This is a genomic window from Microbacterium esteraromaticum (assembly GCF_900163815.1).
In the GTDB taxonomy this organism is placed as follows: Bacteria; Actinomycetota; Actinomycetes; order Actinomycetales; family Microbacteriaceae; genus Microbacterium; species Microbacterium esteraromaticum_B.
Genome location: NZ_FUKO01000023.1, coordinates 57672 through 114892, shown reverse-complemented (window position 1 = coordinate 114892; position 57221 = coordinate 57672). Strand labels below are relative to the sequence as shown.

General features: G+C 66.4%; 51 protein-coding genes and 1 riboswitch (2 of these 52 cut by a window edge). Of the genes, 33 read left to right on the top strand and 18 right to left on the bottom strand.

Features of this window, described 5'->3' with window-relative positions:
* Together FM104_RS10700 and FM104_RS10695 are read left to right on the top strand one after the other, a co-directional pair.
* Window positions 1–62 carry the 3' end of a nucleoside/nucleotide kinase family protein gene (locus FM104_RS10700; RefSeq protein ID WP_087132230.1) on the top strand. Its footprint begins 619 nt before the window's first position, so 62 of the gene's 681 nt are visible here — the last part of the coding sequence; its start codon lies beyond the left edge, outside the window; the stop codon is at window positions 60–62.
* Entirely contained in the window at window positions 59–805 is a 747-nt protein-coding gene (locus FM104_RS10695; protein ID WP_087132229.1) for an SDR family oxidoreductase, read from the top strand. Before FM104_RS10700 ends, FM104_RS10695 begins: the two co-directional genes overlap by 4 nt.
* A gap of 32 nt (window positions 806–837) precedes the next feature.
* Here the strand turns inward: FM104_RS10695 and FM104_RS10690 are convergent, their stop codons facing one another.
* Entirely contained in the window at window positions 838–1863 is a 1026-nt protein-coding gene (locus tag FM104_RS10690) for a zinc-dependent alcohol dehydrogenase (protein ID WP_256971619.1), read from the bottom strand.
* Window positions 1864–1944: 81 nt separating this feature from the next.
* Complete coding sequence (locus tag FM104_RS10685; protein ID WP_087132228.1) at window positions 1945–2712, bottom strand: DeoR/GlpR family DNA-binding transcription regulator; 768 nt, start codon at window positions 2710–2712, stop codon at window positions 1945–1947.
* A 218-nt stretch (window positions 2713–2930) separates the two neighbouring features.
* Here FM104_RS10685 and FM104_RS10680 point away from each other — a divergent pair, with 218 nt between their 5' ends.
* The 8 genes from FM104_RS10680 to FM104_RS10645 all read left to right on the top strand — a co-directional run bounded on the left by FM104_RS10680 (window position 2931) and on the right by FM104_RS10645 (window position 12434).
* Complete coding sequence (locus FM104_RS10680; RefSeq protein ID WP_087132227.1) at window positions 2931–4292, top strand: ABC transporter substrate-binding protein; 1362 nt, start codon at window positions 2931–2933, stop codon at window positions 4290–4292.
* 198 nt (window positions 4293–4490) lie between these two features.
* Window positions 4491–5312 (top strand): carbohydrate ABC transporter permease, encoded by an 822-nt coding sequence (locus tag FM104_RS10675; protein ID WP_256971618.1) that lies wholly within the window; start codon window positions 4491–4493, stop codon window positions 5310–5312.
* A complete protein-coding gene (locus FM104_RS10670) occupies window positions 5312–6214 on the top strand; it encodes a carbohydrate ABC transporter permease (protein ID WP_087132225.1) in 903 nt (300 codons plus the stop codon). Before FM104_RS10675 ends, FM104_RS10670 begins: the two co-directional genes overlap by 1 nt.
* A 5-nt stretch (window positions 6215–6219) precedes the next feature.
* Complete coding sequence (locus FM104_RS10665; protein ID WP_143738342.1) at window positions 6220–7707, top strand: FGGY-family carbohydrate kinase; 1488 nt, start codon at window positions 6220–6222, stop codon at window positions 7705–7707.
* Window positions 7697–8500, top strand: coding sequence for a DeoR/GlpR family DNA-binding transcription regulator (locus FM104_RS10660; RefSeq protein ID WP_087132223.1), 804 nt, complete (start codon window positions 7697–7699; stop codon window positions 8498–8500). Before FM104_RS10665 ends, FM104_RS10660 begins: the two co-directional genes overlap by 11 nt.
* On the top strand, window positions 8497–9465 hold the full coding sequence (locus FM104_RS10655; RefSeq protein ID WP_087132222.1) for a 1-phosphofructokinase family hexose kinase: 969 nt from the start codon (window positions 8497–8499) through the stop codon (window positions 9463–9465). Before FM104_RS10660 ends, FM104_RS10655 begins: the two co-directional genes overlap by 4 nt.
* A gap of 66 nt (window positions 9466–9531) precedes the next feature.
* Window positions 9532–11004, top strand: a complete 1473-nt coding sequence (locus FM104_RS10650) for a mannitol dehydrogenase family protein (protein WP_087132221.1) — start codon at window positions 9532–9534, stop codon at window positions 11002–11004.
* Window positions 11001–12434, top strand: a complete 1434-nt coding sequence (locus FM104_RS10645) for a xylulokinase (protein ID WP_087132220.1) — start codon at window positions 11001–11003, stop codon at window positions 12432–12434. The genes FM104_RS10650 and FM104_RS10645 overlap by 4 nt, the downstream gene beginning before the upstream one ends.
* A gap of 20 nt (window positions 12435–12454) precedes the next feature.
* Here the strand turns inward: FM104_RS10645 and FM104_RS10640 are convergent, their stop codons facing one another.
* Window positions 12455–13111 carry a transaldolase family protein gene (locus FM104_RS10640; protein WP_087132219.1) on the bottom strand — a complete coding sequence of 219 codons (657 nt, stop codon included), beginning with the start codon at window positions 13109–13111 and terminating at the stop codon, window positions 12455–12457.
* A 94-nt stretch (window positions 13112–13205) separates the two neighbouring features.
* On the opposite strand from FM104_RS10640, the gene FM104_RS10635 reads away from it, so the two are divergent.
* The 8 genes from FM104_RS10635 (at window position 13206) to FM104_RS10600 (ending at window position 19916) form a co-directional block, all read left to right on the top strand.
* The gene (locus FM104_RS10635; protein WP_087132218.1) at window positions 13206–14147 is read left to right on the top strand and encodes a ribokinase; all 942 of its coding nucleotides are present in this window, start codon (window positions 13206–13208) and stop codon (window positions 14145–14147) included.
* Window positions 14148–14176: 29 nt separating this feature from the next.
* Window positions 14177–14575, top strand: a complete 399-nt coding sequence (gene rbsD, locus FM104_RS10630; protein WP_087132217.1) for a D-ribose pyranase — start codon at window positions 14177–14179, stop codon at window positions 14573–14575.
* Window positions 14576–14598: 23 nt separating this feature from the next.
* On the top strand, window positions 14599–15393 hold the full coding sequence (locus FM104_RS10625) for a GntR family transcriptional regulator (protein ID WP_087132216.1): 795 nt from the start codon (window positions 14599–14601) through the stop codon (window positions 15391–15393).
* The gene (locus FM104_RS10620) at window positions 15390–15737 is read left to right on the top strand and encodes a hypothetical protein (RefSeq protein ID WP_087132215.1); all 348 of its coding nucleotides are present in this window, start codon (window positions 15390–15392) and stop codon (window positions 15735–15737) included. The genes FM104_RS10625 and FM104_RS10620 overlap by 4 nt, the downstream gene beginning before the upstream one ends.
* 80 nt (window positions 15738–15817) lie before the next feature.
* A complete protein-coding gene (locus tag FM104_RS10615) occupies window positions 15818–16840 on the top strand; it encodes a hypothetical protein (protein WP_087132214.1) in 1023 nt (340 codons plus the stop codon).
* Between the two features lie 76 nt (window positions 16841–16916).
* Window positions 16917–17969: a PLP-dependent cysteine synthase family protein gene (locus tag FM104_RS10610; protein WP_087132213.1), complete on the top strand. Its 1053-nt coding sequence runs from the start codon at window positions 16917–16919 to the stop codon at window positions 17967–17969.
* A gap of 33 nt (window positions 17970–18002) precedes the next feature.
* Complete coding sequence (locus FM104_RS10605) at window positions 18003–18515, top strand: glycine cleavage system protein R (protein ID WP_087132212.1); 513 nt, start codon at window positions 18003–18005, stop codon at window positions 18513–18515.
* A 21-nt stretch (window positions 18516–18536) separates the two neighbouring features.
* Entirely contained in the window at window positions 18537–19916 is a 1380-nt protein-coding gene (locus FM104_RS10600) for an FAD-binding oxidoreductase (protein ID WP_087132211.1), read from the top strand.
* Window positions 19917–20020: 104 nt separating this feature from the next.
* On the opposite strand, the gene FM104_RS10595 is transcribed toward FM104_RS10600, so the two are convergent.
* Complete coding sequence (locus FM104_RS10595) at window positions 20021–20716, bottom strand: FadR/GntR family transcriptional regulator (protein ID WP_087132210.1); 696 nt, start codon at window positions 20714–20716, stop codon at window positions 20021–20023.
* Between the two features lie 162 nt (window positions 20717–20878).
* On the opposite strand from FM104_RS10595, the gene FM104_RS10590 reads away from it, so the two are divergent.
* The 4 genes from FM104_RS10590 to FM104_RS10575 are packed head-to-tail and all read left to right on the top strand — an operon-like array spanning window position 20879 to window position 25306.
* On the top strand, window positions 20879–22120 hold the full coding sequence (locus FM104_RS10590) for an aminotransferase class V-fold PLP-dependent enzyme (RefSeq protein ID WP_087132209.1): 1242 nt from the start codon (window positions 20879–20881) through the stop codon (window positions 22118–22120).
* A gap of 32 nt (window positions 22121–22152) precedes the next feature.
* Complete coding sequence (locus FM104_RS10585; protein ID WP_087132208.1) at window positions 22153–23463, top strand: ABC transporter substrate-binding protein; 1311 nt, start codon at window positions 22153–22155, stop codon at window positions 23461–23463.
* A 2-nt stretch (window positions 23464–23465) separates the two neighbouring features.
* Window positions 23466–24401, top strand: a complete 936-nt coding sequence (locus FM104_RS10580; protein WP_087132207.1) for a carbohydrate ABC transporter permease — start codon at window positions 23466–23468, stop codon at window positions 24399–24401.
* On the top strand, window positions 24398–25306 hold the full coding sequence (locus FM104_RS10575; RefSeq protein WP_218778575.1) for a carbohydrate ABC transporter permease: 909 nt from the start codon (window positions 24398–24400) through the stop codon (window positions 25304–25306). The genes FM104_RS10580 and FM104_RS10575 overlap by 4 nt, the downstream gene beginning before the upstream one ends.
* Before the next feature lie 98 nt (window positions 25307–25404).
* Here the strand turns inward: FM104_RS10575 and FM104_RS10570 are convergent, their stop codons facing one another.
* The 3 genes from FM104_RS10570 to rlmN all read right to left on the bottom strand — a co-directional run bounded on the left by FM104_RS10570 (window position 25405) and on the right by rlmN (window position 29298).
* Window positions 25405–26418, bottom strand: coding sequence for an aldo/keto reductase family protein (locus FM104_RS10570; protein WP_087132206.1), 1014 nt, complete (start codon window positions 26416–26418; stop codon window positions 25405–25407).
* A gap of 42 nt (window positions 26419–26460) precedes the next feature.
* The gene (locus tag FM104_RS10565) at window positions 26461–27990 is read right to left on the bottom strand and encodes a DUF4407 domain-containing protein (protein WP_087132205.1); all 1530 of its coding nucleotides are present in this window, start codon (window positions 27988–27990) and stop codon (window positions 26461–26463) included.
* Between the two features lie 63 nt (window positions 27991–28053).
* Complete coding sequence (rlmN, locus tag FM104_RS10560; protein ID WP_087132204.1) at window positions 28054–29298, bottom strand: 23S rRNA (adenine(2503)-C(2))-methyltransferase RlmN; 1245 nt, start codon at window positions 29296–29298, stop codon at window positions 28054–28056.
* A gap of 100 nt (window positions 29299–29398) precedes the next feature.
* Here rlmN and FM104_RS10555 point away from each other — a divergent pair, with 100 nt between their 5' ends.
* On the top strand, window positions 29399–30037 hold the full coding sequence (locus FM104_RS10555) for a bifunctional 4-hydroxy-2-oxoglutarate aldolase/2-dehydro-3-deoxy-phosphogluconate aldolase (protein WP_087132278.1): 639 nt from the start codon (window positions 29399–29401) through the stop codon (window positions 30035–30037).
* A 123-nt stretch (window positions 30038–30160) separates the two neighbouring features.
* Here FM104_RS10555 and FM104_RS10550 read toward each other — a convergent pair whose 3' ends face one another.
* Complete coding sequence (locus tag FM104_RS10550; RefSeq protein WP_087132203.1) at window positions 30161–30991, bottom strand: SDR family oxidoreductase; 831 nt, start codon at window positions 30989–30991, stop codon at window positions 30161–30163.
* A gap of 44 nt (window positions 30992–31035) precedes the next feature.
* Complete coding sequence (locus tag FM104_RS10545; RefSeq protein WP_087132202.1) at window positions 31036–31797, bottom strand: SDR family NAD(P)-dependent oxidoreductase; 762 nt, start codon at window positions 31795–31797, stop codon at window positions 31036–31038.
* 294 nt (window positions 31798–32091) lie between these two features.
* Between FM104_RS10545 and FM104_RS10540 the strand changes: the two genes are divergently transcribed.
* On the top strand, window positions 32092–32331 hold the full coding sequence (locus FM104_RS10540; RefSeq protein WP_087132201.1) for a hypothetical protein: 240 nt from the start codon (window positions 32092–32094) through the stop codon (window positions 32329–32331).
* Between the two features lie 67 nt (window positions 32332–32398).
* Window positions 32399–32761, top strand: a complete 363-nt coding sequence (locus tag FM104_RS10535; RefSeq protein WP_087132200.1) for a DUF488 domain-containing protein — start codon at window positions 32399–32401, stop codon at window positions 32759–32761.
* 23 nt (window positions 32762–32784) lie between these two features.
* On the opposite strand, the gene FM104_RS10530 is transcribed toward FM104_RS10535, so the two are convergent.
* From FM104_RS10530 to FM104_RS10520, 3 genes are all read right to left on the bottom strand, one after another.
* A complete protein-coding gene (locus FM104_RS10530) occupies window positions 32785–33564 on the bottom strand; it encodes an energy-coupling factor transporter transmembrane component T family protein (protein WP_087132199.1) in 780 nt (259 codons plus the stop codon).
* Window positions 33561–35030, bottom strand: coding sequence for an ABC transporter ATP-binding protein (locus FM104_RS10525; RefSeq protein WP_087132198.1), 1470 nt, complete (start codon window positions 35028–35030; stop codon window positions 33561–33563). The genes FM104_RS10530 and FM104_RS10525 overlap by 4 nt, the downstream gene beginning before the upstream one ends.
* Window positions 35031–35032: 2 nt before the next feature.
* Entirely contained in the window at window positions 35033–35674 is a 642-nt protein-coding gene (locus tag FM104_RS10520) for an ECF transporter S component (protein ID WP_087132197.1), read from the bottom strand.
* Window positions 35667–35776, bottom strand: a riboswitch (TPP riboswitch). It overlaps the preceding gene by 8 nt.
* Window positions 35777–35867: 91 nt before the next feature.
* On the opposite strand from FM104_RS10520, the gene FM104_RS10515 reads away from it, so the two are divergent.
* Entirely contained in the window at window positions 35868–37421 is a 1554-nt protein-coding gene (locus FM104_RS10515) for a hypothetical protein (RefSeq protein ID WP_087132196.1), read from the top strand.
* Between the two features lie 347 nt (window positions 37422–37768).
* On the opposite strand, the gene FM104_RS10510 is transcribed toward FM104_RS10515, so the two are convergent.
* Genes FM104_RS10510 through FM104_RS10505 form a run of 3 tightly spaced genes read right to left on the bottom strand, consistent with a single transcriptional unit; the run spans window position 37769 to window position 44029 of the window.
* Entirely contained in the window at window positions 37769–40669 is a 2901-nt protein-coding gene (locus FM104_RS10510; RefSeq protein ID WP_087132195.1) for a TIM-barrel domain-containing protein, read from the bottom strand.
* Window positions 40670–40693: 24 nt separating this feature from the next.
* Complete coding sequence (locus FM104_RS16630; RefSeq protein WP_218778574.1) at window positions 40694–41149, bottom strand: carbohydrate-binding protein; 456 nt, start codon at window positions 41147–41149, stop codon at window positions 40694–40696.
* Window positions 41150–41155: 6 nt separating this feature from the next.
* Window positions 41156–44029, bottom strand: a complete 2874-nt coding sequence (locus tag FM104_RS10505; RefSeq protein WP_218778573.1) for a TIM-barrel domain-containing protein — start codon at window positions 44027–44029, stop codon at window positions 41156–41158.
* A gap of 182 nt (window positions 44030–44211) precedes the next feature.
* Here FM104_RS10505 and FM104_RS10500 point away from each other — a divergent pair, with 182 nt between their 5' ends.
* The 6 genes from FM104_RS10500 to FM104_RS10475 all read left to right on the top strand — a co-directional run bounded on the left by FM104_RS10500 (window position 44212) and on the right by FM104_RS10475 (window position 51924).
* A complete protein-coding gene (locus tag FM104_RS10500; RefSeq protein WP_087132194.1) occupies window positions 44212–45441 on the top strand; it encodes an ROK family transcriptional regulator in 1230 nt (409 codons plus the stop codon).
* Entirely contained in the window at window positions 45438–46385 is a 948-nt protein-coding gene (locus FM104_RS10495) for a carbohydrate ABC transporter permease (protein ID WP_087132193.1), read from the top strand. The genes FM104_RS10500 and FM104_RS10495 overlap by 4 nt, the downstream gene beginning before the upstream one ends.
* Window positions 46378–47193, top strand: a complete 816-nt coding sequence (locus FM104_RS10490; protein WP_087132192.1) for a carbohydrate ABC transporter permease — start codon at window positions 46378–46380, stop codon at window positions 47191–47193. Before FM104_RS10495 ends, FM104_RS10490 begins: the two co-directional genes overlap by 8 nt.
* Window positions 47194–47238: 45 nt before the next feature.
* Entirely contained in the window at window positions 47239–48483 is a 1245-nt protein-coding gene (locus FM104_RS10485; protein WP_087132191.1) for an ABC transporter substrate-binding protein, read from the top strand.
* A 76-nt stretch (window positions 48484–48559) separates the two neighbouring features.
* Window positions 48560–49684 carry a glycoside hydrolase family 15 protein gene (locus FM104_RS10480; RefSeq protein ID WP_087132190.1) on the top strand — a complete coding sequence of 375 codons (1125 nt, stop codon included), beginning with the start codon at window positions 48560–48562 and terminating at the stop codon, window positions 49682–49684.
* Entirely contained in the window at window positions 49681–51924 is a 2244-nt protein-coding gene (locus tag FM104_RS10475; RefSeq protein ID WP_087132189.1) for a glycoside hydrolase family 31 protein, read from the top strand. The genes FM104_RS10480 and FM104_RS10475 overlap by 4 nt, the downstream gene beginning before the upstream one ends.
* Window positions 51925–52222: 298 nt before the next feature.
* Here FM104_RS10475 and FM104_RS10470 read toward each other — a convergent pair whose 3' ends face one another.
* The 3 genes from FM104_RS10470 to FM104_RS10460 all read right to left on the bottom strand — a co-directional run bounded on the left by FM104_RS10470 (window position 52223) and on the right by FM104_RS10460 (window position 56628).
* Window positions 52223–52600, bottom strand: coding sequence for a DNA-processing protein DprA (locus FM104_RS10470; RefSeq protein WP_256971617.1), 378 nt, complete (start codon window positions 52598–52600; stop codon window positions 52223–52225).
* A 72-nt stretch (window positions 52601–52672) separates the two neighbouring features.
* Window positions 52673–54904, bottom strand: a complete 2232-nt coding sequence (locus FM104_RS10465) for an ABC transporter ATP-binding protein (protein WP_087132188.1) — start codon at window positions 54902–54904, stop codon at window positions 52673–52675.
* The gene (locus tag FM104_RS10460) at window positions 54901–56628 is read right to left on the bottom strand and encodes an ABC transporter ATP-binding protein (protein ID WP_087132187.1); all 1728 of its coding nucleotides are present in this window, start codon (window positions 56626–56628) and stop codon (window positions 54901–54903) included. The genes FM104_RS10465 and FM104_RS10460 overlap by 4 nt, the downstream gene beginning before the upstream one ends.
* 204 nt (window positions 56629–56832) lie before the next feature.
* Here FM104_RS10460 and FM104_RS10455 point away from each other — a divergent pair, with 204 nt between their 5' ends.
* Window positions 56833–57221 carry the beginning of a glycosyltransferase family 4 protein gene (locus FM104_RS10455; RefSeq protein WP_087132186.1) on the top strand. The gene runs 811 nt beyond the window's last position, so only the first 389 of its 1200 coding nucleotides appear in the window; the start codon lies at window positions 56833–56835; its stop codon lies beyond the right edge, outside the window.

Sequence of the window (57221 nt, the reverse complement as noted above, 5' to 3'; positions counted from 1 at the left end):
TCAGTGTCGTCTCCGGTGTCTCTTTCGGAGACGACACCCGCACGGAGGCTGAAGTCCCATGAGTGCCGAACTGCGCGACCTCACCGACACCGTCGTCGTAGTGACCGGCGCAGGATCCGGTATCGGCGCCGAAACTGTTGGCCAGCTGCTTGAGGCGGGTGCACGGGTGGTTTCCGGCGACATCTCGGCAGCGGGCCTCGACAGCCTCCGCGCGAAGCACGGCGACGAATGCCTGCGCACGGTAGTCGCCGATGTGGCGGATTCGGATGCTTGCGAGAAACTGTTGCATACCGGTGTCGCCGCATGGGGTCGCGTCGACAGCGTGATCTCGAACGCCGGCATCGGCTTCTTCGGCGGAGTGCTGGATGCCGAAGAGACACAGGTGCGGGCGATGGCGCAGGTGAACTTCCTGGGCACCGTGTGGCTCAGCCGAGCCGCGCTGCGTCACTTCCGCGAGCGCTCCGGCGGTGGCGACGTTATCGTGCTCGGGTCAGTGGCGGGTCTCGGCAGCGGTGGCGGCGGCGAGGCCATTTATGCCGCGACTAAAGCTGCGCAGATGCAGTTCGCCACCTCGCTCGACCGCGAGGTGCGTCATGAGGGCATCCGGGTCTCGGTGGTGGCACCTGCCGGAGTCAACACCTCGTTCGCTGCGGCGACAGGTCGGTTCGGCGATCTGAACCCGGCGGACGCCGACTTCCTGCACACCGCCGATGTGGCCCACGCGCTGGTCAGTACGTTGCGTCAGCCTCGACGCATCCGCACCGCGCTGTGGAGCCTATGGAGTGTGTCCGAGCCAAACGGCTGATTTCCGTTACTCCCCGGTTCATCACACCTGCGTCACGCCTGCACCACGACCTTCACCTCAGCGCCGCCGCTCGAGAGGCGGAACGCGTCGGCGACGTCATCGAGCGGCAGGCGCCGCGTGATCATGTCGTCGGCGCGCACCCCGCCGGCACGGATGATATCGATCGAGGTCTGGTAGTCCTCCGCCAGGTAGGTCGCGCTGCCCTGAATGCGCATCTGGTGATCCTGGATGAGCGGCAGCGGCACGATAACATCCTTCGCGGGCACGCCGACGATCATCACGGTGCCCGCCTTGTCAGCCAAGGCGATCGCCTGGTCCACGGTGGGCTGGATGGCCACGCAGTCGAACACCACGTCAGCGCTCTCACCGAGCAAGCCCCGAATTTGGGCGACCGCATCGGGAGCAGCGGCGTCGACCGCGGCGTCGGCCCCCATCCGCACCGCACCGTCGCGCTTGGCCTCGAGCATGTCGGTCATCACGACGGCGCGCGCCCCGGCGTGCTTGACGGCGGCGAGCACGAGCAGCCCAATCGTGCCAGCACCGATGATCACCACGGCGCTGCCTGAGACGTCACCCGCGAGCCGCACCGCGTGCACAGGCGTCGAGAGCGGTTCGATCAGCACCGCCTGCAGATCATCGAGGTCATCGGGGATGCGGTGCAGGCGAGACGAGGGAACGGTGAAGAAGTCGGCCATGCCACCCTGCTCGTACCCGCAGCCAAAAAAGCGCAGGTTCTCGCAGAGGTTGCTACGCCCGGTGCGACACATCTTGCAGTCGTTGCACGGAAGCGTCGGCTCCACGGTGACGCGGTCGCCCACCCGCCAACCGGCGACCTCAGGGCCGACCTCGCTGATCACTCCGACCACCTCGTGGCCGGGAGCATACGGCAGTGGCACGAACGGGTGCGAGCCGTGAGCGGCGTGCGTGTCAGATCCGCACACGCCCGCCACGGTCATGCGCACTTGCACCTCGCCTGCCGCCGGCTTCGGAACCTGCACCTGGTCGACGCGGAACGTGTTTACTGCTTCAACAGTCACTCGTCGCATGGTCTCTGTCATCTCTGTCTCCTGTTCGATCACGGCGTCGCAGGCCGATTCATCCCGCGGGGCGGCCCCGGGTCCCGGTCGTCTCGAAACTCGTCAGCCGGTGACGACCATGAGCTCGATGCCAGCGCCTTCAAGGTCGTCGCGCTCGTTCTCCGTGATGCGGTCATCGGTGATGATCTGTTCGAACTCTTCGACGTCAGCGAATCGGCAGAAGGAAGTGACGCCCACCTTCGGTGCGGTGACCGCGAGCACGCTTCGGCGAGCTGTGGTGATCATCTGGTGCTTGATGGCGGCCTCGGCAGGAATGGTCGTCGTGGCTCCAGCTGAGGTGAGGCCGTTGGCGCCGAGCAACGCGAGGTCGACATTCAGCCCTTCCAGGCGAGCCCGCGCGCGCTCGTCTACCGTCGCTTGCGTCAGACTGCGCACCCGGCCCGGCAGTGCGATGACCGTGAGACAGGGGTGTGCTGCCAGAACGACAGCAGCCGGCAGGTTGTTCGTCACGACGACAAGGTCACGGTCAGTGGGAAAGATCTCCGCAACCGACAGCATCAGCGCACCGGAGTCGAGCAGCACTACGCCGTCGTCGGGCAACAACTGCACAACGGCTTGGGCGATGCGGCCTCGCTCTGCGGCATCCGTCGCCCTGCGTACCAGAAGCGCCGGTTCGAACGGTACGGTGCGCACGAGCTGCGCGCCGCCGTGCTGGCGGCGCAGCACACCGTCTCGCTCAAGGTCGTCGAGATCGCGCCGGATCGTCGTGGAGGTCACACCGAGACGTGCACTGAGCCGAGCGACCGAGACTCGTCCATCGCCGGAGCGCGCCTCAGCGAGGATGGCCAGCTGGCGTTCAGCGGGGTACATGCGGCTCCTTTGACGTTTCACCGTGCGGCGATGACTGCAATTTATCGATTAGATGCCCGATATTTCATCGCTTACCGTCTCCAGTCTGCCCGAAAGTGTTGCATTACGAAAGGTTTCGAGCCAAACTGGGCATCACACCCACCGAGTGTTCCCCATTTCAGGCCGCAACCAGAACGATGAAGTCTGTGCCTGGATCGATCAATGATGAAAGGAAGACCATGGAGCTCTCCCGCAACAGACGAATTCTCGTCTCAGCAGCTCTGCTCTCCGTGACCGGTCTCGTGGCCAGCGGCTGCGCAGGCGCAGGCGCCCCCACTGGCGGCGGCGACCAGGACGGCACCACCACGCTCACGCTCGCTACCGTCAACAATCCCCAGATGAAGGACATGGAGGAGTTGAAGGGCGAGTTCGAGGACGCACACCCTGATATCAAAGTGAAGTTCATCCAGATGGAGGAGAACGACCTTCGTGACGCCGTAACGAAGGATGTCGCCACCAAGGGCGGCCAGTATGACATCGTGACCGTGGGCTCGTACGAGGTGCCGATCTGGGGCCAGAACGATTGGCTCGTAGACCTCACCGACAAGGCGGCCGACGCCGAGGGCTACGATGTCGACGACATTCTTGCACCCGTGCGCGAGGCTCTGACCGTCGACGACAAGCTCTACGCAGTGCCCTTCTATGGCGAGAGCTCGTTCGTGATGTACAACAAGGAACTACTCTCTGCCGCAGGTGTGACGCTTAGCGATCACCCCACCTGGCAGGAGGTCGCGGATGCAGCGAAGAAGGTCAAGACTGATGACGTGGCTGGCATCTGCCTACGCGGCAAGCCCGGTTGGGGCGAGCTGTTCGCGCCGCTGACAACAGTCGTTCAGACCTTCGGGGGCGGCTGGTTCGATGAGGATTGGAACGCGACCGTCGATGACGAGGGATTCACCGACGCCGTGCAGTTCTATACCGATCTCGTCAAGGAAGCCGGACAGCGCGACCCGGTGTCGACCGGATTCACCGAGTGCCTGAACCTGTTCACGCAGGGCAAGACAGCCATGTGGTACGACGCGACGTCGGCAGCGGGTTCGATCGAGTCACCCGAGCTCAGCGGCGTCGCCGGCAAGGTCGGCTACACCCACGCGCCAGTCGTCGAGACCGATGAGTCCGGCTGGCTTTGGTCGTGGAACCTCGCGATTCCGCAGACCTCACAGAAGCAGGATGCTGCCTGGGAGTTCGTAAGCTGGGCCACCAGCAAGGAGTACATCTCGCTCGTCGGCGAGAAGCTCGGCTGGAGTCGCGTTCCTCCGGGGTCGCGCAGTTCGACCTACGAGCTGCCGCAGTACCAGGAGGAAGCGGGAGCCTTCGCTTCGCTCACCAATGACATCATGAACTCGGTGAATCCGAAGCAGCCCGGCGTCAACCCCCAGCCCTGGGTGGGCATCCAGTACGTGACCGTGCCGGAATTCCAGGACCTGGGCAACCAGGTGTCACAGGAAATCGCCGAAGTCTTCGCCGGCCGCGCCACCGTCGAGCAGGCTCTGGCCAAGGGTCAGAAGCTCGCCGAAGAAGTCGGAGCGAAGCAGAAGTAGCAGCAACCGGGGAGGCCGGCCACGCCGGCCTCCCCGCATACGTCCCACGCGGTCGAGGAGGACCTGGACATGACCACAACCGCTCTGGTCACGCGGCCGGCTACCCCCGAGGGGCGCCGAAAGAAGAAGTTGATCCTCACCCAACGCGATCGCAGCTCATTGCGTCTGGCCCGCGCACTGGTCTGGCCGGCGCTGGTCGTGGCGATCGTCATCACTCAGGTTCCGTTCCTGGCCACCATCTACTACTCAATGCAGCGGTGGAATCTGCAACGGCCAGGAGATCAGGCCTTTGTCGGGTTCGAGAACTACGGCCGCGTGCTCAGCAATGGCGCTTTCCTGGAGTCTCTGCTCGCCACGGTGCTAGTAACAGGCGGTGCCGTGCTGTTCTCGGTGCTGCTCGGTTTGGGGATGGCCATGCTGCTGGACCGCAGGTTCATAGGGCAAGGAATCGCGCGCACACTGCTGATCACCCCGTTCCTGATGATGCCCGCCGCGGCGGCGCTGATCTGGAAGTGGTCGATGCTCGACTCGAACGTCGGCATGATCAACTGGGCGTTCTCACTCCTCGGCATCCCCCCGATCGCTTGGAATACCGACCTGCCCATCGTCACCATCATCATGGTGCTCACCTGGCAGTTCAGTCCGTTCATGATGCTGATCATCCTGGCGGGGCTGCAAAGCCAGCCGCAGGATGTGCTTGAGGCCGCATCGGTGGACGGCGCTGGCCCCGTGCGTTCGTTCCTGTTCATGACCCTGCCGCATCTGCGCACTTATATCGAGCTGGCCGTACTGCTGGGTACGATCATGCTGCTGCAGGTGTTCGATCCCATCGCCATCATGACTCGTGGTACGGGCGGCACCAAGACGCTGCCTTACTTGCTCTACGAGCGTGCATTCGTGGGACTCGAAGTCGGTGAAGCCGCCGCCTACGGCGTGCTCACGGTTATCCTCACGATCATCGTGGCGACCGTCGCGTTGCGCACCCTGTTCAAAATCTTCCGCACAGAAGGAGTCCGCTGATGTCCGCCGCGACAATGACTCGGTCTTCCGCGACCGCCACCGCGACTGCGAAACGCCGCTCGCCGGTGATGCGCCGCCGCAAGCCGCTGCGCCGTCGCATCACCGGCGCTGTGACCACCACCATCACCTGGGTCCTCGTTCTCGGCTTCTTCTTCCCTGTCGCCTGGATGGTCTTCACCGCTTTCAAATCCGAGGCTGCCGCTGCAACGTCCACTCCTACCTTCATCACCGAGCTGAGCTTCGATCGCTTCCAAGACGTCTTTGACCGCGGTTTCACCGCTTATCTGCTCAACTCGATGACGGCGAGCGTCATGTCCACGCTGATCGTTCTCCTTCTGGCAATTCCCGCGGCTTACGGGCTGTCGGTGCGTCCGCTGATCCGCTCGACCGACGCTCTGTTCTTCTTCATCTCCACGAAGTTCATGCCGATCGCCGCGGCGATTATTCCGATCTATCTTCTGCTACAGAACTTCGGTGCACTGGACAACATCTCTGCGCTATCGATCTTGTATGTCGGCATGAACCTGCCTCTGGCCGTGTGGATGATGCGCTCGTTCTTCAGCGAGGTACCACTCGAGATCATCGAGGCAGCTCAAATCGATGGCGCTGGCTTCTGGACCGAGCTGGTGCGCGTGGTGCTGCCGATTGTCGCCCCCGGCATCGCGGCGGCCGCATTGATCTGCTTCATCTTCGCGTGGAATGAATACTTCCTGGCGACGATCCTCACCTCCACGACAGCCCGCACGACTCCGCCGTTCCTCGGCAGCTTCGTCGACGGCAGGGGCAGCTTCCTCGCTGTCCTCTCTGCGGCGGCCACGCTTGCGGTGCTGCCGGTGGTGATCGCCGGGTGGCTGGCACAGAAACGCCTCGTGCGGGGTCTCGCCATGGGCGCCATCAAGTAGTGGCGATGTCCGCACCTCTTGTGCTCGGGATCGACGCGGGACAGACCGCCGTGAAGGCTGTCGTGCACGACGCAACGCTGCGACCGGTTGCGACCGGTCGCAGCGTGAGCCCTATCGATCGCAGCGGCGACGGATACGCCGAGCGCAGTCATGAGGCCCTGTGGCACGCCGTGCGCACCGCCATCGCCGGAGCGCTGCGCAGGGTCGATCCGGCACGCATCGGAGCCGTGGCCGTCAGCGGTCATGGAGACGGCTTGCACCTAGTCGATGCCGCCGGCCGCGGAGTAGGTCCGGCCATCACGGCGATGGACAGCAGAGCCCGGCACGAGGCGGACGAGATCGCGGCGGACCCAGCTCGCAGCGCCGTCATCCTGGCGCGTTCCGGTCAGGCCAGCGGCGCGTCTTCACCGGGTGCGCTGCTACTGTGGGCGCAGCGAAACCGACCGGAGTGGATCGATGCTGCCCAGGCGATGGTGTTCTGCAAAGACGTGGTGCGCTTGCGACTCACCGGTGACATCGTCACGGACTATTCCGACGCGACCGCGTCGTTTCTCGAAGTGGATGCCGCGACGTGGAGCCAGGAAGTACTCGACGCCTACGGGGTGGGAGGGCTGGGCGGGCTGTTGCCGCCACTACAGGGCAGTGCGGCCCCCGTAGGCGGTGTGACCCGCACCGCAGCGGAGCAGACCGGTCTTCCGGAGGGGGTTCCGGTGCTAACCGGCCTGCACGACGTGCAGGCGAGTTCGATCGGAATGGGTGCGCTGCGCGTCGGCCGGCTCGCGTGCGTGGCGGGCTCCTTCAACACGAACGGTGTGACTACCGACCGCACCGATGTCGACGCACGCTGGCAGTCACGCTTGTCGATCACTCCCGATCTGCGAATCGCGATGTCGACGTCGTCGACCGCCTCGCCGACGCTGGACTGGGCACTGCGGCTACTCGGTGCGCAGCACTCCGAGGATCGGGATCGCCTGATATCCGCCTCTGCCGCGTTGGCGCCGGAGTCCGAGACCCCTGTAGTACTGCCGTTCTTCGCCGGCTCGCCCGCCGGGCTGGAAGCGTCGGGCACGATTTCGGGTCTGCGATCCTGGCACGGGCCCGAGCATCTCATGCGCGGCGTGCTCGAGGGCATCGCACTCATGCACCACTGGCATCTGTCGGCGCTCGCCGAAGCCTTCGACTTCACGGGTGACGTCGCGCTCGGCGGCGGCATATCGCGCTCCACGCACTACGCGCAGCTCGTGGCCGACGTACTCGGCCGGCCAGTACGCGTCGCCTGCGAGGACGAACCGGGTGCATTCGGCGCAGCTGCTCTCGCTGCCGTGCACCTCGGCCTGGTTGAGAGTATGGATGCGGCCCAGAGCCTCGCTCAACTCGACCGTCCGATCTTTCCGGATGCTGACCACATGCGCTGGCAACGTAAACGCATGGACTTCGACGAGCTGATCAGAGCTAACGTCCCGTGGTGGAAGGAGCAGTCCAGTGCACGATGACAACAGCCCCTCGACGAGCACCGATTCGTCGTACGTGACAATCGCGACGGCCCGCACCAGTGCCGCCGAGCGCCACATCGTGATCCTCGAGTTGCTCGCGAGCCACGGCCACGTGCAGGTCACCGACCTCGCGAACCGCCTGAGCGTCTCGGAAGAGACCATCCGCCGCGATCTGCGTGTGCTCGAGAGGGCAGAGCGGCTCTCTCGAGCACACGGTGGGGCGGTGCCCGTCCGTGTGACATCTCTTGCCGCGGCTGATCCCGAGGGACGGGCGCTTGTCGACCAGATCTCGAACCAGCTGCCCGATGAGGGTGCCGTCTTCCTTGGCGGCGACGTCACAGGCGAACAGGCCACGGCGATGCTGGCCGACGCCTCCAAACTCGAGGTGATCGTCTCGCGACTCGATGTGGCGATCAGCCTCAGCTCACTCGTCGACCTTCCGGTGCGCTCGCTTGGCGGCGAGGTGTCGTCGTCGGGCGAGCAGTCCGGCGAGTGGTCGCGGCTTGAGCTCGAGCACATAATGGTCGACACCGCGGTGGTCTTCGTCACCGGATTCACGGAACAGGGCGAACTGATGGCGCGTCCGTCCGATGCTGCAGTATTGCGCACTGCACTGCGCCGCGCCCACACCCGCGTGCTGGCTCTCGACTCGGGATCGATTCCGGCATCTCATTTCACAGTCTTCGCCCACCTGACCGACTTCGATGTCGTGGTGACGAATGCCGAAGCACGGACCGACGAGTCATCACCGCTGGCTGCGGTGCCGACGTTGATCGTAGCGAGCGCGCCATGATCGGCGTCGTCACGATCACTCCCGCCGCGGCGATCGACCGCACGTATCGCATCGAATCAGTCACACTAGGCGTGGTGAATCGCGCCACCGAATCTCACCATGAGCTCAGCGGCAAGGGTGTCAATGTGGCGCGCGCGATAGCTCACACTGACGTGTCCGTGCGTGCAGTAGTGCCGCTCGGCCCCGTGGAGATGCCCACAGCCCTCCTCGACCCGGTGCTCGTGCCGGTGCCGATCCGACGCGAGATCCGACAGAACATCTCGGTGATCGAGACTGACGGCACTTCTACCAAGATCAATGCGCCAGCCACTCCTTTGGAGTTGACAGAGTGGGAGGCCGTGATCGAGGCGGGGTTGACGACACTGCGCAAGCTCGACGGTGGCTGGCTGGCGCTGTGCGGCAGCATCCCGAACGTCGCGGGCACGAATGAACTGGTTCCTTTTGAGCCGCTGCTCGAGGCCGCAGCGCGCGCCGGCGTGCGGATCGCAATCGACTCCAGCGGCGCCGCGTTCGAGCGCGTTCTGCGCCTCGGTGCGCAGGTCGATCTCGTAAAGCCGAACACGCATGAGCTCGCCGAGGCCGTAGGGCGCAGGCTGCACACCGTCGGCGACGTAGCCGATGCCGCCGCCGAGCTGCGCGATCGCGGCGTGCGCACCGTGTATGTGAGCATGGGCGCTGACGGCGCCTTCGTCCTGGGCGAAGATGGCTATCGCGTCGCATCAGCGGCGGCCCCCACGATGACCAACACGGTGGGAGCCGGCGACGCTTCACTGGCGGGGTTCCTCGCGTGCGTCGCACGACGGGGAGCGGATGCTCTCGACGAGGCCGCTGCGGCCGCGGCATCCTGGGGGGCCCTCGCCGTGTCGCAGTCGACGACAATCCTGACCGACCCCGATACAGCCCCGCTGGCGCAGGTGAGCGTACCCGCGCGGCACACACCATTGTCGGAGCCATCGCAGCCGTGACGACTCTGTCTGCACGTCTGCACCGACCCAGAATCCTCAGCATCCGTCTCGCGAAAAGAGAGCACCATGACGAGCCTGTCGTCCACAACTCTGCACGAAGCCGCCATTCCGGTACCGCAGTACGATCGTTCTGCGCTCACCGCTGGCATCGCACACTTCGGCATCGGCGGGTTCCACCGTGCACACCAGGCGCTGGTGGTCGATGAGCTGCTGTGCCAGGGGCTCGCCACCGACTGGGCGATCATAGGTCTCGGAGTGCGCGCGCAGGACTCCGCCATGCGTGCCGCCCTAGCAGCACAGAACGGTCTCTACACCCTCGTGGAGAAGCACGCCGACGGCACACGCGGTGCACGGGTGATCGGGTCGATCCTGGGTATGCTCACCGTGCCCGAGGACGGCGCCGACGCAGTGCTCGAGGTGCTGACGGCGCCGTCCACGCGCATCGTGTCGCTGACGGTCACCGAAGGCGGGTACAACATCAACCAGACCACGGGTGAATTCCTGCTCGACACCCCCGATATCGCCGCGGACCTGCTCGCAGATGCCGTACCGGCGACGGTGTTCGGGCTGATAGTCGAGGCGCTTCGCGTCCGGCGCGCGGCGGGCACAGCGGCATTCACTGTGATGAGCTGCGACAATCTGCAAGACAACGGCCGCATCGCGCGCCGAGCGCTGGTGTCCTTCGCACGGGCGAAGGACACCGAGCTCGCGCAGTGGATCGAAGCGCACGTGCACTTCCCGAACTCGATGGTCGATCGGATCACCCCTGCTACCACCGATGAGGATCGCGCCGAGACGGCCGCGCTCACCGGGCTCGACGACGCATGGCCGGTGGTCTGCGAGCCATTCTTCCAATGGGTGCTCGAAGATTCCTTCAGCGATGGCCGCCCGCCCTATGAAAAGACCCGCGTGCAGGTCGTCGATGATGTCGAGCCCTACGAGCTGATGAAGTTGCGTCTGCTCAACGCCTCGCACCAGGCCATCGCCCATCTCGGCTGCCTGCGTGGATATGAGCTCGTCGACGATGCGATGCGCGACCCGCACATCGAGGATCTGCTGCGCCGGTACATGCTCGACGAGGGCACGCCGACGCTGCAGCCGGTGCCGGGGATCGATCTCGCGGAGTATCGCGATGAATTGATCGGTCGCTTCTCCAACCCCGAGATCAGAGACACGATCGCCCGGCTGTGCGCCGAGGCGAGTGAACGCATCCCGAAGTGGCTCGTGCCGGTGATCTCCGAGCGTCTGGACGCCGGTGGCGAGGTCACGCGCTCCGCGGCGGTGATCGCCGGATGGGCACGTTGCGCAACCGGAATCGACGAGCGGGGCGATCCGATCGAGATCGTCGACGATCGCCGCGATGAAATCATGGCCGCCGCCGCACCGAACGACGATCCACTCGCGTTTGTGCGCGATCCGGCGCTGTTCGGTGACCTAGCGGAGCGCGAGGGTTTCACGAAACCGTACCTGCACGCGTTACAGGTGCTGAATACTGCCGGATCCAAAGCGCTGCTGGCCGAGCTGACGGACGTCGAATGACCCTCGTAGCGGGAATCGACAGCTCGACGCAGTCGACGAAGCTTCTCGTCGTCGACGCTGAGACAGGGCGCGTCGTGCGCTCGGGTCGAGCCCCACACCCACCCGGCACCGAGGTAGATCCGGACGAGTGGTGGAATGCTCTGCAGCGCGCGATCCGCGAAGCGGGTGGGATCGATGACGTGGCCGCGGTATCTGTGGGAGGTCAACAGCACGGCATGGTCGTACTCGACGCCAACGGTCGCGTCGTGCGGCCCGCGCTGTTGTGGAACGACACGCGCTCAGCATCGGATGCCGAAGCGCTGGTGCAGCAGCGCGGCGGCGGGGACGTTCAGGCCGGTCGGCAGTGGTGGGTCGACAATGTTGGGCTGGTGCCGGTCGCCTCTTTCACAGCGACGAAACTGTCATGGCTGGCCCGTGCTGAGCGGTCGAACGCGGCGCGCGTGGCTGCCGTGTGTCTACCGCACGACTGGCTCACCTGGCGGCTTGCTGGCTACGGGCCCGAGAACCCGCGTCTCGACCGACTCGTGACCGACCGCTCGGACGCTTCGGGGACGGCCTACTTCGATCCGAAGTCCAATAGCTACCGTCCCGATATCCTGCGGGACACGCTCGGGCACGTGCCGCTGCTTCCCGAGGTGCTCGGCCCGTTGCAAGCCGCTGGCTGCACACCATCCGGCACGCTGCTCGCAGCCGGAGCCGGCGACAACGCCGCGGCGGCGCTGGGGATCGGTGCCGAGGCGGGTGACATCGTCGTATCGGTCGGTACATCGGGAACTGTGTTCGCGGTGTCGCAAGAACAGGTGCATGACCCGACGGGAATGGTGGCGGGGTTCGCCGACGCGGCGGGGGGATTCCTACCGCTTGCGGCGACGCTGAACGCGTCGCTGGTTCTGGATGCTGTCGCGCGGTTGCTGGCGCTCGATCCCATCGCGTTCGACGAGCTCGCCAGGCGTGGACCGTCGTCAGGCCTCAGAATGGTGCCGTATCTGTCGGGTGAGCGCACACCAAATCTGCCAAATGCCACTGGCACTCTGCTGGGGATCACGCTCGATAACCTGACTCCCAGCCACCTCGCGCGCGCGGCGATCGAGGGTGTCGTGTGCTCGCTGGCCGATGCGTGCGCGGCCGTCGAGGCGTCGGGGGTGGCCGGGGCACGCGCGATCTTCGTCGGTGGCGGTGCGCGCTATCGCTCGCTGCAAGAAGTAGCCGCACAGGTGTTCTCCATGCCGCTGGTGTTTCCGGAGCCAGCAGAGTACGTGGCGCTGGGCGTCGCCCGCCAGGCCGCGGGGACGATCAAGGGTGCCCTACCGGGCTGGACCGCGCCGCGAGAAGAGCTCGCACCACGAAACAGCCCAGAGCCGCTTGCCGGTTACCGCCGTGCAACCCATCTGCTTTGGTCCGACTCGGCGATCCCGTCTCCGCCCGCCTGAACGCGGTTGCGGCAACGGTGTCAGCTGCTGAGGCGCTCCATCGCGGCATCGAACTCGACGGCTGACGAGTCGCTCACCGGGTGGAACAGCATCTCGTCGAGCACATCGGGCGCGGCGGTGAAGTAAGGCACTCCGGCCAGCCGCAACGATACGACGTCCGCCGGCGAGCGCAGGCTGGCAGCCAGCACATTCGTCGCACTGCCTTCGCACATCGCCTGCATCTGAGCGATGACAGCGTCGCCGTCCATGCCGGCGTCGCGCATGCGCCCCAGATACGGGGCGATGTAGTGCGCGCCGATGCTTGCGCACGCCAGCGCCTGCGCGACCGAATACACGGCAGTCACGAGCACAGTCGCGCCGTCGCGGACGAGAGCGGATGCTGCCGCAAACCCCTCTGCGGTGGCAGGCACCTTCACCGCGACGCGGTCGCCCAGCGCCCGGATGCCCTCCGCATTGCGGAGGAATGACGCCGTGTCGCCGCCCCACGTCTGGAAGAACACCTCGTGCGCGCCCTCGTCGACCCAGCGCTCGTACAGCGCCGGAATCTCTCCTGCCGTGCGGCCGCCGCGCTCGAGGATCGTCGGGTTCGTCGTCACACCATGCACGACACCGGCGCGCAGCAGGCGTCCGACTCGATCGACATCGGCACTGTCCACATACAGCCGGGGTGCGGTCATCCTGGTCTCCTCATACGCCCAACATGTCGTTACAAGTGGGGATGCGGCTAATGTAATGACAGCATCCGTCTAAGTCAAAGACGATCGGGAGACCATGACAAGCCACCAGCCTGCCCGCACCGGCGTCGTCATCGTCGGCAGCGTGACAGCCGACGTGACCACCTTCTCGCAGCGCCTTCCTGCACGCGGCGAGACCATCCTCGGCGACCAGTTCACCCTGCTCCTCGGCGGCAAGGGCGCCAATCAGGCCGTGGCCGCCGGGCTCGCCGGCGCGCGCACCAGCTTCGTCGGCTGCGTCGGCGACGACCTGTTCCACGACCTCGTCGTCGATGGCCTCAGCAGCGCCGGCGTCGACCTCACTCACCTGCGCACCGTCCCCGGACCCACCGGCATCGCGCACATCCGCGTCGATGCATCGGCGCAGAACGACATCGTCATGGTGCCGCTGGCGAATGCCCAGCTCAACCCCGAGCAGATCGACGCGGCACTGGCCGCGCTCGCGCCGACCACATCGGTGCTGCTCACACAGCTCGAGACTCCGGCATCGCTCACCCTGCACATCACCTCCCGCGCCCGCGAACACGGCATGACGGTCGTGCTCGACCCGGCGCCGGCTGCACCGCTGGATGCCGAGGTGTGGCGCTACATCGACATCGTCACTCCTAACGAGACCGAGGCCTCGTTGCTCAGCGGCATCGAGGTGACGGATGCGGCATCCGCCGAGCGAGCCGGCTACTGGTTCCTCGCCCAGGGCGTCGGCGCAGCCGTCATCACGATGGCAGAGAAGGGCTCCTGCGTCGTCACGCCCGAGGGCACCACTTTCATCGACCCGATCCCGATGGAGCCGGTCGACACCACCGCCGCTGGCGACGCCTACGCCGGCTACCTGGGCGCCGCGCTCGCAGAGGGCGCTGACCTGGCATCCGCCACCCGACTCGCGAGCGCCGCCGGCGCGATCACCGTCACCCGCCAGGGCGCCTCGCCGAGCCTTCCGCACCGTGCCGAAGTCGACGCGCTGCTGGCAACCAGAGGCTGAAGCAGCCGAACGGCTGAAGGAGAGCAGCAATGCGCAAGACATCCACCACCATCAACCCCGCACTCTCGCGGGTCATCAGCGAGACCGGGCACACCGACCTGATCGTCGTGACGGATGCGGGGCTACCCATCCCTCCCGGCGCCGAGCGGATCGACCTCGCCTACCGGCCGGGGTCGCCGGCTTTCCTCGACGTGCTCGACACGGTCCTCGCCGAGCTCGTCGTCGAGGGTGCCACGGTGTCGGCCGAAGTGGCCGAGCAGAGCCCGCACGTGCTGGCCGCGCTGCGTGAGCGGCTGCCCGGCATCGAGATCGATCTCGTGCCGCACGTCGAGTTCAAGAAGCAGACGCACGGGGCACGGGCGTTCGTGCGCTCCGGGGAGTTCACTCCCTACGCGAATGTGATCCTGCACGCCGGCGTCGCGTACTGAACGCCGCTCATCGGGGGAATGTGATGACCGAAGGAATCGACCGCCGATCAGCGGCACCGATGTACGACCAGCTGCGTCAGCTGATCATCGACAGCATCGAGGCGAACGGGCTGAAACCGGGCGACGCGCTGCCCGGCGAGCACCGGCTGTGCGAGCAGTACGGCATCTCGCGCACCGTCGTGCGTCAGGCGCTCGCGCAGCTCGAGCACGAGGGACTCGTGGAGCGCGTAAAGGGCAAGGGCACCTTCGTCGCGCGCCCGCGCACCGCGGAATCGCTCGTGCACACCCTGGCCGGCCTGTATGACGAGGTCGAGCGCCGGGGCGGTCACGTTCGCAGCGACGTGCTGCGACACGAGCGCATCGAGGCGGATGCCGATGTCGCCGCCGCTCTGGAGATCGAGATCGGCGACCCCGTGATCGTCCTCGAGCGACTGCGGCATGTCGACGAAGAAGCCTGGTCATTATCGACGACGTGGATGCCGGATGCTGTCGGTCAGTATTCCCTCGACGTCGACCTGCGCGACACCTCGCTGTACCGGCTGCTGGCCGAGCGCGGGATCATCGCCACGCGGGGCGTGCGGTCGGCCGAGGCCACGATCGCCACGCATGAGCAGGCGCAGCTGCTGGGGTTGAGCAGCGGATCGGCGTTGCTGCGACTGCGCAGCGTCAGCCGCGATGAGACCGGTCGCCCCATCGAATTCTTCCTCGCGTATCACCGGGGCGATCGCTCGCGGTTCGAATTCCAGCTCGGCGGCGAGCACTCGCAGGCATCGCTGCTGCACACCGAGGCCGGTTCGTCGACGATTCACAGCCGATGAGCTCTCCCGACCGTTCGGACCGAGATCCAGACGGTTCGGATCGGGTCGTCCCTCCCCCGCCGGTCGGCTCCCTGCCTCCGCTGCCGAGCACGGCCTACGATGCCGTCTCGACGGCGGCACCCGATGCGGAACCACCGGCACCGGAGACACCGCCGAAATCGGTTCGCGAAGTCAGCATGCCGACGGCGGATGCTATGCCTCCCAACACGTTCGTGCCGGCGCCGCCCGAGGTTCACTCTCCACTCGGACCTCGAATCGGCAGAGGCATCGCCTTCACCGCGCTGGCCTTCGTCGGTCTCATCCTCGTCGCAGCGTTCGTCGGTGGGATCCTCTCCGCCGCCTGACTCGCCATCGCCGAGCGGATGGGTGGCCGGCGCCGTGCGCTTCGGTCGGTTCCGCCATTCGTCTGGTTATGGTGAAAGGCATGCTCAGACAGACAGCTCTTCTTGGTGTGCCCTTGCTCGCGGTCGTCGCACTGACCGGATGCAGCCCGACCGAACCGGAACCGACCTCTGCGCCGTCGGCCCCGACAGACCAGACCGCCGGTGAGACGACGGGTGAAGAGGGTGCCGACACCTCGCTGGCCGCGGCGCTCGCTGCGACCCCGGCATCCGACGCGGCGAAGACGCTCTTCTATTTCAGCGATCTGAGCAGCCCCGCCGCCGCGTCGCTGCTGGACTGGATGGGCGAACTGAGCACCACGCCGACGTTCCGCTCCAGCGCACTGCTCGGCATGGATGTATTCGCCGTCGTGGCAGATGATCTGGCCGGCATGCTTCCTGCCCCCGGAACGCCGGGTGCGACAGCGATCACCATCAGCAACGGGGCCGACCAGGCGTCGCGCTTCACCGGCGCCGCGGACCCGGCATCCGTGTTCGAAGGTGCCGCGGGCGAGCGCTCGGATCTCGGCGATGGCACACTGCTCGTGCGGCGGGCAGACGGCGAACTCGATCTCGCCGGCGACGAGTTCCCCGCGCAACTCGGCGCCCGGTTGAACGTGGCATGGCTCGGCGCCGATACCTCGATCAGCGGCACAACGCGTACGACGGTCGAGCAGTGGGCATCGATGGACGGCACGTCTCTCGCCGAGCACTACACCGGCATCGCGGCATGCCTCGGCGATGTGTTGAGCGCCGCAGTACTGTCGGCGACCTCGGCCTCCACCGGTTCCGATGTGGGTGTCGGCGTGGGTCCGTTCAGCGATGGCGACGCGGCGGCGCAGACGCTGTGCATCCGCACAGACGACCCAGACGCGACCATCGCCTCAGTCAAGAAGGCGGCCGCAGAGGGAACCCTGCCGGATGGCACCGCAATCTCGGACCTGCTGGGCACGCCGACGGTCGAAGACGCCGGGAGCGGCTGGGTGCGGCTGCGCACGGCAGACGGCAAACCGGATGCCCTGATGCAGATGATGCTGCGAGACGACCTGCGCGCGTTTGCAGGCTGATTGCGCGGGCTGATTCTGCTCGCTGATTTCGCTGGCCGCCCCAGCATCCGCCGTGGCACCCGGCTACGCTCGAATCATGAGCGAATGGGTCAGTTCTGCCATCCGCGTGCTCGAAGCCGACGCCAACCGCTCGGCCGACACGCATCTGCATCTCTTTCCGCTGCCGGCTGAGTGGGGCATCGACCTGTACTTGAAAGACGAATCGGTGCACCCCACCGGTTCGCTCAAGCATCGTCTCGCCCGCTCGCTCATCCTGTACGGGCTCGTCAACGGGCTGATCGGCGAGCACACGACCCTGGTGGAATCCTCCAGCGGGTCGACCGCGGTATCCGAGGCGTATTTCGCGCGGATGCTGGGGTTGAAGTTCATCACGGTCGTGCCGCAATCGACCAGCCAGGAGAAGATCGACCTCATCGAGTTCTACGGAGGCATCTGCCACTTCGTCGAGTTCGCACATGAGATCTCGCCGGAAGCGCGCCGCCTCTCCGCCGGCTGCAGCGGCCATTACCTCGACCAGTTCACCTTCGCCGAGCGCGCCACCGACTGGCGCGGCAACAACAACATCGCCGAGAGCGTGTTCAGCCAGTTGGAGCAGGAACGGCATCCGATCCCCCGCTGGATCGTGGTCAGCGCGGGGACCGGCGGCACCAGCGCCACTTTCGGCCGCTATGTGCGCTACCGCAGGCACCCCACCGAAGTGGCCGTCGTCGACCCGGAGGGCTCGGCCTTTTACGCGGCGTGGAAGGGCGACCTAGACGCCACAGGTAGGCCGAGCATGATCGAAGGCATCGGCCGCCCGCGGGTCGAGCCGTCTTTCGTGCCGAGCGTAATCGACGAGATGATCCAGGTTCCCGACGCGGCATCGATCGCCGCCATCCGCCTGCTGCGCGAGCGCACCCTGCACTGGGCTGGCGGTTCGACGGGCACCAACCTCTACGGTGCGTTCGAGCTGATCAGCCGGATGCGGGATGCGGGCGAGACCGGCAGCGTCGTCACCCTCATCTGCGACAGCGGCGTGCGCTACGCCCAGACCTACTACGACGATGACTGGGTCGCCGCGCAGGGCTGGGATCTCGCGCCGCACCGCGAGCGGATGGAGCGATTCCTCGACGGTGGCGCGTGGAACTGACCCGCTCGACGCGCACCGGGCTACGCTGATCGCATGACCTCGCTCATCCTCACGGTCGCGGGGGCGGATCGCCCCGGACTGGTCTCGGCTGTGGCCGACATCGTCGATGCTCACGGCGGCAACTGGGAGAACAGCCAGCTTGCCGAACTCGGCGGCACGTTCGCCGGCGTGATCGAAGTGTCCGTTGTGCCGGAGCACATCGACGAGCTGCAGGCGGCGCTGCGCGGCCTCGATGGTCTGCTCACGGTGACCGTGCACGAAGGGGCGGATGCTGCCGCACCCCGTGACGACGCGCAGCGACTCTCGATCACTGTGCTCGGCAACGATCGCCCCGGCATCGTCCGCGAGATCTCGGGCGTGCTGAACACGCACGCGCTGAGCATCGAGAGCATGACGACCGAGACGCGCGATGCGGCGATGGCCGGTGGCCGGCTGTTCGAGTCGATCGTGACGGCGACGGTTCCGGCATCCGCCGATCTGGGCGCGCTGCGCGCGGCACTGGAACGTCTCGCCGCCGAGATCCAGGTCGACATCACACTCGACTGACCTGCTGACGCAAGGACTTCTGTGACCTCCCACCCCGTCATCGACGCGTTGCTCGCCGAGTTGGGCGCTGACGCCGTTATCACCCACGCCGACTCGCTCGAGGCCTATCGGCACGACCGCGCGAACGACCCGAACGCTGGCACGCCGCTCGCGGTCGTGCGGGCCGCGAGCACCGAAGACGTGCAGGCGGCGGTGCGCATCGCCGCCCGCGAGGGCGTGGCGATCGTGCCTCGAGGGGCCGGCTCCGGTCTGTCTGGTGGGTCATCGGCCGTGGACGGCGCGATCGTGATCTCGCTGGAGCGGATGCGCCAAATCGCCATCGACCCGACCGTGCAGATGGCTGTTGTGCAGCCGGGCGCCTTCAACGCCGAGGTGAAGGCCGCCGCCGCCGCACATGGGCTCTGGTATCCGCCCGACCCGTCGTCGCAGGAGTTCTGCTCGATCGGCGGCAACGTCGCTACGAACGCTGGCGGGTTGTGCTGCGTGAAGTACGGCGTGACGACGGACTACGTGCTCGGATTGACGGTGGTGCTCGCCGATGGCCGGGCTGTGAAGCTGGGTGGACCGCGGCTGAAGGATGTCGCAGGTCTGTCGTTGACGAAGCTGTTCGTGGGGAGCGAGGGCACGCTCGGCATCGTGACCGAGATCGTGCTGCGGCTGATTCCCGCTCAGCAGCCGCCGACGACGCTGGTGGCGATGTTCCCTACACTTGCCGGCGCTATGCAGGCGGTCGTCGACATCAAAGCGGCGATGCGCCCGTCGATGCTCGAGTTCATGGATCAGGTGGCGATCAACGCCGTCGAGGATGTCATGCGGATGGAGCTCGACCGCACGGCCGCGGCGATGCTGCTCGTGCAGTCCGACGAGTCGGAAGCGGTCGCTGCCGCACAGATCGTCGCGATCGAGGCGTTCTGCGAGGCGGCGGGTGCGACCGAATGCTACGCAACCAGCGACCCTGACGAGAGCGAGGCGCTGATCGAGGCCAGGCGCATGGCGATCCCGGCGGTCGAACGCCGCGGCGCGCTGCTTTTGGAAGACGTCGGCGTGCCGCTGCCGCACCTGGGTGATCTTGTCGAGGGCGTCGCGCAGATCGCCGAGCGCAACGGCGTCGAGATCTCGATCGTCGCGCATGCGGGCGATGGCAACACGCACCCGCTGCTCGTCTTCGACCGTGAGGATGCCGTGCAGAGCACCCGCGCCGAGCGCGCCTTCGGCGAAGTGATGGATCTCGCGATGGAGCTGGGCGGCACGATCACCGGCGAGCACGGGGTGGGGCGATTGAAGCAGCCGTGGCTCGCCGACTATCTCGGCGACGATGTGCTGGAGCTCAACCTGCGCATCAAGCGCGCTCTCGACCCCGACAACATCATGAACCCGGGCGCCGTCTTCGGCCCCCTCTGATGCCAGTCATTCCCAACCGGCCAACTCCGGTCGCAATTTCTCCCGCTGCAGCCTGAAGTGAACGGGAGAAATTGCGACCTGGTTGAGCAGGGCCCAGAGGATCGTCAGTCGGTGAGGCCGATCGCGTCCGGCTGCAATCGGCGCAGCCAATACTCGGTCTGAGCGACGTGGCTGGCGGCTGCGGCCGATGCCGCGATGGGATCGCGCGAATCCAGGCCCCGCAGGATCGCTCGGTGTCCGGCATCCGAGAGCAGTTTGATCTCGCCGGCATCGTCGGTGCGGAAGATCCGATACGCTCTCGACCTCGCGCGAAAGACGGCCAGCAAACTGGCGAGCGCCGAATTGCCGGCAATCTCGGCGATGCGCATGTGGAACTGATGGTCCAAACGGGATTGCTCGTCATCATCGACGGTGGCCTCGAGCTCGAGCAACAGTGACTCCAGTTCAGCCAGCGAGTCATCGTCAATGCGCGCTGTGGCGAGAGCTGCGGCGTGTGATTCCAGCGCTCTGCGCAGCTCGTACAATTCCAGAATCGACGCGAGCGGCAACAGACCGACGGTCAACGAAAGGCTGCCGATGAGGTCCCCCGCGTTCAGATCGCTGACATAGCTGCCCGAGCCGTGCCTTGTTTCCAGGACACCGAGTGCCGCAAGCATCCGGATTCCTTCGCGCAAAGACCCGCGCGAGACTCCCAGCCGCTCGCACAACTCGCCCTCACTGGGAAGCCGGTCGCCAGGCCGCAAGGTGCCTTCCGCGATGAGCGCGCGCAATCCGTGCACTGCGGTGTCCAAGGCACTCATGCTGTTCCTCCTGGTGCGGTGTGCTGACAGCGAGTCTGACGGATGCCACGCCTCTCGCCAATTCGTATAACAACTATGTCGATTTTTCGCCGTCAGCTCGCCTTGGAACGGAATCTGTGGCAATGTTGTGCAACAACTTACTGTAGAGACAGAAGAGGACCAATGACGGCCACACGTTCCCCCGCACCGCTCCGGCTGAGTTCTTTTGCCCGGGCGCGCGATGCGTGGCCGCTCGATCCTGCCGTCGTTCACCTCAACCACGGTTCGTTCGGAGCGGTGCCGACCGCTGTCGTGGCCCATCAAGACGCGCTTCGCCGCCGCGCGGATCTCAGCCCAGTGGAGTGGTTCCCTCGAATTGCAGAGCGTGTGCGCGAGGCGCGAGAGCGCACCGCACCGTTCGTCGGAGCACGCGCCGACGACAGTGCGTTCGTTCCCAACGCATCGGCTGCTGCGACGGTTGTGTACAACGCGCTGCAGTTGAAGGTCGGTGATGAGATTCTCGTCACCGACCATGGCTATGGCGCCGTCACGATGGGAGCGCGCCGCCTAGCCCGCCGCTTCGGCGCGACGGTGAAGACCGTGTCGGTGCCACTGCTGGCAACGGACGATGAAACCGTTCAGCATTTCGAGGATGCCCGCACCGATCACACGCGACTCATCGTGGTCGATCAGATCACGTCGTCGACGGCACGCCGATTCCCGACCCGCCGCATCACAGAGGCCGCTGCTGACCATGGAATTCGTACCCTGGTCGACGGCGCACATGCACCGGGACTGATCCCAAATGCGGCGATCGCTGGCGGCGGCGACTGGTGGTTCGGCAACATGCACAAGTGGCCGTGCGCTCCGCGCGGATCGGCGTTGCTCGTCACGCAGGCCGATGACCGCCAAGATCTCTGGCCTCTCATCGACTCGTGGGGCGCACCCGAGCCGTTCCCGGGGCGCTTCGACACCCAGGGAACGATCGACGCAACGACCTACCTCAGCACTCCCACTGCAATCGAGTTCATCGAGCGCGAGTTCGGTTGGGCCGCGACCCGCGAGGCCATGATCGAGATGGCGGATGCCGGGGCCGAGGCGATTGCTGGCGCACTGCGCCCGTACAGCACGGATGAACCGCTGACTGCTCTACCCGCCCCGGTCCCGTCGATGCGACTCATACGCCTCCCCCCAGGCTTGGGCGCCACTCGCGAAGATGCTGACGAGTTGCGGATGCAGCTACTGGATGAGACCGGCGTAGAGACCGCGTTCACCAGCTTTCAGGGCGTCGGCTATTACCGCATGTCGGTACACCTCTACACCGAAGGCACGGACTTCGACGCGTTTGTCGAACGATGCGTGCCGCAACTCTTGCAGCGAGCGGGCATCCGCACCGGCATCCACTCATCCACCACCATCATCTGATCAACAAATCCACCCATATCGAGAGGCATCTCATGAAGCGCAGGATCTTGACCGCCGCAGCGGGAATCGGCACCGTTGCCGCTCTCGCCCTCACCGGCTGCTCCTCAGGCGGAGGCCCCGCCGCGGACGGCACTGTCACACTCCAGATGGTTGAGAGTCTGACCAACCCCGCACGCACGGACCTGCTGAAGGACCTGCTCGCCCAATTCGAGAACGACAACCCGAAGATCAAGGTCAATCTCGTCTCGCCTCCCACAGAGCAGGCGGACCAGAAGATCCAGCAGATGCTGCAGTCCGGCAAGGGCGTCGACGTGCTCGAAGTGCGTGACATCACCGTCGGGCCGTTCGCGAACAACGGCTGGCTGTACGACATGAAGAGCGACCTCGACAAATGGGACGGGTGGAGTGACCTGACCGACAACGCGCAGTCTGCATCCGTCGCGGAGGACGGCAAGACCTACTTCGTGCCATACGGCTTCTACGGGCTGTCACTGTTCTACCGCACCGACCTCGTCAAGGAGGCCGGTTTTGACGGCCCGCCGCACAGCTGGAAGGACCTGCTTGAGCAGGCCTCCGCCATCCAGGACCCGTCGAAGAACATCTACGGCTACGCCTTCCGCGGCGGACAGAACGCCAACAGCAACGTCGTCGCGGCGATCGAGGCGTACACGATCGATGATCTCAATGCGGATGACGCATTCCTGCTCAAGGACGGAAAGACGATGTTCTCGGCGCCCGAGGCGCAGGAGGCCGTCGACGACTACTTCGACCTGTTCAAGAAGGCATCGCCGCCGTCTGCTGTCTCGTGGGGCTACCCCGAGATGGTCGAGGGCTTCACCAACGGATCGACCGCATTCCTGCTGCAGGACCCGGAGGTCATCGCGACCGTGCAAGAGTCGTCGCTCGACACTGATCAGTGGGACACTGCTCCGCTGCTCGTCGGCCCGAGCGGCAAGGCCGCGCAGCCGCTGGCCGTCGCCGGCTGGGGCGTCGCCGAGAAGAGCGAGAGCAAGGAGGCGGCCGTCAAGCTCGTCGAATTCCTCTCCTCCAAGGAGCCTGCCACGAAGTTCGCGCAGGCCAACAGCCTGGTACCGATCATCGCGTCCGCCTCGGACGATGAGTTCTACAAGACCGGCCCCTGGACCAGCTATGTCACCATGACCGAGAACCCGGACACCTACGTCAATGTGCGCCAGCCGCGCGGTGTCAGCTGGTGGACCGAGTGGATCCAGAAGTCCGATCAGGACGTGCAGAAGGTGCTGCTGGGCAACATGTCCACCAGTGACCTGCTGAAGTCCTGGGACGAGTTCTGGACGGAGAAGTACGCTTCGGAGAAGGGCTGACCGTGGCTCGTCCCACACGTTCGGGAGGCTTCGTCGGCTCTGCCGGCGCGGCCTCCCGGCGCCCCTTCCGTGCACGACACGCGTGGACCCTGCTGGCATTCATGCTGCCGGCCATAGTCTTCGTGTGCTGGTTCACGTACTTCCCCATGCTGCAGGGTGCGCGCATGGCATTTCACGACTGGAACCTGTGGGACCTGACGTCCACGCCCTGGGTCGGCTTCGACAACTTCATCGCCGTGTTCCAGAACCCCGCATTCCCCACGATCGCGTGGAATTCGGTGCTCTGGGTGGTCGGCTCTCTCGTGCCGCAGCTGGTGATCGGCTTTCTGATCGCGCTCGCGCTGCGCAAGAAGTTCCGCTTCCGCGGGCTCTACCAGGCGCTGGTGTTCTTCCCGTGGGCGGTGTCGGGATTCCTGATCGGGATGCTGTTCCGCTGGATGTTCAACGCCGAGTTCGGAGTGATCAACGACCTGCTGATGAAGGTCGGGATGATCTCGCAGCCGCTGCCCTGGCTGGCCGATCCGAAACTGGCGATGTTCGCGGTGATCGTTGCGAACATCTGGTACGGCGTGACCTTCTTCGCGATCATGATCCTCGCCGCGCTGCAGTCCGTACCGGATGACATGCTCGAGGCCGCCAGCCTGGACGGCGCCGGCAAGGCTCGTCAGCTGTTCTCGATCATCATCCCGTACATCTCCATGACGCTCTTCCTGACGGTCCTGCTGCGCGTGATCTGGATCTTCAACTTCCCCGACGTGATCTGGGCAATGACCCGAGGCGGCCCGGCCAGCCAGACGCACATCATCACGACCTGGATGATCGATTACACCCAGCAGGGCAACTACGGCATCGCGAGTGCGATTGGCCTCATCGTCGTCGCGTTCCTCTTCGTGTTCTGCGCGTTCTACCTGATGGTGATGAGGAAGGTGCAGAAATGAGCGCTCTGACTGCTGAGGCGGCGACCTCCACCCGCGCGATGACCGTGCCGAGCCCAGCATCTGCTCCCCGCGGCCCGCGCAAGGTCACCGTCGGCGGGGTGGTGCGGGTCGTCGGACTCGCGCTCTGGCTGATCATCACGCTGTTCCCGCTGTACTGGATCGCGCTGACCTCGTTCAAGGCGCCGGGCACGGTCAACACCTATCCGATCGAGTACTGGCCCAGCCAGCCCTCTCTGGAGAACTACGTCAGCCTGTTCGAGAAGAGCTCTTTCGGCGTCTTCCTAGGCAACTCAGCTCTGGTTGCGCTTACCGCGGGCGCCGTGGCAACGCTGATCGCGCTGCTCAGCGCCTACGTGATCGCGCGATTCGAATTCCGCGGCAAGGGCCCGGTGTTGATCGCATTCCTGCTGACGCAGATGATCCCCGCGTTCATCGCGCTGGGGCCGCTGTACTCGATGATGAGCGATCTGGGTCTGGTGGACACCAAGCCAGGCCTCATCCTGGTGTACATCGCGATCTGCATCCCGTTCTCGACCGTCATGCTGCGCGGCTTCTTCGAGAACGTCCCCGACGCCCTCGAAGAGGCGGCGATGATCGACGGATGCTCGCGTCTGGGCGCCCTGTTCCGGGTTCTCGTGCCGGTGATGACTCCTGGCATCATCGCCGCGTTCATCTTCAACTTCGTGAACTGCTGGAACGAGCTGTTCCTCTCGGTGGTGCTGATGAACACCGATGCGAACCGCACGGTGCCGTCCGCGCTGAACGGCTTCATCTCGACGTTCAACATCGACTGGGGCTCGATGTCGGCAGCGGCCGTGCTGACGATTCTGCCGACGATGCTGATGTTCGCCCTCGCGAGCCGCTGGATCGTTCAGGGTCTGACCGCCGGCGCCGTCAAGGAGTAACCCGCGCACCTTGTCCAGCTCCAGTCGCAACTTCTCCCGCTCACCTCGCGGTGCAGCGGGAGAAATTGCGACCTGAATGAGCGGATCGCCGCCTGGGGTCAGGCCACGCGCTCCTTCGGCGAAACCGAATAGGTGTGCTCGGGGTCGTCGTTGACGACGCCCTTGAGCGCGGCGTCGATCGCGTCCATGACATCGTCTTCCAGCGTCACGCCCGAGGCCTTCACCGTGTCGGCGAGCTGCTCGGGTCGCGAAGCGCCGACCAGAGCCGCGGCGACGTTCGGATTCTGCAGCACCCAGGCGATCGCGAGCTGCGGCATCGTGAGGTCGGCAGCAGCGGCGATCGGCTTCAACCGCTGCACGGCGGTGAGGATGTCATCGCGCAGCAGGCCTTCGATGAAGTGCGCGCCGGAGTTCGGATCGGTCGCACGCGAACCCGCAGGAACGTCCTGACCAGGAAGGTACTTGCCGCTGAGCACGCCCTGCGCCATCGGCGACCACACGATCTGCGAGATGCCGAGCTCTTCCGACGCGGGCACGACCTTTCCCTCGATGACCCGGTGCAGCATCGAGTACTGCGGTTGGTTCGAAATCAGCTGGAAGCCCAGCTGCTTCGACAGCGCGTGCCCCGCGCGCAGCTGCTCGGCCGTCCACTCCGAGACGCCGATGTAGAGCGCCTTGCCCTGACGGACCACATCGGCGAACGCCTGCATGGTCTCCTCGAGCGGAGTCTCGTGGTCGTAGCGGTGCGCCTGGTACAGGTCGACGTAGTCGGTGCCGAGACGCTCCAGCGAGCCGTTGATCGACTCCATGATGTGCTTGCGGCTGAGTCCCGTGTCGTTCGGGCCCTTCGGTCCGGTCGGGAAGTACACCTTCGTGAAGATCTCCAGGCTCGCGCGCCGCTGACCGGCGAGAGCCTTGCCCAGCACGACCTCCGCAGCCGTGTTGGCGTAGGTGTCTGCGGTGTCGAACGTGGTGATTCCGGCATCCAGCGCGGCGTGCACGGTGGAGACGGCGGCGCCGTCATCGACCTGCGAAGCGTGCGTCACCCAGTTGCCGTAGGTGATCTCCGAGACCTTGAGGCCGCTGTTTCCGAGATAGCGATAGTTGACCATGCGTCCACGCTACTGCGCCGTGCGCCACCCGGCTCGGAATCGTCAGGCGGATGCTGTCGCAGCCGGCGCCCCAGGCGGTGCAGCATCCGCTCCGGTGACGATCGCCGCACGATCTCGGAAGCCCTCCGCGGTAACCCGATCGAGGTCGACCTGCTTGCGGATCGCGGCGGTCTTCTCGTACAGCGACGGCTCGCCCCAGCTGGTGAGCACCTTCACGAGCACCGGCAGCAGCTCGATCATGAAGAACAGCGCCGCGATCAGCCAGTGCGCCCACAGGATCGTGGGCTCCTTCGCAGCCAGCCGGTTGAGCCCGGTGATCTGGCTGAGCAGTCCGACGGCGCCAGCATTGCCCTGCGCGACGGAATCCGCCCGCGCGTTGTAGGCGGCGAGCGCCTGATCGTAGCTCTTGTTCGCGGCCGGCAGCTGGTCCTTCGCCTGCTGGCGGTTGGCGGTCTCCGATGCCGAGGTGTTCTGCTTCGCCTCGGAATCCGCAGCCGACAGGTCGTCGTTGGCACCGCGCAGCTGCTCGGCCAGCCCGTCGTAGGTCTGCTGCGCCTGCGCGAGCTGCGCCTTCGCGGCATCCGAACTCGAACCCTGTCCGTTCACGCCGGTGCAGCCGGGCACCTCGCCGACGCCCTCTCCGGTGAGCTCGCACTGGTACAGCGCGCGCGCGGAATCGATGACCTTCTGCTGATCGGCCATCTTTCCGGTGAGATCGTCGACCGTCGACTGCGCCGCCGTGGTCGAGGCGGAGCCCGAGTCTGTGCCCGCCACGACGCCGGTTGCGGCCTGGTTCTCGAGAGCGGCGACGCGCTCGGATGCGGCATCCAGCGCCAGTTTCTCCGGTCCCTGGTCGAGGGCGTCCTGATCGGACTGCGACTGGGTGATGTTGGTGGATGCTACTTCGCGAGCGATGTCGTTGTGGAACACCTGCAGCACGAGCGGCTCGGCGACCAGGAAGCCGATCAGCATCGCCATCGCGACACGGGGCAGCGCGAGGCTGAGCATCTTCCACACGCTGCGCGTGGAGGTCATGGTCGAGGTGAGGAAGCGGTCGAGGTTGAAGATGATCGCCGCCCACACGAGCGCGAGCGGGATGGCGACCCAGATCGCGACCTGCACGCCGGTGGTCAGCGCGAATAGCATCGAGATCGCGGAGACCAGCGCGGTGCCCAGCAGCACGAAGAACATCTGCACGAACCGCGGCGTCTCACCGGGCACGCGGTCGAGAATCGGGCCGTCAGCACCGCCGAGGATGGCGATCGTGCGCAACCGGGAGCCCGGTGCGCGTGGCGGCCGCTGGCGCTTCGGTCGGGGCAGCCGCGGTGCGGGACGGGCGGATGCTGCGGGCGCCTCCTGCGCGGGCTCGCGCTCGACGACGGGTGCGGGCGTCGGTGCGGTTTCGGTCACCGGGGCCGGCTCCGGCACATCGGGAGACTCGCTGCCGGTCGGCTCGAAGGTCCGCAGAAAGTCGAGGTCGTCGTCAGTCACCGTGCCGCCAGGGCCGTCGGTTTCGAACGAGATGCGCCCCTGGGAATCCATCTGGCCAGGGCGATGCGCGGAATAAGACATCCCACCAGGTTAGAAAACTCCTGCTGTGGGACTCCCGGAAGATGCCTGCAAGCGCTCTCAGCTTCAGCCGAGCTGTGCGGCAGCGGCCTCGTCTTCGGTCGTGGCGACCAGCTGGCCGCAGGCCCCGTCGATCTCCTTGCCGCGGGTGTCGCGCAGTGTCGTCGGAATGCCCGCGTCGTTGAGGCGGCGCACGAACTCGTTCGTCACCTCGCGGGTGGAGGCGGTCCACACCGACTCCGGCGTCGGGTTCAGCGGGATCGGGTTGACGTGCACCCAGCCTCGGCCGCGCTCGTTGAGCTTCTCGGCCAGCAGATCGGCACGCCAGCCGTGGTCGTTCATGTCCTTGATCAGCGCGTACTCGATCGAGACGCGGCGCCCGGTCTTCTCGTAGTACTCGCGGGCAGCATCCAGCGCCTCATCGACCTTCCACTTCGAGTTCACCGGAATGAGCTCGTCACGCAGGTGATCGTCCGGGGCGTGCAGCGAGAGGGCGAACGTGACGGGGATGCCCTCGTCGGAGAGCTTCCGGATGGCGGGGACGAGACCGACCGTCGATACCGTGATGCCGCGGGCGCTCATGCCGAGCCCGTTCGGCTGATCGGCGACCATGATGCGCACAGCATCCATAACCCGCTTGTAGTTCGCGAGCGGTTCGCCCATGCCCATGAAGACGATGTTGCTGACGCGCTCCATGGAGTGGTCGTCGGACTTCTTGCCGCCCAGGCCGCCTTCAGCGATCAGGCGGTTGGCGCGCACGATCTGCTCGATGATCTCGGCGGTGGACATGTTGCGGGTCAAGCCCGCCTGGCCGGTGGCACAGAACGGGCAGTTCATGCCGCAGCCGGCCTGGCTCGACACGCACAGCGTGATGCGGCCCGGGTAGCGCATGAGCACCGATTCGACGAGAGCCCCGTCGTGCAGGCGCCACAGGAATTTGATCGTGTCGCCGCGGTCGGTCTTCAGCTGTCGCACTTCGGTCAGCAGCGGCGGCAGCATCCCGGCGACGAGCTCTTCGCGCTGCGCGGCGGGGAGGTCGGTCATCTCGGCGGGGTCGGAGGTGTAGTGCGTGAAGTAGTGCGTCGACAGCTGCTTCGCGCGGAAGCCGGGCAGGCCCAGCTCCTTGACCTTCTCGACGCGCTCGGGGGGCGTCATGTCGGCCAGGTGCACCGGCGGCTTGCCGCGCTTGGGGCTGGCGAACTGCAGCAGCGGGCGGCCTTCGGCATCCTTCTTCTGCGTCCAGCCCTCGGTGCGCGGGCGCGTCTGACGCACGCCGGTGTTCGCGGGGCGCGCAGGAGAAGTCTCGGTCATGTACTCCAGGGTACGGGAGCACGACAGGGAAGGCGCTGGAGGCCCAGCTTGTAATTACAAGTTGTCAGGAGCACAATGGGGCTGACGAATGGAGTCCTTCATGACCGACCGCCTCACCCGTACCCGCGCCGCAGGCGTGCTCGCCGTGCTGCGTGCGCCGTCGCCCGAGGCTGCGCTGGATGCTGCTGACGCGATCATCCGCGGTGGCATCACCGGCGTCGAGGTCACCTACTCCACTCCTGACGCGCCAGCGGTGATCCGCGAGCTGATCGCCCGCCATGGCGAGCGCGCGCACATCGGCGCGGGCACCGTGACCACCGCAGCGCAGGCCGCAGCCGCAGCCGACGCCGGCGCGGAGTTCCTGGTCAGCCCCGGCACGCTCCCCGACCTGACTCGCACGATGCTCGATACCGGCCGCGTCGTCATGACCGGCGCTTTGACGCCGACGGAGGTCATGGTCGCGCTCGACCTGGGCGTCGATGTCGTGAAGATCTTCCCCGCGTCGCTCGGCGGCCCCGCGTTCCTGGGTGCGCTGCGCGGACCGTTCCCGGATGCTCCGCTCATGCCCACCGGTGGCGTGAAGCCCGACAACCTCGCCGACTGGTTCGCCGCTGGTGCGGTCGCGGTGGGTGCAGGCGGCGACCTGGCGAACTCGGCATCGATCGCAGCATCCGACTGGGCTGATCTCGAGGCGCGCGCGGCGCGGTTCGCGGCTGCACTGGCGACCGTTCGGGGCTGACGCCCGTCTCCGCGCCCCGCTCCCCGCACGGATGCAGGGAAAATGTACGCTCGCAGGCGAACACGCCCGTGTTTCTCTCGCCAGGCGTTCAAACTCCCTGCATCCGTACGGTTGGGCGCGGCCTCAGTCCAGGAAGATGTCCGGGAACAGCCGGTCATCCGGCGTACCGGGAACCGCGGCGTACTTCGAGAAGTCCGTGACTCCGGCCTCTTCCAGCACGTCCTCCACGATCAGCGTCTGCCCCGTGCGCTGGCTCGCCGACTGACTGATCACGGCGTACGCCGCATCCGCATAGATCTCGGGCGTGCGGCTGGCGGCCATCACGCGGTCGCCACCGAGCAGGTTCTGCACCGCGGCGGTCGCGATCGTCGTGCGCGGCCAGAGCGTGTTGGCGGCGATCCCGGCATCCGCGAACTCTGCCGCCAGCCCCAGCGTGACCATCGTCATGCCGTACTTCGCGAGCGTGTACCCGGTGTGCGCGCCGAGCCACTTCGGCGAGATGTTCAGCGGCGGCGACAGCGACAGGATGTGCGGGTTCGACGATTCCTTCAGCAGCGGGACCGCCGCGCGCGACAGCATGAATGTGCCGCGGACGTTGACGTCCTGCATGAGGTCGTACTTCTTCGCCCCCAGGTCGAGGGAGCGTGAGAGGTCGATGACGCTGGCGTTGTTGATGACGATGTCGACGCCGCCGAACTCGCCCTGCACCTTCATCACCGCCTCGGTGATGTCGCTGTCCTCGCGCACGTCGCCCACGATCGGCAGCGCCTGCCCGCCCGCGGCGCGGATCGCGTCGGCGGCGGTGTGCACCGTGCCCTCGAGCTTCGGATGCGGGGTATCGGTCTTGGCGAGCATCGCGATGTTCGCTCCATCGGCCGCCGCCCGCAGAGCGATGGCGAGGCCGATGCCACGGCTGCCGCCTGACATCAGGATGGTCTTTCCTGCAAGTGACATGGGTTCTCCTTAGACTTTCACGGATGCGGTTCCCGAGGGGCGGTTTACTTCGGGGCCATCCGGATGGCACCGTCGAGGCGGATGGTCTCGCCGTTGAGGTAGCCGTTCGCGACGATGTGCTCGACGAGCCCCGCATACTCATCGGGTCGGCCCAGGCGCGAGGGGTACGGCACCTGCTGGCCGAGCGATTCCTGCGCCGCTTCGGGCAGACCGGCGAGCATGGGGGTCTCCATGATGCCGGGGGCGATGGTGCACACGCGGATGCCGTAGCGAGCCAGCTCGCGGGCGATCGGCAGTGTCATCGCGTGCACGCCGCCCTTCGACGCGGAATAGGCGGGCTGTCCGATCTGCCCGTCGAAGGCCGCGACGCTGGCGGTGTTGACGATCACGCCGCGATCCCCGCCCTCGGTCGGCTCGTTCTGCGCCATGATCGCCGATGCCTGTGATGTGACGTTGAAGGTGCCGACGAGGTTGATGCGCACGACGCGCTCGAACGCGACGAGGTCGGCGGGGCTGCCGTCGCGATTCAGCACTTTGGCGGGCGGGGCGATACCCGCGCAGTTCACGACGACGCGCAGCGGCGCAACAGCCTGAGCGGATGCCACGGCCGCGGCGACCTCTTCGGCACTGGTGACATCGGCCGCGGCGAAGATGCCACCGAGCTCAGCCGCACGTTCCGCACCGGAAGAGTTCGGCAGGTCGACGATCGTGACCTTCGCGCCGGAAGCGGCGAGTCGGCGAGCGGTGGCGAGGCCGAGTCCGCTGGCGCCACCGGTGATGAGGGCGCTCTGTCCCGTGATCTGCATCGAGTTCTCCTTCGAACGGCTCCAGTCTGACGGTGATCCAGCTTGAAGGCTGCTCACGCCGACCGATGATTGCGACTGAGTTCCAGCATACGTGAGCCTGAGTCTCCCATGGGTCTGCATGCAGGACTGCGCCCAGATTAGGGCAGACCTGCCCATTGCGCACCCCGCACCGGCGCGAACTAGGATCCATGCAGAGACGACTCGCATCTGACACAGCATGCAACGCCCCATCTAGGACATGATCAAATATGGCCGTTAGCCGCTGGCTCACCACGTCTGCTGCGCGAGGGGTACATGCCGAACGCGACCATCGACATCCGGGTGCGCGTGCCGGAGGGCACCACCTTCGACGTCGCCGCAGCGGCAGCGAGCGCCGGATGGACGTCGGATGCCGCCACGACCGAGCGCGGATTCAGCTCGGTGCCGGTGTCGGTGTCTCCCTCCAAGGATCAGGGAGAGAGCAATCTGGAGCGCCTCGGCGACTGGCCGGGCGCGGTCCCCGCGGCCCCCAGTGACATCGCCGCCCGCGACTGACCGCAGGGATCGCGAGCCCCCTCCCGGGGCCTGGCGGGAAGATCCTCCGCGGTGCGATGCTGAGGGCATGGACCTGCGTCGGAAGCGAGCCTACGAAATCGCCTCAGCGGAGGACGGGTTCCGCGTGCTGATCGATCGGCTGTGGCCGCGCGGCGTCTCGAAGGAGAAGGCGGCGATAGACCTGTGGGCGAAGGACATCGCTCCGAGCACGGAGTTGCGCCATGACTGGCACGCGGCTCCGGATGCTGATTTCGAGATCAACGCCGAGCGCTATCGACAGCAGCTGGCGCACGAGAGCGCCGAGGCGCTCGATCAGCTGGTCGCCGAGCTCGCGCAGCATCCGGTCGTCACACTGGTCTACGCACTGCACAACACCGAGCACAACCACGCGGTCGTGCTCGCCGACGTGCTGCGGTCTCGCCTGAGCTGAGCCGACAAGCGGAGCAGGTCGGGTCAGGTCCAGACGAAGCGGAAGGTGCCGGCGAGCACGGCCGCGGTGAGCGCGAGGGCCATGATCGTGGCTCCGCCGAGCAGCGCCACCGCATCGCGCGCGTGCAGCCGTGACGGGCGCGCCCATGTGCGAGGGATGTCGGAGCCAAAACCGCGTGCCTCCATCGCCATCGCCAGCTTGCTGCCCCGCCGCACGGCGAAGACGAGCAGAACGAACGCCATCGAGAAGAATCGGCGGAATACCCCCGTGTCGCCGACGCCGCGAGCCCTTCGGGCGAGACCCATGGTGCGCCAGTCATCGAGGAAGAGCCCGAGCATCCGAGTGCCGGCGAGGATGCCGAGCACGAAGCGACTCGGCAGCTTCGCCACCTGCGCCAGCGCGTCGGAGACCTCGGTGGGGTCGGTGCGGCCGAATAGCAGAATCGTCGGCACTCCGAGCGCCAGCACGCGCACCCCCACTGCGAGTGCCAGCGCGATCGAATCGTCGCTGATCGTGGCGAAGGCGAAGCTGAAGTAGATGCGGCCGGCGGGCTCGGCGTAGAGCAGCATGCTGATTCCGGCGATCGGCGCGAAGACCAGCAGCGGCAGCAGGCGCTTGAGGACCGTGATCAACCGCAGACCAGTGAGCGGCAGGCACAGCAACTGCAATGCGATGGCGGTCAGCGCGCTGACGACGTCGATCGACGCGAACAGCGGAATCGACAGCAGCAGCGCGAGCACGATTTTGGTGACGGGGTTCACACCGCTCAGCCACGTGCGGCGTTCGATATCGAGGTCAGTCATGCGGCATCCACCTGTGCCAGAGCGATGCGATGACCGCCGAGGTGCTCGACGACGCCGGCGTCGTGCGTGACCGCGACGACCGAACGGCCGCGCGCGATCTCTTCCTGCAGCAGCGCGACGAGCGAGATCCAGCCGCGCCGGTCCTGTCCGAAGGTGGGTTCGTCGAGCACGATCACTTCGGGGGATGCTGCGAGCACGGTCGCCACCGAGAGCCGCCGCTTCTGACCTCCCGACAGCGTGAAGGGGTTGGCGAGCGCCAGCGCAGACAGCCCCAGACGCTCGAGCAGCCCGTCCACGACGGCTTCGGTGCGCGCGTCGTCCCACCCGAGCGCCTTCGGCCCGATCGCCAGCTCATCGCGCAGAGTCTGCGCGAGGAACTGATGCTCGGGTTCTTGAAACACTGTGCCGATGCGGGTCAGCAGCTCGCGCGACGCCCAGCGGAAGGGGCGGCGCCCGTTCTTGCCGGCGAGGCTCGGCGCCGAGACGACTTCGCCGGCCTGTTCGGGGATGAGACCCGCGAGCGTCAACGCGAGCGTCGACTTGCCGATGCCGTTGGGTCCGGTGATGACGGTCGCGGCACCGCGCGGCACTGTCACATCCAGCCCGGACTGCACGGCGGTGCGCCGGTCGCGGCTGATCGCCAGACTCTCGGCTGAGAGGATCGGCGCGGATGCATCGACAGCATCCGCCATCGGAAGCATCGGCAGCTCGACGTCCTGATCGGGCACCCAGACGCCGGCATCGGCAAGCGTTCGGCCGTGCTCGGCGAACACCTGCGCCGGGGATCCGTCAGCCAGGAGCCCGCCGTCGGCGGCGAGCACGATGACGCGGCTCATGAGGTCGACCCACACCGGCGTGCGATGCTCGACGACGACCAGCGTGGCTCCGGTGGACTCGACGACGCGCTCCACACTCGCGCGCACCTCGGCGACGCCGTCCGGGTCGAGGTTCGCCGTCGGCTCGTCCAGCAGCAGCAGCCCCGGCCGCATGGCGAGCACGCCCGCCAGCACGAGCCGTTGCTTCTGTCCGCCCGACAGGGCCTTCGTCGGGCGCCGCGGCGGCACATCGAGTCCGACGGCTTCCATCGCTTCGGCGACCCGGTGCGGAATATCGGATGCCGGAACCCCGAGGTTCTCGCACCCGAAGGCCACATCGTCGCCGACCTTGGAGAGGATGATCCCGGCATCCGGATCCTGCAGCACGAGTCCCGTACGACCCCGCTGCGACTCGGGAGCCGCACCGTCGATGAGCAGCGATCCGGTCCGCTCGCCCTCGTCGGCGTCGCCGAGCACCCCGGCGAGCCCCGCGAGCAGAGTGGACTTGCCCGCACCCGAAGCTCCGAGCAGCAGCACCCGCTCCCCCGGTTCGATCGTGAACGAGACGTCGCTCACCGCGGGAAGGCGCCGACCGGCGTAGCGCCATCCCCAGCCCGCGGCAGTGACGCGGGCCGGGCTGGCAGCGGTCATACTCAGACCTCTCGGACGAGTTCTCGTCCGGCAGCGAATCGACTGAGCGCGCCCGTGACGGCGAGCGCGCGCACGAGCAGCCAGCCCACGACGCCGGCGAGGATCGCGCCCGAGATCACCAGGGTGACCAGGTAGATCGAGTTGTATTCGAAGGTTTTGAGGATGTTCGGGGTGCTGCCGTAGAACAGCTCGAAGACCCACGCCGCGGCCGCCGCGCCGATGCCCGCGAGAGCAGCCACGACGATGCCGAACCGACGGTAGAAGAACAGCGCGAAGATGAGTTCGGCACCCAGGCCCTGCACGATGCCGGAGAGCACGGTCGAGACGCCCCAGACGTTTCCGATGAGCGCCGAGACGATCGCGGCGACGAGCTCGACGACGAGCGCGGCGCCGGGCTTGCGGATCACAAGACCACCGATGACACCGCCGATCAGCCAGATGCCCACGGCGATGCCGCCCAGGCCGGGGGTGACTGCGTCGGCCGCGCCGAACCAGGCGCCGCCGATAGCGTTCCAGCCCCAGAAGACGAGACCGATCGCGACGCCGAGCACAGCGGCGACGACGATATCGACGACGCGCCAGCGCCAGGGATTGTGCGCGACCCCGGTCGAGACGGGGGTGGGCGTGGATGTAGACGTACTCATGTGAGCTCCTCCCTGCGCTGGCATTATCCAGATCAGGTTCGACGGTCGAAGCGCTTTTCGCTTCCTCTCAGCCCGGCTATCCGGACTCCCGTGGTGATGCGGTCAATCTTAGCCGGGTCGCCGCAGAAAATCTGGCGGACGCCGCGGGACGGATGCTGCCACCGGATGCGTCTGGATTCGATAGCGTAGGCGGGTGACTCCCTCCTCCGATTCGGCGCCTCCAGCCTCGCGCCGTGCCCGCCGTGAGCGCGCGCGATCACGGTCGACGACGACGGACGCCACGACGAGCGAGTCGACAGCCGTCGACACGATCGAAGGACGCGAGTGGGACGCAGATCCGGCTACCGATGCGGATGCGGATCCAGGGACAGCTGAGCGCGCGGCCCCGGCGAGGACAACGCCGCCGATTGCCGAGTGGTCGGATGAAGAGCGCCCGCCCACGGCGCTGACCTGGCTCGATCCGAGTGTCGTTGCGGCAGCATCCGACCCCCGGGCAACGCCCGCGCCCGCTCTTTTCGCCGGCGCTCGTCTGACTCCCGGCTGGCGGCGACCGCGGGTACTGGTTCCGATCGGGATCGTCGCGGCACTGTGCGCGTCGTATGCCGCCACCACTCTGCTCTGGCCGCTGGATGCCGTCGCCCCGACCGTGCAGACGGCCGAGGTCACGATCGAACCGGCACCTGTGGCCACCGCCGCCTGGCCGACCACCGGCAGCGCGGCCGTGACCGTGCAGGGTTTCGCGCCACTGGCCTCGAGCACGGATCGCGCCGAGATCGCGAGCATCACCAAAGTCGTCTCGACGCTGATGGTGCTAGACAAGTTGCCGCTGAAGGTCGGCGAGCAGGGCCCGAGCTTCGCATTCACCGCTCAGGACAACCGCGACTACTGGAGCTACCGCAGTTCGAACCAATCGGCACTGGATGTGCCTGTGGGCGGCAGCCTGACCGAATATCAGATGCTGCAGGGAGTGCTGCTCGGGTCGGCGAACAACTACATCGACCGGCTCTCCGACGAGCTATGGGGATCAGATCGAGCGTTTGCCGAGGCGTCGGAGAGATGGCTCCGCGATCATGGGATCACCGGAATCTCGCTGGTGTCGCCGTCAGGCTTCGATGAGGGCAACGTCGCTGCCCCGCCGGCGCTCATCCAATTGGCAGAGCTGGCCATGCGCAATCCCGTGTTCGCGGAGATCGTCGGCACGCACTCCGCGGAGATTCCCGGGGTCGGTACGGTCACGAACACGAACCGGATGCTCGATGACGAAGGTGTCATCGGCGTGAAGACCGGCACCCTCTTGAAATGGCACCTGCTCACGGCCAAGGATGTGCAGATCGGCGAGACCACGGTGCGACTGTTCACCGCGGTTCTCGGCCAGGACAGCGATCAGGATCGTCTCGCGGTGACGAGGCAGCTGCTCGCCGGCGTCGAGAGCTCGCTCACGGCTCAGCCGGTGTCTGTGCCCCAGGGCACCGCGACTGGGCATGTCACCACGGAGTGGGGCGACCGCGTCGCGATCGTGACGGATGCTGACACCAGCGTGACGCTGTGGAATGGTGCGGATGCCACCGCCACCGTCGACTTCACTTTTACAGACCAGACCGCCGCCGGCGCGAAGGTCGGCACGCTCAGCGCTCAGGGGCCGATCAACGATGCCCAGACATCGGTTTCGCTCGCCGACGAGGTCCCTGCCCCGAGCGCCTGGTGGCGGCTCACCCACCCGCTCGAGCTCTTCGGTCTCCAGGGCTGACGCGAGAACGCCCGCCCCGGGAGGGAGCGAGCGCTCGTGCGATCAGCCGCGGCTGCCCCGTTCACCCGGATGCGGCACGCCCGGGTGCGGCTCCGCAGAATGCGACTCCGCCGCCGACTCCGCGAGGAGCTCGGTGACCGGCAGCACGGGCGCCGCGCTGTAGCCGGGAACCGGAACCTCTCCTACGAGAGATATCGAGCACAGTCCCTGTCTTCTCCATCAGAATCACAGGTGTTGACTGTTCGTTCAAAAATCAACCAACAGCCCTGCCAGCCTGCCGCGCGACACGACGATGCCGCAGACCTCATAGTCGTCACTATCGTCCTCAACGGCATACAGAGCAGAATCTAGAACGCGCCTGTCGTGATCCCGGCGGAACCCGATGGTGGAGTGTTCAGCACGTTGTTGCCTCCCGGCTCCCATGCATCGGCCGTATTCGGATTGCCTGCCTCTTGCCGTTTGATGCACTTCCACTCGATCCCGCTCGAGGGCGGAAGATTCTCGATCTCGCCGGTCCAGGTGGGATATGCACTCGGATTGAGCTTGATTGCGCTTGCCGGCGACCAGTTGCCCAGTTGCGGGATGTTGCCCACGACGTAGACCGACTGGCCGACGGTGGTCGTCGCGGACTCGCACGCGAAGGTTGCCCATACGGGGTCTTCGCCCAACGTGAAGGCGAAGGCCTTCGCGGTGCCGGCCGACCTGCTGGCCGCCTTGGCGATCACGATGTTGCCGCCCGCGTTGTACCAGCCGCTGCTCGCGGCGTCGAAGGCGGCTTTGTTGGCGTGCTCGGTGAGGGTGCTGCCGTTGAGAGTCACCGAGGCGGCCTGTGTGTCGTCGGTGACGAGCTTGACGACCGTCGGGCGTGATGACGGGGCGCCGGTGTACGTGCCCGAGGCCGCACCCACCGTGACGGTGGCGACGCTCCCGGTCATCGACTGGCTGATCTCCGTCGTGCGCACCGCGCCGCTCTGGTAGGCCGTGCTGGCGCCGTCGTCCTCGTACAGCGTGAAGCTGGACGCGTTGCCGTCGGCGTAGACGGTCGTGATCTGGTCGTTGTGCACGGTTGAGTCCGAGCGTAGACCCGTGATGTCCTTCGTCTCGGCATCGACGTACGCCTGCGGGATGATCGCACCCGCTCGGGCATAGGCGGGGAGGGTGAACACTCCATTGCGCCACAGTGGCACATCGGAGATCCACTGACCCGTGCTCGAGATGCGCTCGTTCGTGTGGATGTCAATCCAGTCGCCCGCCGGCAGGTACACGTCGCGCTCCCGCTCGCCGGATCCCGCCACGATCGCCACCATCAGATCGCGGCCCAGCATCTTCTGGTGACCCATTTCCCGCACGTTGTCATCGTTCTGGTAGTAGTACACGAGCGGCGGTGCCAGTGGTTCGCCGTATCGGTTCGCGCGGTGCGCGAGTGAGTACGTGTAGGGCGCGTTCTCGTAGCGGCGCATGAGGTTCGCACGGTTGCTGTCGACGTCGCCGATCGCGTCGGGCGTGGTCTCCAGGCAGTTGCAGAGGTTCTCGGTGTGTGGACGCAGGGGAGTGTCGAACCAGGCGCTGTCTGCGAACCACTGAGTGTAGAGTTCGTCGGCGTCGACGTCGAGCATCTCGCGGCGGAAGCCTCCGACATCGGAGCCGTAGTAGTCGATGCCCGACATCGACATGTGCATCTGGGTGTTTTGCTGCGAGGCGAGGGCCTTCATCGTCGAGCCGATGTCGGCCGACCACATGGCCGTGCCGTATCGCTGGATGCCGCCGGCTGCAGCCCGCGAGAGCAGGAACGGGCGGGCGTCCTCGTCATTGCGGTCGTAGCCGTCGGCGATGCTCTTTGCCCACAGGAGGTTGTAGGCGTTGTGGTAGTCGGCGTGCGCGTGCTTGCCGGGGATCACTCCTGCGGTCCAGTCGTTCGTGTCGTACATCTCGGGCTCGCCAAGGTCGAGCCAGTGCCCGGTCACGCCCTCGTCTAAGAGGTGCTGGCGCTGTTCGTCGTGCCAGGTGGCGCCGGCGGCGGGCTGCGTCCAGTCGATCATCCCGCCCTTGCCCCACCACGGGTTGCCCGTGAGGTAGGCCGGTGTGCAGGTGGAGCACCCAGAGCGCACGAGGTATCCGTCGGCGGCCATGTCGGCGTGCTCCGGCAGGTTCTTGCCGACGTACGACTCCTCGATCGGGATGATGCCGACGCCGTCCGCCTTGAGCGCGGCGATCTTCGACGCCGGGTTCGGGAAGTTCGTCGTGTCCCAGTCGAGGGTGCCCATGCGGGTGTCGTCGGAGTCGGCGTCGACGCCCCCGAACCACTGGACGTCGAGCATGGCGCCGTCCACAGGGAAGTCGGCTGCGCGCAGACCGGAGATGGTGTCGTCGAGCTCTGACCAGTCGTCGTAGCCGAACTCCGACACCCACAGCCCGAACGCCTTCTTCGGGGGCACCGGCGGCGTGCCGGTGAGCTCCATGTAGTCCTCGCGCAGATCCGGCAGGTCCGGCCCCGACATCAGGTACCACCGCACCTGGTCGCCCCACGTGCGCATCGTCCACGGATCGCCTGTCAGGTTCCACTCCTGCTTATAGAGCTGGTCGACGAACAGGCCGTAGTTGGCGTTGTCGTCACCCAGGGCGAACAGCACCGGGATCTGCGTGTTTCCCACCGGGCCGTTCTCGGCGTCGTAGACCATCGCGTTGCCGTACGTGCCGCCGGGGAAGCGGACGCGCCCCACCCAGTCACCGTCGGCGCTCGCACCCGTGAAGAACTGCTGGCCGAGACCGTAGGCGTTCTCCATCGACGACTTCGTGATGTTCAGGCCCTTCCACGCCTGCGTGAGGTCGACCGGGCAGGTCGTCTGCAGCACGAGGTTCGGCGTGCGTGTGATGTCGGTCGCGGTCACGCACAGCGTCGACGTGTTGACCTCGAGCCGTAGCCCCGCCGTCTGGATCGTGCCGCCGCTGCGCGAATAGGTCTCGGGCCCAGGGTAGTTCGTCCTGGCGATCTGCGGCGTCGTGAACAGCGCCGTCGACGTTCCCGGCGACGTGCCGCTTCCGGCCACCTCAAAGTGCACCAGGTCGTCATCGAGCACCTCGACCACGAGGTAACTCGAGCCGGAGGTGAACTGGGCACGCTGCACACCCAATGGCGCTGCTGTCGCGGACTCAGCATCTATCCACCCATTCAGCGTGGTCAGGAAGGCCGCCACAATCGACGCGATAGCGAGCGTCGCGACGCGGCGACGCGTTGTCACAGTATTCATAAGGGGTCTCTCCACGATTCCGGCTCAGCGTGCGAGCACGAGGTTGTCGAGGTTGATGCCGCCCGTGTCGCTGCTCGCATACTCGATGCGGACGGTATGGCGGCCGGGAGTGAGGCTCGCGCTGATCGACGCCGTGCCCCAGGTGCTCCAGGAGCCGGTCGAGGGCAGGGTGACCGTATCGATGGACGTTCCATCGACGCGGACGGTGCGCACGGCCGAGGCGGACGCGCCGTTGCCGTAGCGGAAGCGAAGCTGGTGCGTCGCGTTCGCCTCGACCCACACGTCAAACTGCACGGCGTCGCCACTCGAGGCGAACCCGTCCACGAAGCCAGACCCGGTGTAGCCGGGGTGGTCGGTGTTGGTGCTCACGCCGGTCTGTGCGGCGAACTCGGCCTCGTAGGCAGCCTTGTCCACCCCGCTCAGGGCGATCGTACGGGCGGAGGTGCTCGCTCCCACCTTCACGTAGGTCAGCTGCTGCACCGAATCCTAGAACCAGCCGGTGCTCGCCGAGGCAAGCGCCGACACCGAGCTCACCTCGGTGAGCGCCGAACCGGCCACCGAGACACCCGTGGGCTTCGTACCCGAGACCTGGTAGGTCGCCGCGGTGGTCAGCGCCGGAGCGGAGACCGATACGGTGCGCGCCACGCGGTCGGACGTGACCGAGATGGTGCGGTGCGCGTCGGCCGAGTCCTCGAAGTAGTCGTATGTGCTCGACGCCAACGGGTAGATCCGGAACACGAGGTTGTCGTAGGTCTCGACGTCGTTGCCGATCGTGCCGCCCAGCTGGTACGCGTCGTTCAGGTTGAGCGGAATGACCGCTCCGGCCCGGGCGTAGACGGGGATCGTGTCCTTCCCGGCGTAGTACTGCTTCACGCCGTTGCCGATCGCGCGTCCGCCGTTCCAGAAGTCGTACCACTCGCCCGAGGGCAGGTAGACGTCCTTGACCGTCTGCCCCTGGGTCGTGATCGGGGCGACCAGCAGCTGCGAGCCGAACAGGTACTGCTGGTCGTAGGTCGCCGCCGTCGCGTCGCCGGGGAATGCGAGGCTCATCGCCCGCATCATCGGCACGCCCGTCGAGGCGCTGTCGTCGGCCTCGGTGTAGAGGTAGGGCACGAGGTTCATCCGGACGTTCGCGAACTTGGTGAACGTCGGCACGACGCTCGTGTCGCCGGTGCGCGCCTGCACGTTCCAGGGCGTGCGCGCCTCGGAGGGCGTGGGGTCGGCTTTCTCGGAGTGGTACTGCATGATCGGCGAGAAGGTCGCCTGCGACGCGGAGCGGAGGTAGAGCTCGGAGCTGGGGAACGAGCCGGTGAAGCCGGCGAGGTCCCACGCCCAGAATGGAACGCCCGACTGCCCGGCGCTCTGACCCGCCCGCACCGCCTCCTGGAAGGCGCCGAACGTCGACGACTGGTCGCCCGCCCAGAAGATGGACTGGCTCTGGCCCCCGGAGGTGCCGGCGCGGCTGAAAATCGTGCCGTCGCCGCCGGTCTTCTGCTGCACGAAGTCGTTGTAGGCGCGGGTGTACTCGTTCGGATAGGCGTTGTGCATCTCGTCGCCTCGGCGGCCGTCGGCCGCCTGGAGGTCGCGTCCGAACAGGGCCTCGCTGCCGTCGGTCTTGAAGCCGTCGACGCCGAGGTCGTCGAGCAGGTATGCGCGTTTGCTCATCCACCAGTCGGTGGCGGCTGTGCTCGTGAAGTCGGGCACCGTGCTGTCACCGAACCACTGGCCGGTCGGGATGCGGTACGGCTGGCCGTCGCCGTCCTTCACGAGGAAGTTCTGCGCCGCAGCGTAGGCCTTGTCGTTGAGGTGCTGCTGCGGGGCGGTGGAGGGGTTGGAGGTGAAGTTCTCCTTGAGCACCGGGATCTGCCACAGGATGACCTTGATGTTCTGGTCGTGGGCGTCCTGGATCATCTGCTTCGGGTTGCTCCATGCGCCGCCCGAAGGGAAGGTGAGGTCGGCGTAGTCGAGGGAGCCGCTCCCCGAGGTGGGCGTGTACTGCGCGTCTTTCCAGAGGTAGAACGTGGCCTCGTCGCTCCATTGCTCGAGGACGAGCGCGCTGTGCGGGATGCCGGAAGAGTCCACCTGGTTCAGCCACGTGTCGACCTCGGCCTGCGTGTTCCACTCGTTCGCCGAGCCCCAGAGACCGAAGGCCCACTTGGGCGGGAGGAGTGGTCGGCCGGTCTCGGCGGTGAGGTCGTCGAGCATGGCCGTCTGGTCGCCGGTGAAGAACTGGTAGGTCATGGTCGAGTTCAGGGCGCCGCCGGTGTCGACGGTGAAGCCGGCCATGTCGGAGCGGTAGGTCGCCAGGTTGAAGATCGCGTACCGGGTGCTCGGCACGTGCACGCCGTAGCCGGCGGAGTTGGCGAAGTACGGCACCGAGTAGTAGGTGCGACGGGAGGTGCCCTGATCCTGGTACTGGTTGTAAACGTAGTTGTGCACGTCGGTGCCGCGGTGGTCGAGCCGGTCGTAGCGCTCGCCGAAGCCCTCGAATCGCTCGCCGGCGGGGCTCAGGAAGTGGTCCTCGATCTTGGTCACGGTGGAGCTGCCATCGCTCGCCCATCCGATGTTGCGGAACTGCGCTGGGTCGTACTGGCGGGTGATCAGCGTGGTTCCGTCGCCCTTGTAGACCGACAGGCGGTACGGGCTCTTGTCGATCTTGAGCACGAGCTGGCTCGTGGCGATGGTCACCTGCGATGCGCCGTTCGTGACACTGTAGCTCGTGAGACCGCTGAGGTTCAGGCCTGATCCGTTCGGTGCGATCTGCACGTCGTAGCCGTCCAGGCGCGGGAAGGCGAAGCGCACCTTCGGGGTGAAGTCGCCGGCGCTGTCTCCTGTCACGATGTCGACCGAGGTGCCGTTGTCGATCACGTTCGTGACATCGGTGACGGTACTCCACGAGGTGGTCGCGAACGAGAACGGGCCGATGTCGCGCTGCACGCCGCCGTTGACGTCGGCGTGCACCGTGTACTCGACGTCATCGCCGCGGGCGAAGGAGCCGAGATCGATCTTCCAGTAGGTGTTGTTGCCGGAGTTGTAGTCCCAGCTCGCGCCGCGCGGAGTCTGGGCGACGCCGTTGACGCTCCATGTGACCCAGACCGACTGCCCCGAGGCGATGGGCCAGGTGGTGGCGCGGACGGTGACGTTCTCACCCGCCATAGGGTCGCGCGGCGATCGTTCGGTGGGCTGTGTGGCGTACAGCTCATCATTGCCGTAGGGGTTGTGCCACACCCCGTCCAGCGTGTTCGCGTGTGCCGGCGTCGCTGCGAGAAGGGCGATGACGAGGGCCATCACGACACCCGCGGCGAGCACGATCGCGCGGCGGGGACCCGCGGAGGGAAGAGTCCGTGCAGCAGAAGACATGGGAACCTCTTTGTTCAGGTCTGAATATAGTGGAGAGTGTGGACTATCCATGAGTCCAAGATCAACCCTTTCCATGAAACCGATATTTGGTGCGTGGCTTTCGGGCTCGTCGGTGAAGTTCCAGTTGACGTCCGCGCGCGTCGTGTCCTAACGTTCATTCAGACCTAAACAAAGGGGTTCACGTGCCGTCTTCTTCCGCCCGCGCCGATGTCACCCGATCGGCCGTGCTCGCCTTCATCGGCGGCAGCGGCCCCACCTCGCGTGCCGACCTCGCGAGGGAGCTTGATGTCTCGCCCGCCCTCATCACTCAGCACACGCGTCAGCTGATCGCTGACGGACTGCTCGTCGAGCTCGACCACAGTCCTTCCAGCGGCGGACGCCCCGCGCGACTGCTCGGACTCGTGGCCGACGCCGGGCGAGCGATCGGCGTCAAGGTTGTCGCCGACCACATCACCGTCGTGGAGGTCGGGATCGACGGAACCGTCGTCCGCTCCGCGACCGAGCCCTTCGACGCCGCCTCGGGCACCGCCACCACGCGCCTGGCTGAGAGGCTCCGCGCCTTCATCGGCGGGGGAGACGGTGCGCCCCTCCTCGGCGTCGGCGTCGGGGTGCCCGGCAACGTCGAGGAGCAGGCGGTCGGCACGGTCGACTCGACGCAGCTCGGCTGGCAGCGCGTGCCCCTGGGGGAAGCCCTCCGCCGTGAGCTCGACCTCCCTGTGCTCGTCGAGAACAACGTCAACGCGCTTGCGATCGCCGAGGCCCTGCACGGCCAGGCCCGCGGCCACGAGAACGTCCTGGTCCTGACGATCGGCACGGGTGTCGGTGCCGGGCTGGTGGCGGACGGTCGTGTGCTGCTGGGACGAAGCGGCGGCGCGGGCGAGATCGGGCACGTGCCGGTGGAGGAGGACGGTCCCCTCTGTCAGTGCGGAGGTCACGGCTGTCTCGAAGCCCTGGTGAGTCAGGAGGCCCTCGTCCATCGCGCGCGCGAACAGCGCGTCATCGGTCGCGACGCCGGTATCGCGGTGCTCCGCTCCCTCGCGGATGCGGGCGACTGCGGTGCCCAGCAGCTCTTCTCGCACGCGGGGCACCTGCTTGGTCGGGTGCTCGCCGGCGTCGTGAACGTCCTCGATCCGGAGATCGTGATCATCCTTGGCGAAGGCGTCGAGTCGTGGCGGCACTGGTCGTTCGGGTTCGAGCCGGCGTTCCGTGCCGGTCTCATCCCGCGCAACCGCGCCGTTCCGGTCGCGGTCGAGACCTGGCAAGATGACCGCTGGGCGCAGGGAGCGGCCTCGCTCGTGCTCTCGACACCGTTCGACGACCAGGGACGCTCCGGTGAGCAGGGACGCCTCGTGCGCGAGCGACTCGGCGTGGCGCGTTCGGTCGCTCCCGGTGAGAGCGGCGGCGCGAAATGACCCTCGCGGTCCGGCCCCTGCCGACCGACGTCGGGCGCGAGCCAGCCCAGGCCCCGCCCGTCCGCCGCCCCCGACGTCGCATGCGCTATGCCCTCACTGTGCTCGCCTTCCTGCTGCCGAGTGCAGTCCCGCTCGCGCTCTTCACGGTCTACCCCATGTTCGGCGCGCTGTGGACGAGCCTGCACGAGTGGAACCTGCTCGCGCCTATGAAATGGGTGGGCTTCGACAACTACGTGCACCTCGTGCAGGATCCAACGACGCAGCGGGCGTTCCTCAACACCCTCTACTACCTCGTCGGCTATCTGCCCCTCGTGTACGTCGGCGGAGTCGCCCTCGCGCTTGCTCTCAACGTGCGGCTGCGCGGTCGCAACATTCTGCGGGGCGTGTATTTCCTCCCCGTCGTGACGAGCTGGATCGTGGTTGCCCTCGTATGGCGCTGGCTGCTCAACCCGTCAGTCGGAATCGTCAACGCGACCCTCGCAGTGTTCGGCATCGACGGACCCGGGTGGTGGGCGGACCCCGCATGGTCGATGCCATCGATCATCCTCGCCTCAGCGTGGAAGGACCTCGGCTTCGTTATGATCATCCTGCTCGCGGGTCTCCAGTCCATCCCGCAAGAGATGTACGAGGCAGCGAAGGTCGACGGTGCGGGGCCGTGGCGGCGCCTGTTCAACGTGACCCTCCCGCTGCTGTCGCCCTCGACGTTCTTCGTCGTCGTGATCTCCCTCATCAACGGCTTCCAGGTCTTCGACCAGGTCTACGCCATGACCGGCGGCGGACCGGCGGGGTCGAGCACGGTTGTCGTGCAGCAGATTTACGATCTGACCTTCCGCTACGGCGCCGCCGGGGAGGCGTCAGCCCTGTCGTGGATGCTGTTTGTCCTGGTCCTCGGTGTCACGGTAGTCCAGATCGTCGGTCAGAAGAGGTGGGTGACCTATGCGTGAGAAGACCCAGCGCGCTCTGCTCACCACGGTTCTGATCCTCGGCGCCATCGTGATGTTCTTCCCGTTCTTGTGGACGCTGTCCACGTCATTCTCGTCTGGTGCCGGACTCGACGCGACCCCTCAGCTCATCCCTGATCAGCCGTCATTCTCGGCCTACCAGACGCTGTTTTCCGAGCTACCGTTTGCTCGGATAATCGTAAACTCGCTGGGGCTCGCCGCAGCTACCGCGGTTTTCCAGCTGATTACCAGCTCGATGGCCGCCTATGCTTTCAGCCGTCTCCCGTTTCGCGGCCGCGGAGCAGTGTTCGCGGTGTACCTCGCGACGATGATGATCCCCATTCAGGTGCTCATCGTGCCGCTGTTCGTTCAGATGCGCGATCTCGGTCTCGTCGACACGTATCTCGGCGTCCTGCTTCCGGGGGTCGCTAGCGCGTTCGGCGTGTTCCTGCTCCGCCAGGCCATGAACGGCGTGCCGCGCGAGCTCGACGAGGCGGCCACGCTCGACGGCGCCGGCCACTTCCGTATCTTCGGTACGGTCGTCCTTCCGCTCGTGGGGCCGGCTCTCGCGACACTCGCGGTGTTCTCGTTCATGAACAGCTGGAACGGTTTCCTCTGGCCGCTCATCATCCTGCGTTCGGCTGAGCTCAAGACGCTGCCGCTGGCGCTGGCCGGGCTCCAGGGGCAGTACACGACGCAGTGGGATGTGATGATGGCGGGCTCCGTCGTCAGTATCCTCCCCATGCTCGCCATCTATCTGTTCGCTCAGCGCTACGTCATCCAAGGCGTGGCCTCCAGCGGCATCAAGTAAACCCGCACTACCTCACCTCGCACACCGTATCGAAGGAGATATCCCATGAATCGCACAGCACCCCTCACCGGGATCGGCATCTTCGCCGTTACCGGGCTCGCCCTCGCAGGTTGCGCCGGACCCACCAACCCCACTGTGGAGGATGACGTGACGATCACGTACTCCAATTTCATCTCGGCCGGCGGTAATGAGAAGAATCTCGAGGCGATCGTCGATGCCTTCGAGAAGGAGAACAAGGGCATCACGGTTGAGGTGAAAACGCTGCCCTACGCCGACTACTTCACGGCACTGCAGACCGACCTTGCCGGTGGGACGGTCGCTGACGTGTTCGATATCGAATTCGCGAACTACGCCGCCTACCAGCAGAGCGGTGTGCTCGCGCAACTTGAGGGTGTGGATGCGAGCGTGTATCAGGCGTCGCTCGCGGAGGCGTACGCCACCGATGGCACACAGTATGCGCTCCCGAGCTCGTTCTCCAACGTCGTCCTGTTCTACAACTCCAACCTGTTCGATGCGGCCGGTCTCGACTACCCCACCGCCGACTGGACCTGGGCCGATGAGAAAGCCGCCGCCGAGAAGCTCACCGACGTAGGCGCGGGGGTGTGGGGTGATTACCAGCCGATCTCGTATCACGAGTTCTACAAGGCCGTCGCGCAGGCCGGTGGAGAGTTCCTCAAGGCGGACGGCTCGCTCGGGTTCAACAGCCCTGAGGGAATCGCGGCCGCCGAGTGGCTGGTAAGCAAGAGCGGCACGACGATGCCAACCGCCGAGCAGGGGGCTGGAACACCTGACTTTGACAGTGGGCTTTTCGCCGATGGCAAGCTTGCGATGTGGCACAGCGGCATCTGGATGTTCGGCGGTCTCGCTGACGCCGGTATCACGTGGGATATCGCCGTTGAACCCGGTGACGCGCAGCACGCGAGTGCGATGTTCTCCAACGCCGTCGGTGTCTCAGCGGGCACCAAGCACAAGGACGCAGCCACGAAGTTCGCCGAGTTCCTGACGAGCTCTAAGACCACTGTCGACACGCGTCTGACTGCCGGATGGGAGCTCCCACCGATCGCTGACGAGGCTGCACTGTCCGCCTACCTCGACATCACTCCGCCGACCAACCGTCAGGCCGTGTTCGACTCGCTCGACGAGGTGGCACTCGCTCCTTCCATCGGCGACGGCCAGGCCCAGATGCAGGACATCGTCACTGAGGAGCTGACTGAAGCGGCCGCGGGCCGCAAGACCGTCGAAGATGCCCTCGCCGACGCCGAGAAGCGCATCGCGCCTCTCCTCGGCTGACATCCGCTTACTGGCCGGGGCGGGAGCACTCCCCCCCGGCCATCGTGACTCTCCCCGAAATGGATTGAACGGACTCATGACCACCACACCCCGCGTCGCCCTCGACGCGCTCCTCGACCGCTCTCGCACCGTCATCACCTCGCTGCAGGAGCCCAACGGCGCCTACCCCGCCTCACCGTCGTTCTCGGCGTACCGTGGCTACTGCTGGTTCCGCGACGGCTCGTTCATCGCCGACAGCGCCTCCGCTGCGGGGGAGGTGGCCTCCGCCTCGGCGTTCCACGACTGGTGCGCAATGGTCCTCACCCGCTATGCCGACCGCATCCGCGACATCGTCGAAGCCGCCGACGCGGGCACCCCGCTCCCAGACGAGCAGATGCTGCCAGCTCGCTTCACGTTCGACGGTGCCCTGGGATTGGACGACTGGTGGGATTTCCAGCTCGACGGCTACGGTACGTGGCTGTGGGCCGCAGCCACCCACTCCGAGCGACACGGCATTGACCCGGCACGATGGGCCGACGCCGCCGCACTCGCAGTCGACTACCTCTTGAGCTCGTGGGAGCGCCCATGCTACGACTGGTGGGAGGAGCATGACGAAGCCGTCCACGGATCGACACTCGGCTGTATCGCAGCGGGCCTGCGCGAAGCGGCGGAGTCCGGACTGGTGACGGGTGAGCGTGCTGAGCGCGCCCGAGCGGGAGCAGCCGAGGTACGCGCCCGCCTCACTCGCGACGCTGTCGTCGATGGCCACCTCGTGAAATGGATCGGTTCGGACGCTGTGGACGGCAGTCTCAGCGCGCTCATCGCGCCGCTCGGTGTGATCGACGCCAGCTCTGCACTGGCCGCGGGAACCCTTCACGCGGTGTCGGAGCAGCTGGAGGTCGACGGGGGCGTGTACCGCTTCCGCGCCGACACGTTCTTCGGCGGCGGCCGCTGGCCACTCCTGTCGTGCTTCCTCGGGTTGGCCTATGCCGCGGCCGGGGAGCGAGACGAAGCCCAGCGTCTGCTGGAATGGGCCGCGTGCACTGCCACTGACACCGGCATGCTGCCGGAACAGGTCGCCGGGTACCTCCTCGCCCCCGAGTATCGAGAGGAATGGCTGGAGCGTTGGGGACCAGTCGCGACGCCTCTGCTGTGGAGTCACGCGATGGTGCTGCGCCTGGCCACCGAACTCGGAGTCGATGGAACGGAGCTGGCAGCATGATCCGTCACCGCCCTTCCGGGTCCGGGCACCCGTACTCCGACGACACCGAGCAGCGCAGTCCCGTCCAACCTGTCGCCGGTGCTCCCCTCCGACTCGGTGTCAGGACTTCCGGCGACGTCGACGCGGTGGTGCTCCAGCTTCGGGTAGACGACGGTGACGTGACGACCCTGCCGCTCGAGCGCGTCGTCAGGTCGTCGCGCGGGCAAGATGTCGATGGGGGACACCTCGCTTCGGCGCAGGCGCGCACTGCGCGGACCGCGGGCGGATGGCAGGTGGCGTTCGAGACTCCGACCGCTGGCAGCATCATGCGTTACCGCTTTGCCGCAGCCGGTTCCGACCGTGTCTCCCGCACCCGCTGGTTCGAGACGCGGGTCGCCGCCTGGCGCGCCGCGGATCCCGCGGCGCTTGCGGTGGACGGGACTGCCGTCCCCGTCATGGCTGGCACAGTCGAGGTTCTCGACGACGGTGAGCGGATCCATCGCTTACGGTTTGCCCTTCCGCTCGCCCCGGGGGAGCACGTCACGGGATTCGGTGAGCGTTACGACGCACTGGACCACCGTGGCACGCGCCTCGACTCCGTCGTGTTCGAGCAGTATAAGAGTCAGGGGGCGCATCGACGCACCTACCTGCCCATGCCGTTCGCCCACGTCGTTGGTGGTCGGGGCTGGGGCTTCCATGTGCGCACCTCGCGACGCGTCTGGTTCGACGTAGGCGAGCGGCACCCCAACCGGCTCGTGATCGAGGCAGAGGTTGACGCGGCTTCCGGCAACCCGCAAGCCCTCTCCCTCGCCCTGTACTCGGGCGACCCCACGTCTGTGCTCGATGCGTTCCTCGCAGAGACAGGGCGTCCGCGCGTGCTTCCGGAGTGGGTGTTCGGGCTCTGGGCCAGCGGCAACGAGTGGAATACACAGGCCGAAGTCGAGCGGCAGATGGCACTCCATCGCGAGCACGACATCCCAGTGCGGAACGTCGTGATCGAAGCATGGAGCGACGAGAAGAGCTTCACGATCTTCCGCGACGCGCAGTACACCGTACGTGAGGACGGCGGTCCGATGCGCCTTGCCGACTTCACGTTCCCCGCTGGCGGTGCGTGGCCCGACCCCAAGGGCATGGTCGACGCACTGCACGAGCACGACGTGCGCGTGCACCTGTGGCAGATCCCACTGCTCAAGCTCCGCCCGCATCCGACCGGGCAAGCCGCAGCCGACGCACGTGCCGCGCTCGCGGAAGACGTGGTCATCCGGGAGAAGGCACCGGATGGCACGCTCCGCCCGTATCGGAACCGCGGCTGGTGGTTCCCCCTCTCGCTCATGCCCGACCTCACCGACGAGCGTGCCGCCGCGTGGTGGACCGAGAAGCGGCGCTACCTCGTCGACGAAGTGGGTATCGACGGCTTCAAGACCGACGGCGGCGAGCACGCGTGGGGCGAGGACCTCGTCTACCTCGACGGTTCGTCCGGCGACCAGTCCAACAACCGGTTCCCCGTCGCCTACGCCGCCGCCTACGGACAGCTTCTCGAATCGTCGGACAAGGCGCCGGTGACTTTCAGCCGCGCCGGATTCACGGGCTCACCCGCTCACGGCGCGTTCTGGGCGGGAGACGAGAACTCCACATGGGAGGCTTTCCGCTGGTCGATGCTCGCCGGGCTCTCGGCGGCCTCCTGCGGAATCGTCTACTGGGGGTGGGATATCGCGGGCTTCTCCGGTCCGATCCCCGACGCAGAGCTGTATGTCCGGGCGATGGCTGCGAGTGTCTTCGTGCCGATCATGCAATACCATTCCGAGTTCAACCACCACCGGTCACCTTCCAACGACCGCACACCGTGGAACATCGCGGAGCTGACGGGAGACAACGCGGTTATCAGGGATGTTCGGGCCCTCGTGCAACTGCGGGAACGTCTCGTGCCATATTTGACCGACGCGGCCGCGTATGCCGTTGAGTCGTCGGCGCCACTGATGCGACCGCTGTATTTTGATTACCCGGCCGATCCGGCCGTGTGGGAGCATCCGCTCCAGTGGATGCTCGGCCCCGATGTCCTTGTGGCCCCCGTACTCGAGCCGGGCGCTCGCGAGTGGTCGGTCTACCTGCCCGCTGGTTGTTGGGTCGAGGCTCGCACTGGCGAACAGATTGCTGGCGGTCGAGCGGTATCGGTGGACGTGTCCGAGCGGACTTCCATTCCCGTTTTCGTCCGAGATGAGTCCTGGCAGGGTCTGGCACCCATCCTCACACCTCTGAGGTGAAGCCAGGTGCGGTTCCATCCGTACGAGAGCGGTGCCGCCACCGCAGATCTGAGGAGGCTGATGCTCTGGTAAGTGAGCAGAGTACCTTTCGTGGGATCTGCCCGGCTGGTCCGATGTCGGGTCGACCCGACCCCGACCAGCCACTACGGGACTTTGGACGGTTTATATGTGACCTGCCACGGTATAGGAATCTGCCTTGTCGAGCGAGAATGCATCCTTTTTGCAGGTGGGTGGACACCGGCGAGTGCCCCGCCGGTGCGGGCGGTGCGCTGGCGCTTGTGTCAGCGGGCCGCGGAGTTCATGGGCTTCGTTGGCGGTGGTGACGGGCCTGTGCGTCGTCTTGCGGAGCAGGCGGTGGCATCCGGTTGAGGCAGCGCTGGTGATCTGTGCCGAGGCCGCGTCCGAGAGATGCGGCGTGGTCTGCGATGTTGTGCGTGCCCGAGCGCCATCCGCTCTCGATCACGATGGTCGCGGCGGCGGTGGCCGCGATGACCCGGTTCCGAGAAAGGAAGCGCCACTTGGTCGGGGTCGCGTCGGGTGCGACCTCGGAGGAGAGACCGCCGCCGGCGCGAAGGTCGGCACGCTCAGCGCTCAGGGGCCGATCAACGAGGCCCAGACATCGGTTTCGCTCGCTGACGAGATCCCTGCCCCGAGCGCCTGGTGGCGGCTCACGCACCCGCTCGAGCTCTTCGGTCTCCAGGGCTGACGCGAGAGCGCCCGCCCCCGGAGGGAGCGAGCGCTCGTGCGATCAGTCGCGGCTGGGCGGTTCACCCAGGTGCGGCTCACCCGGGTGCGGCTCACCCGGATGCGACTCCGCAGTGGACTCCGCGAGGAGCTCCGTGACCGGCAGCACCGGCGCCGCGCTGTATCCGGGAACCGGGACCGGCACCAGCTCGTCCTCCGCCTCGCCGGTGACGATCGTCGGGATCGATCCGGTGAGGGCTTCCTCGGCGTCGATGTCGGTCACGGCCTGTTCGAACTGCGACTGGTACAGCCGCCAATATGCACCGCGGCGCGCGATCAGCGTCTCGTGGTCGCCCTGTTCGACGATGTCGCCGTGCTCCATCACCAGGATGAGGTCGGCGTCGCGGATCGTCGACAGGCGGTGCGCGATCACGAACGACGTGCGTCCCTGTCGAAGCGCCGCCATCGCCTGCTGCAGCAGCAGCTCGGTGCGGGTGTCGACCGCACTCGTGGCCTCATCGAGGATGAGGATCGAGGGCCGGGCGACGAACGCCCGGGCGATCGTGATCAGCTGGCGCTCGCCGGCCGACACGTTCGAGGCGTCTTCGTCGAGCACGGTGTCGTAGCCGTCGGGCAGCGAGTGCACGAAGCGGTCGACGTAGGTCGCGGATGCCGCGGCCATGATCTCGTCGTCGGAAGCCGACTCGTTGCCATAGCGAATGTTGTCGCGGATGGAGCCGGCGAACAGCCACGGGTCCTGCAGCACCATGCCGGTGCGCGAGCGCAGGTCGTCGCGGGTCATCTCGGAGATGTCCTGCCCGTCGAGCAGGATTCGTCCGGAATCGAGCTCGTAGAACCGCATGATCAGGTTCACCATCGTGGTTTTGCCCGCACCGGTCGGTCCGACGATGGCAACTGTCTGCCCGGGCTCGACCTGGAATGACAGATCGCGGATGACGGGACGGTCATCGGTGTACGAGAAAGCCACGTGTTCGAACTCGATGACACCACCTTGTGCGCTCGACCCCTGAGCCTGTCCCACGGCCGGCTGCTCAGCATCCGGATCCTGCTCTTCGGCATCCAGGAAATCGAAGACGCGCTCCGCCGACGCGGTGCCGGACTGCACGACCGCAGCCATGCCGCCCAGTTCGCTCAGCGGCTGGCTGAACTGCTGCGAGTACTGGATGAAGGCCTGCACGTCGCCCAGGCGCAGGTTGCCGCTGGCGACCATCAGGCCGCCGAGGACGGCGATGCCGACGTAGGTGAGGTTTCCGACGAAAGTCATCGCGGGCATGATGATGCCCGATAGGAACTGCGCCTTGAAGCTCGCCTCGAACAGCTCTTCGTTCTCGACCTGGAATCGGTCGAGCGCATCCTGCTCGCGGCCGAACACCTTGACCAGCGCGTGGCCGGAGAACGCCTCTTCGACACGGGCGTTCAGGCGCCCGACCTTGCGCCACTGCGTGCCGAAGGCCTTCTGCGAGCGCGGTCCGATGACGCCGAAGATGACGGCCATCAACGGCAGTGCGACCAGAGCCACGAGAGCCAGCTGCCACGAGATCGAGAACATCATGATCAGCACGCCGACCACGGTGAGCACCGAGGTGAGTGCACCCGACAGCGATTGCTGCATGGTCTGCGTGATGTTGTCGATGTCGTTGGTGACGCGCGAGATGAGCTCACCGCGCTGAACCTTGTCGAAGTACGACAGCGGCAGCCGGTTGATCTTCGCCTCGACGCTCTCACGCAGGCGCCACATGGCGCGCACCATGATCACGTTGATGACGTAGCCCTGAATCCAGCTCAGCAGCGCCGAGACGATGTAGATCGCCAGCACCGCGACGATGATCCAGCGCAGCCGCTCGAAGTCGACGCCATCGCCGACAGAGAAATTCTGCATAGCGCCGACCATGTTGGCGAAATCGTCTTGGCCCGAAGCGCGCAGCGCTTCGACGACCTGGTCCTTGCTCGTACCCGCGGGGAACCCCGGCGCTCCACCGACGCCCGTGCCGAGCACGTGCGAGATGAATCCCTCGTAGACGATGTTCGTCGCCTCGCCGAGCACCTTGGGCGCGGCCACGGCCAGCACGACGCCGATGGCCCCGAGGATGGAGACGAACACGAACCAGACGGCAGAAGGCTTGAGCAGACCGATCATCCGCGCGAAGCTCTTGCCGAAGTTGTCGGCCTTGCCGGGGGCAGGGCCATCGAACATGCCGCCGCCGTCGAGTCGCGCCTTCTCAGCGAGCTCGGCTTCTTCCTGCTCGGCCGCCGTCATGGGGGTGCCATCGCTCATGCGTCCACCCCCAGCTGCGATTCGACGATCTCGCGATACGTCTCACTCGATGCGAGCAGTTCGTCGTGCGTGCCGATGCCGCTCATCCGGCCGTCTTCGATCACGATGATGCGATCGGCATCGGTGATGGTCGAGACGCGCTGCGCGACGACGATCTTCGTAACGCTCGGCAACTCACGCCAGAGCGCCTGTCGAAGCCGCGCATCGGTGGTGAGGTCGAGCGCCGAGAACGAGTCGTCGAAAACGAGGATCTGCGGTCGATGCACGATCGCGCGTGCGATCGCGAGCCGCTGGCGCTGACCGCCCGAGACGTTGGTGCCGCCCTGCGAGATGCGTGAGTTCAGCCCCTCGGGCATCTCTTCTACGAAGTCCCGCCCCTGCGCGATCTCGAGCGCGTGCCAGAGCTCTTCATCGGTAGCCTCCTCGCGGCCGAACCGGAGGTTGGACGCCACCGTGCCGGTGAACAGGAACGGACGCTGCGGGACGAGCCCGATGCTCTTCCACAGCGCGTCGACGTCCGCCTCGCGAACGTCGATGCCGCCCACGCGCACGCTGCCGCCGGTCGCATCGAACAGCCGAGGGATGAGCGAGACGAGCGTGGTCTTGCCGGACCCCGTGGATCCGACGATGGCGACGGTCTCGCCCGGTGCCGCAGTGAAGGCGATGCCGGAGAGCACCGGAGACTCGGCGCCCGGGTAGGTGAACTCGACATCGTCGAAGTCGACCGCGCCGGGGTTCGGGAACTCGGTGACGCCCGCCTCAGGCCGGGTCATGGACGACTCCGCGTCGAGCACCTCGCTCACACGCTCAGCCGAGACGGCGGCGCGGGGAATCATCATGGCCATGAAGCTCGACATGATGACGCCCATCATGATCTGGCCGATGTACTGCATGAAGGCGAACAGGGTGCCCACCTCGACGCCGCCGCTGTTGATCTCGATGCCGCCGAACCAGATGACCGCGACGACAGTCACGTTGAGGATCAGCATGAACAGCGGAAACAGCAGCACGAACAGCGAGCCGATCTTGCGGCCGAGGATCATCAACTCGGTGTTCGCCTCGCGGAAGCGCCCCTCTTCGATGCGCTCGCGCACGAAAGCTCGCACGACGCGCACGCCGGTGAGCTGCTCGCGCATGATGCGGTTCACTGCGTCGAGCTTCTTCTGGTTGCTGCGGAACAGCGGCACCATGCGGCCGATGATGAGCACAGCGACGATGAGCAGCGCGGGCACCGAGACGGCGATCAGCCAGCTCAGGCCGACGTTCGTCTGCACGGCCATGATGATGCCGCCGATGGCGAGCAGCGGCGCGGTGACGAACATCGTCGCGCCCATCATCGCCAGCATCTGCACCTGCTGCACGTCGTTGGTGTTGCGGGTGATCAGCGAGCCGGCGCCGAACTGCGACACCTCTCGCTCCGAGAAGCCGCTCACTCGCGAGAAGACGTCGGCGCGGATGTCGCGGCCGACCGACATGGCGGCGCGCGCCGCGAAGTAGGTGGCGATGATCGAGGCGACGATCTGGCCCAGCGAGACGATCAGCATGAAGGCGCCGTGCGACCAGATGTAGCCGATATCGGCCTTGGCGACGCCCTGATCGATGATGTCGGCGTTCAGACGCGGCAGGTACAGCGAGGCCATGGCGCTGGCGAACTGGAACACCAGAACCGCCAGCAGCAGCCATCGGTACTTGGAGAGATAGCGGACGAGGATTTTTCCCAGCACGGGTCGACTTCCTTGAATGAGGCGAAGCGGGCCGAGAATCGGCCACAAGAAAGATTGCCACGAACGGCCGACATTGGTAATAGCGCATCGCAATCCTTCGCTGACAGCAGAACAACCCCCGGGTCAGTAGGGAGTTCGCCCTCCACTGCGGACAGCGTGTCGGCGCCCGCGCATAGACTCGCTGAAGCGAGGCGAAGGGAACACATGGGCGAGAACAAGACGACCGCATCGGCCGTGCTTATGGTGTGCGACTATTCGCTGAAGTATCTCGGCGGTGCGCAGACCGCGTTCCGGCGCCAGGTCGAGGCGCTCGCGAGTCAGGGCATTCCCGTCGTCGTCCTCGCACCCGATGCCGACGCGCTGCAGCATCCGGTTGCCGGAGCGGATGCCGGGCAGCATCCGCTCGTCACGATCGCACCGCCTCGTCGCGGCACGATCCCCGTGCTCGACCTGCCGCTGCTCGGCCGCGCCCGCGACCTCGAGCCCCTCGTCGCGGCGACGATCCGTCGGCACGACGTCGGCGCCGTCGTCGTGCATTCCGAATTCGCCTTGGCATCCGCCGCGATCGCCGTCGCGAAGCGGCTCGGGATCCC

Excerpts from the sequence above, each read along its gene's own strand:
- FM104_RS10695 (WP_087132229.1), top strand. The coding sequence starts at position 59 with ATGAGTGCCGAACTGCGCGACCTCACCGACACCGTCGTCGTAGTGACC.
- FM104_RS10690 (WP_256971619.1), bottom strand. The coding sequence starts at position 1,863 with ATGACAGAGACCATGCGACGAGTGACTGTTGAAGCAGTAAACACGTTC.
- FM104_RS10685 (WP_087132228.1), bottom strand. The coding sequence starts at position 2,712 with ATGTACCCCGCTGAACGCCAGCTGGCCATCCTCGCTGAGGCGCGCTCC.
- FM104_RS10680 (WP_087132227.1), top strand. The coding sequence starts at position 2,931 with ATGGAGCTCTCCCGCAACAGACGAATTCTCGTCTCAGCAGCTCTGCTC.
- FM104_RS10670 (WP_087132225.1), top strand. The coding sequence starts at position 5,312 with ATGTCCGCCGCGACAATGACTCGGTCTTCCGCGACCGCCACCGCGACT.
- FM104_RS10665 (WP_143738342.1), top strand. The coding sequence starts at position 6,220 with ATGTCCGCACCTCTTGTGCTCGGGATCGACGCGGGACAGACCGCCGTG.
- FM104_RS10655 (WP_087132222.1), top strand. The coding sequence starts at position 8,497 with ATGATCGGCGTCGTCACGATCACTCCCGCCGCGGCGATCGACCGCACG.
- FM104_RS10650 (WP_087132221.1), top strand. The coding sequence starts at position 9,532 with ATGACGAGCCTGTCGTCCACAACTCTGCACGAAGCCGCCATTCCGGTA.
- FM104_RS10645 (WP_087132220.1), top strand. The coding sequence starts at position 11,001 with ATGACCCTCGTAGCGGGAATCGACAGCTCGACGCAGTCGACGAAGCTT.
- FM104_RS10640 (WP_087132219.1), bottom strand. The coding sequence starts at position 13,111 with ATGACCGCACCCCGGCTGTATGTGGACAGTGCCGATGTCGATCGAGTC.
- FM104_RS10635 (WP_087132218.1), top strand. The coding sequence starts at position 13,206 with ATGACAAGCCACCAGCCTGCCCGCACCGGCGTCGTCATCGTCGGCAGC.
- rbsD (WP_087132217.1), top strand. The coding sequence starts at position 14,177 with ATGCGCAAGACATCCACCACCATCAACCCCGCACTCTCGCGGGTCATC.
- FM104_RS10625 (WP_087132216.1), top strand. The coding sequence starts at position 14,599 with ATGACCGAAGGAATCGACCGCCGATCAGCGGCACCGATGTACGACCAG.
- FM104_RS10620 (WP_087132215.1), top strand. The coding sequence starts at position 15,390 with ATGAGCTCTCCCGACCGTTCGGACCGAGATCCAGACGGTTCGGATCGG.
- FM104_RS10615 (WP_087132214.1), top strand. The coding sequence starts at position 15,818 with ATGCTCAGACAGACAGCTCTTCTTGGTGTGCCCTTGCTCGCGGTCGTC.
- FM104_RS10610 (WP_087132213.1), top strand. The coding sequence starts at position 16,917 with ATGAGCGAATGGGTCAGTTCTGCCATCCGCGTGCTCGAAGCCGACGCC.
- FM104_RS10605 (WP_087132212.1), top strand. The coding sequence starts at position 18,003 with ATGACCTCGCTCATCCTCACGGTCGCGGGGGCGGATCGCCCCGGACTG.
- FM104_RS10595 (WP_087132210.1), bottom strand. The coding sequence starts at position 20,716 with ATGAGTGCCTTGGACACCGCAGTGCACGGATTGCGCGCGCTCATCGCG.
- FM104_RS10590 (WP_087132209.1), top strand. The coding sequence starts at position 20,879 with ATGACGGCCACACGTTCCCCCGCACCGCTCCGGCTGAGTTCTTTTGCC.
- FM104_RS10585 (WP_087132208.1), top strand. The coding sequence starts at position 22,153 with ATGAAGCGCAGGATCTTGACCGCCGCAGCGGGAATCGGCACCGTTGCC.
- FM104_RS10575 (WP_218778575.1), top strand. The coding sequence starts at position 24,398 with ATGAGCGCTCTGACTGCTGAGGCGGCGACCTCCACCCGCGCGATGACC.
- FM104_RS10570 (WP_087132206.1), bottom strand. The coding sequence starts at position 26,418 with ATGGTCAACTATCGCTATCTCGGAAACAGCGGCCTCAAGGTCTCGGAG.
- FM104_RS10565 (WP_087132205.1), bottom strand. The coding sequence starts at position 27,990 with ATGTCTTATTCCGCGCATCGCCCTGGCCAGATGGATTCCCAGGGGCGC.
- rlmN (WP_087132204.1), bottom strand. The coding sequence starts at position 29,298 with ATGACCGAGACTTCTCCTGCGCGCCCCGCGAACACCGGCGTGCGTCAG.
- FM104_RS10555 (WP_087132278.1), top strand. The coding sequence starts at position 29,399 with ATGACCGACCGCCTCACCCGTACCCGCGCCGCAGGCGTGCTCGCCGTG.
- FM104_RS10550 (WP_087132203.1), bottom strand. The coding sequence starts at position 30,991 with ATGTCACTTGCAGGAAAGACCATCCTGATGTCAGGCGGCAGCCGTGGC.
- FM104_RS10545 (WP_087132202.1), bottom strand. The coding sequence starts at position 31,797 with ATGCAGATCACGGGACAGAGCGCCCTCATCACCGGTGGCGCCAGCGGA.
- FM104_RS10540 (WP_087132201.1), top strand. The coding sequence starts at position 32,092 with ATGCCGAACGCGACCATCGACATCCGGGTGCGCGTGCCGGAGGGCACC.
- FM104_RS10535 (WP_087132200.1), top strand. The coding sequence starts at position 32,399 with ATGGACCTGCGTCGGAAGCGAGCCTACGAAATCGCCTCAGCGGAGGAC.
- FM104_RS10530 (WP_087132199.1), bottom strand. The coding sequence starts at position 33,564 with ATGACTGACCTCGATATCGAACGCCGCACGTGGCTGAGCGGTGTGAAC.
- FM104_RS10525 (WP_087132198.1), bottom strand. The coding sequence starts at position 35,030 with ATGACCGCTGCCAGCCCGGCCCGCGTCACTGCCGCGGGCTGGGGATGG.
- FM104_RS10520 (WP_087132197.1), bottom strand. The coding sequence starts at position 35,674 with ATGAGTACGTCTACATCCACGCCCACCCCCGTCTCGACCGGGGTCGCG.
- FM104_RS10510 (WP_087132195.1), bottom strand. The coding sequence starts at position 40,669 with ATGAATACTGTGACAACGCGTCGCCGCGTCGCGACGCTCGCTATCGCG.
- FM104_RS10505 (WP_218778573.1), bottom strand. The coding sequence starts at position 44,029 with ATGTCTTCTGCTGCACGGACTCTTCCCTCCGCGGGTCCCCGCCGCGCG.
- FM104_RS10495 (WP_087132193.1), top strand. The coding sequence starts at position 45,438 with ATGACCCTCGCGGTCCGGCCCCTGCCGACCGACGTCGGGCGCGAGCCA.
- FM104_RS10490 (WP_087132192.1), top strand. The coding sequence starts at position 46,378 with ATGCGTGAGAAGACCCAGCGCGCTCTGCTCACCACGGTTCTGATCCTC.
- FM104_RS10485 (WP_087132191.1), top strand. The coding sequence starts at position 47,239 with ATGAATCGCACAGCACCCCTCACCGGGATCGGCATCTTCGCCGTTACC.
- FM104_RS10480 (WP_087132190.1), top strand. The coding sequence starts at position 48,560 with ATGACCACCACACCCCGCGTCGCCCTCGACGCGCTCCTCGACCGCTCT.
- FM104_RS10475 (WP_087132189.1), top strand. The coding sequence starts at position 49,681 with ATGATCCGTCACCGCCCTTCCGGGTCCGGGCACCCGTACTCCGACGAC.
- FM104_RS10465 (WP_087132188.1), bottom strand. The coding sequence starts at position 54,904 with ATGAGCGATGGCACCCCCATGACGGCGGCCGAGCAGGAAGAAGCCGAG.